The following is a 56,433-nucleotide window of genomic DNA, read 5'->3' on the forward strand; positions in this document are numbered from 1 at the left end:
AAGCGTTTGGAATCATTCTTAAACGCTTTGTTATGAGCGTGTTAAAGGGGATAACCATACCACGTATTGGGCAAATTTTTACCTGTGAACTTTTAATGATATTGTCACCACATTAAAACGCCTAAACTTCAGCTTACGATGATAAAACAACGAGATTACCGCTGTCCATTTTGGAAAGACTCTAATACCTGTACCTGCGCCTCATGCGAAAACGAGCGTAAAATGCAAGCTAGCAACGCTGCTATAAAAGCCGCAATTAGTAAAAACTTTACTTCGGGCTCGAGATTTGCATCTGTAAGTTCCACTCCTGAGCAAGTTGCGCCTAAAGAAACCACTAAAGAAAAAATCGAACGACAACGCCAGGAACGGCACGCAGAAGCAGAAAAAGACTGGGCAAAAGTACAAGCCGAGAAGCAGAACCAGTTCTTACTTGGATGGACGCAAAACTCACAAAACAAACCAATCGAACAAGTCTGGGAAGAACTGTTTACTGCCGAAACAACCAATGCACAAAAACGGTATATCAAACAATGCAACGTCCACCTAAATAACCCCGTCAGACAGGGCGAAATCATCATTGTTCCGACTGCCGAACCCTCAAGTCCCCAAGACGAGAAAGCTTTAGCAGAGCTAAAGGAAGAAGCGACAGCAGCCAGTGAAGAGCTGGGCAAACTTAGCGATGAGCACGTGTCGATGGTCAGTCGACACTTAGAGCTTTTTGACCACTACGCAAATGAGACACTATCTACATTAGCCAGCGAGGGATTACCGAGTGATTATTACGCTTACGCTTCCTTAGGCGTTGGTATGGCTACCGCTGGTGTTGAGCAACATTTAAAAAATATTAATGGTGTTCTCCTAGAGATTAACGATTTATATGCAGGTCAAGTCGCTATGGCTAGCCGAACCGGAGGCGTGAATTATGGTGAATTCATATCTCAACGCGCAGAGTTATTCAAAAAGCTCGATGGTTCATTTGCAGGGCTGTCCAAACGCACTGTACAGTTGCCTATGTATACGCAAGTAAAGCGAAACCTGAAACTGTCGACTAAATCCGTTATACACAACGCAGATGAAATATTAAAATCAGGCTTTGTGAAAAACTTAGGTAAACGAATTGCTAATGTATCCGTTGGAATCTCAGCAGCCAAAGGAGTTGGTTATATTGGTTTAGGCCTAGGAGTCGCTAGCGGCGTAAAAAACATTTATGAAGCATGTAATGTAGATAGCTCCGGCAACTGTGGACAAACAACTAGCAGAGAAATAGCAGGATTTATCGGGGGAGCATACTTAGGCTCACAAGCTGCCACATGGGCTGCGGGTGGTATGCTACTAGTTCTAGGTACAGCTTCGGCCCCTGTAATTGCCATTGCATCTATTAGTGCATTTGTCGTAGGAGGAGTGGCGGGAGGAGTCTTAGGTACTACGGCTGGCAAAGAAACCGGTGATATTGCATATTCGATATACGAGTGGATTGTGGAGTAAATTATGTCGTCAGCAGTTTGGTGGGAATTGATGATAATGATCCCCGCCGCATTTTTTGGTGGTTACGCCCTCATCTGGTCAATTCCAGGTGTGTTTTTTGGAGCTGTATTATCTTTAGGAGAACCCGCACGAATAGTATGGCTCGATAAGCAGTTAGCAAAAGACGTAAACAAACTACATTCAGATTACCAAAATATGTTGTCTTACAGCATCATGTCTAGGTTTATGAACTACTGTATAGCTTACCCACTCATTCGACACCGAGCCACTACGAATTCTACCAAATTCAAACTATTTATGTGGGCCAATTCATTGGGCTTTTGGAGTTGGCTTGCAGTCATAGTACTAGGAGGGGTTGCAAAAGCACTCGGAATAATTGCTTAACTTGTTTTTCTGATGCTAGCTGGACTAATACAGCTAGCTCAATACAACAGCTTCCCACCTTTAGCTCATAACGCCCAATTAAGTAGCCCGAAACGCCCTGACTCACTTTCCGCATAATTCGGCAACACCAAACCCGACGCAAACCAAAAGTGCTGAGCGTTGAGGGTCTGCTTGAATTGTTTGTTATGCGAATTCAACTGCATAAGCCAAGTTTGGCAGGTGAAGATTACCTCAGATACGAAAAACCTCAAACAAACCAAGTACTATTTGTGATTCACTGAACACCCGAAGTCACTATGTTACAGCTTCAATTCCAACAAGTGACTAATGGTGAATTTCAGCTAGTGACTCCGCTTTTGCTTCGCGAAACTCAACGCGGAGAACAGACAGCGAAGATGAGCCTTCAATAAACTTGCTCTTACAGCGCTTTGAGCCAGCCAAATTCACCACCAACCAACTCCGAAAACCAATGAGGCAACCCGCGAAATTTGGCATGTTTTACGGCCTGAGTGATTCAAGAACTTGGGCCGGCAATGCTGAATTGCCGACACCGAAAAACCGATGGCTAGAGAGAGCGACAAAGAGAGATAGAGAAGATTTTTTGCTTAGTCGCATAACGCCGCGTTAAGTAGTGAGCAACATCACCACCTGACCTAAACCATTGTGCCATAAACACTAAATTCAAAGAAAACCAAAAATGCCTAGCGTTGCGAATCTGCCTTAAACGCTTTGTTAGTTGCCATTCTAAACCTTTGATTTCCCATTTATTTCCACTTTGCCAACACCGTTTTTGAGCGCGTTGAAAAACTCAAGTCAGGCGCAGTTTCAAAGCGCCTGTCACTGAAACCACTTGGAATTAGCAACGCCGTAGAAAACTGACTAAAAGCACCAAAAAGACCTTTTGGAAAGACAATGTCACAAAGCTGATTTTCAACGATTACATTCGCGTCTGAAACGGCAAAACAAAGCCACAATATTAAAAATCGAACGCAATTCTAGCAAGCTACACCAAAGTACAAAACCGAGCAAAATCACACGATTCATTAGCCCTAAACATTCTGATTTAGCTGCGTTTACCGCTGGCAACTAACGCCCTGTTAAGGGGTGAACAACGCAATACCAAAGCTTCTGCATACCACCTTAATCACTTAAATCAACGCACAGTAAAAATGCCACGCGTTGTGAATCCCTCTTAAACAGTTTGTTATGCCAATTTTTCGGGTTTGTATGTTCCATTTTTTACTTTACGAGTATCAGACATCCACCACTCACACATATCCCAGTAATCGAGCTTAGTTGCCTCGTTACCCATGCTTTTACGTATTTCCACCAAAAAGGTACCCAGCAGCTTCATCATATCTTTCAGAAAGTTCTCTGGCTGTCCATTTTCGCTCATGTTATACAAATACTGCATCATATCGTTATACGCTTTGACAACTTCATCGTTTGCCATTAAAGCAAGCTTAAAGCCTAAACGTCTGTATTCCAAAGTAAGCATCTTTGCAGTGCCAACATCAGACTTATTTTTTCCTTTGTTTCGCTTGTCCATTTCCCACGCAGCATCAGACATCAAGAGGATAATAAATGGCTCCAATATTTCGTTGTATATTTCGATGCGGTCATCTCGAAGCTTATTTTCTAGTTCGATTTTACGTTCAATATTTTGTTTAATTTTCCACCCTATTGAAGATACAACAAGAACAATTATTGGAGTGGCTATACTACCTATTGCAGCAACGACATCTAACCAATGCTTTTCTTCCATCATTACTCCTAACTCTGTTTTTTCGCCATTGGCATAACGCTGCGTTAAGGTGTGACAAGCGTTTGCCACACTTGAGCGAAGCGAAACCGGCAAGCGTTTGGAATCACTCTTAAACGCCTTGTTATGTACGTGGTTGAATCTAGCCCCAGAAACAACCGTAAGTATCGTCTTCCAATATTTCAAAGAAAGCTTCTAGGAGTTGAATCTCTGGAATTGGCTCATACGAATGCCATTTTTGGTCGGATTTCATCCAGTAGATTTTCCAAGCGTCACGCGACTTATAATATTTGATCTTGGCTACTGGGCACTCCATTTTTTCGGATGGATCATTCCACTTAGGACGTATCTCGAAGATTTCAATAACCTGCCCCTCTAACCTATACCCGATATCAAGTTGGTTACGTATCTCTTCTGGTGGTCGACAAGAATCGAGGTACTTCTCCACTGCCTTTCTGTAACGCTGTTGCTCAATTTCTGAAAATGCCATATCTATCACCTAACCCTTTAATTAAACTAAGTTTACGACCTAATTTCATATGTTGGCTAGGTTAATTTTCGAGAAAGTACATAACGCTGCGTTAAGGTGTGACAAGCGCTTGCCATACTGTGAGCGAAGCGAAACCGGCAAGCGTTTGGAATCACCCTTAAACGCTTTGTTATATGTTTGGTTACACCTTGTCCGCAAAGTAGGCCATGATCTCTTCTGTAGTCATTTCCTTAGTTTCGTTGGCAAAGCAATAATAGCTCGGGCGCATGTCACTAAAATATTGCATATCCATTTCTAACCCTTCTAGGTTTGGAAATAAACCTACCGGCATATTGTACTCACCTGTTTCTTTGAATTTATAAAAAAGATGCGTTCCACACTCTGTACAGAAGCCTCGTGAGGCCCAAGAAGATGACTTGTACATTTTTACTTTATCTTCACCCTCTAGTTTCACTTGAGTGCCACATTTCACCGCAAAGAAAGGAGCCCCACCCCAAGTTCGGCACGATTGACAATGACAAACTGTAAACTTGGGATTGATGTTTTCTACCGTAATTTTTACGGAACCACAAAGGCAGCTAGCCTCAGAATAAGACATTGAAATAACTCCTAAATTGATAAAAACATATAACGCCGCGTTAAGTAGTGAGCAACACTGCCACCTAACCTAAACCATTGTGCCGTAGACACTAAATTCAAAGCAAACCGAAAATGCTTAGCGTTGCGAATCTGCCTTAAACGCCTTGTTAGTTGCCATTCTAAACCTCTGATTTCCAATTCATTTCCACTTTGCCAACACCGTTTTTAAGCGCTTTGAAAAACTCAAGTCAGGCGCAGTTTCAAAGCGCCTGTTACTGAAACAACTTGGAATTAGCAACGCCGTAGAAAACTGACTAAAAGCACCAAAAAGACCTTTTGGAAAGACAATGCCACAAAGCTAAATTTCAACGAATACATTCGCGTCTGAAACGGCAAAATAAAACCACAACATAAAATAGTCGAACGCAACTCTAGCAAACTACCTCAGACACAAAACTGAATAAAACTGCACAATTCATTAGCCTTAATTTTTCTGATTTAGCTGCGTTTTTTCCGCTGGCAACTAACGCTGCGTTAAGGTGTGACAAGCGCTTGCCATACTGTGAGCGAAGCGAAACCGGCAAGCGTTTGGAATCACTCTTAAACGCTTTGTTATGTCGCTGTCTCTACGTTACAATCGCCACCCTTAAAGCGCTGAGAGCTCGAAGATGCCATTTAACAACGATATTGATCAGATGATTAGCTATTTAGAGCGATTTTGCAAACAACCGCATATAAATGCACTCGATCATGTTTCAGATGAACAAATAAATTTGCTTCTCGATTTTCTCACATTAACCCACAAACTGAAGTGCGACATTTACGCAACTGATAACCTTAAAAGTTCACATTTCCTAGGAATTGGCGTCTTTGCGATAACTCAAGATAGAGCACCACATGGAAACTTATTCTTAAAGATTGAATCCAGTAAGCTCTACATTTCATTTGAGCTAGATGGCTGCACCGACGAGAACCTATTAACACCAATTCGAGTAATCGATGCATTGACCTATTTAGCTGAGAAAAAAGGGCATTCATTGCTCCCTGAAAGCTACAGATAACCCCTGCGACATAACGCCGCGTTAAGTAGTGAGCAACACTGCCACCTAACCTAACCCATTGTGCCATAAACACTAAATGCAAAGAAAACCAAAAATGCTGAGCGTTGCGAATCTGCCTTAAACGCTTTGTTAGTTGCCATTCTAAACCTCTGATTTCCAGTTCATTTCCACTTTGCCAACACCGTTTTTGAGCGCTTTGAAACGCTCAAATCAGGCGCAGCTTCAAAGCGCCTGTCACTGAAACCACTTGGAACTTACAACGCCGTAGAAAACTGCCTAAAAGCATCAAAAAAACCTTTTGGAAAGGCAATGTCACAAAGCTCACTTTCAACGAGTACATTCGCGTCTGAAACGGCAAAACAAAACCACAATATTAAAAATCGAACGCAACTTCAGCAAACCACACTCAGATACAAAACCGAGCACAATTGCACAATTCATTTGCCTTAATTTTTCTGCTTTAGCTGCGTTTTTCCGCTGGCAACTAACGCCGCGTTAAGTAGTGAGCAACATTGCCACCTAACCTAAACCATTGTGCCATAAACACTAAATTCAAAGAAAACCAAAAATGCCCAACGTTGCGAATCTGCCTTAAACGCTTTGTTAGTTGCCATTCTACACCTTTGATTTCCAGTCCATTTCCACTTTGCCAACACCGTTTTTGAGCGCTTTGAAAAACTCAAATCAGGCGCAGTTTCAAAGCGCCTGTCACTGAAACCACTTGGAACTTACAACGTCACAGAAAACTGGCCAAAAATACCCAATAAACCTTTTGGAAAGACAATGCCACAAAGCTGACTTTCAACGAGTAAGTTAGCGCCTGAAACGGCAAAACAAAGCCACAATATTAAAAAATCGACCGCAACTTCAGCAAACTAGATCATAGAGACAAATCTGAGCACAATTGCACGATTCATTAGCCCTAAATTTTCTGCCTTAGCTGCGTTTTTCTCACTGGCAACTAACGCCGCGTTAAGTAGTGAGCAACATTGCCACCTAACCTAAACCATTGTGCCGTAAACACTAAAGTTGAATCAAACTGAAAATGCTAAGCGTTGCGAATCTGCCTTAAACGCTTTGTTAGGTGTGTTGCCTAAAGGGACATTATTTCCAACCTTGAATCCACTTCTCTTGGCTTTTCAAGTCTGTCCAATCTATTGAATACTCGTTCTTGGAAAGTACTGCTTCTAATTTACACGAAATAACAGAACCATCCTCGTCGAACGCCATTTCTGATACCAAGAAATGCTTTTCTCGATTTGTCGGCTTTACTGCTGTCCATTTACTATTTTGTAATTTAGCAGGATTAATTCGGTTCATACCAACTCCATAACGTTTTGTCTGTATTTGAAAACAACCAGTTTTACGAAACTTTTAAGACTCAAGTTCAGTAATTTGAACGTCGACAAAGAGAACACCTAACGCTGCGTTAAGTAGTGAGCAACATTACCACCTAACCTAAACCATTGTGCCGTCAACACTAAATTCAAAGCAAACCGAAAATGCTTAGCGTTGCGAATCTGCCTTAAACGCTTTGTTAGTTGCCAAGCCCAAGACTAGGATTTGGAGTTTATTACAGCTTTGCCGACACTGTTTTTATGTGTTTTGAAAAACTAAAATCAGGCGTAGTTTCAAAGCGACTGTCACTGAAACCACTTGGAACTCAAAGCGCCTCAGAAAACAAACCAACAACACCAAAAAGCTCTTTTAGACAGACAATGTCACCGAGCTGACTTTCAACAAATAAATCGGTTTCTGAAACAGAAAATCCAACCACAAAAGAAACCTGAAAACGATTTTCACAGACCCGAACGATTTAAAATTGAAGTACGAAACCCCACCAAAAACACACTGACTTTAACTCTAAACATTCTGTTTAAGCTGCGTTTTCCTCGTTGGCAACTAACGCCGCGTTAAGTGGTGAGCAACGCCAACCACCCTGCCTAAACCATTGTGACATTAACACTTAACCCAAAGTAAGCTGAAAATGCCGAGCGTTGGGAATCCGTCTTAAACGCATTGTTATACGATTACTTTAGGAAGCCCGATATTAGGTCTTTGATAGCAGACAAAGATGCTTTGAAATTCAACCAAGATACCGAGCCTGAAGCGAATGCCAGAGCCCATACCCAACCTTGATTAGTTGTACCGTTGAACACAGAGTCAGCAAAAAGCAAAGAAACAATAAATCCACCGACTATGCCCTGCAAAACCCATACAAACAACCAGACCACCCTTTTCTTAGTGACGTCATCATTAAGTACTTCAGCATCAGGAAAATTTAATTGATCTTTGTTATCCCCAAGCAACTTTTTTAAAGCGCAGCCGAGCGCTGTAATCATACCGGCTAATACTGAAACGCCAAAATATATAAATGCTTCCAATTTTTCACTCCTTAATAATGTGAATAAACCTACTCGTATAACGCTGCGTTAAGTAGTGAGCAACATTACCACCTAACCTAAACCATTGTGCCGTAAACACGAAATTCAAAGCAAACCGAAAATGCTAAGCGTTGCGAATCTGCCTTAAACGCTTTGTTAGTTGCCATTCTACACCTTTGATTTCCAGTTTATTTCCACTTTGCCAACACCCTTTTTGAGCGTGTTGAAAAACTCAAATCAGGCGCAGTTTTAAAGCGCCTGTCACTGAAACCACTTGGAATTAGCAACGCCGTAGAAAACTGACTAAAAGCACCAAAAAGACCTTTTGGAAAGACAATGTCACAAAGCTGATTTTCAACGAGTACATTCGCGTCTGAAACGGCAAAACAAAGCCACAATATTAAAAATCGAACGCAACTTCAGCACACAACACCTAGACACAAAACTGAGCAAATTTGCACAATTCATTAGCCTTAAACTTTCTGCTTTAGCTGCGTTTTTACCACTGGCAACTAACGCCGCGTTAAGTAGTGAGCAACATTGCCACCTAACCTAAACCATTGTGCCGTAAACACTAAATTCAAAGCAAACTGAAAATGCCTAGCGTTGCGAATCTGCCTTAAACGCTTTGTTAGTTGCCATCTAACCCTTTGATTTCCAGTTCATTTCCACTTTGCCAACACCGTTTTTGAGCGCTTTGAAAAACTCAAATCAGGCGCAGTTTCAAAGCAACTGTTACTGAAACCACTTGGAACTTACAACGCCGTAGAAAACTGCCTAAAAGCATCAAAAAGACCTTTTGGAAAGACAATGTCACAAAGCTGATTTTCAACAAGTACATTCGCGTCTGAAACGGCAAAATAAAACCACAATATTAAAAATCGAACGCAACTTCAGCACACCACACCCAGACACAAAACTGAGCAAATTTGCACAATTCATTAGCCCTAAGTTTTTCGATTGAGCTACGTTTTTACCGCTGGCAACTAACGCCGCGTTAAGTAGTGAGCAACATCGCCACCTAACCTAAACCATTGTGCCATAAACACTAAATGCAAAGAAAACCAAAAATGCTTAGCGTTGCGAATCTGCCTTAAACGCCTTGTTAGTTGCCATTCTACACCTTTGATTTCCAGTCATTTCCACTTTGCCAACACCATTTTTGAGCGCTTTGAAAAACTCAAATCAGGCGCAGTTTCAAAGCGCCTGTCACTGAAACCACTTGGAACTTACAACGTCGCAGAAAGCTGACCAAAAACACCCAATAAACCTTTTGGAAAGACAATGTCACAAAGCTGACTTTCAACGAATACATTCGCGTCTGAAACGGCAAAACAAAGTAACAACATTGAACATTGAACATTGAACACAATTTCAGCAAACCACACACTCAGGCACAAAACAGAGCAAAATTGCACGATTCATAAGCCCTAAATTTTCTGCCTTAGCTTCGTTTTTACCGCTGGCAACTAACGCCGCGTTAAGTAGTGAGCAACACTGCCACCCAACCTTAACCATTGTGCCGTAAACACTAAATTCAAAGCAAACTGAAAATGCCTAGCGTTGCGAATCTGCCTTAAACGCTTTGTTAGTTGCCATTCTACACCTTTGATTTCCAGTCCATTTCCACTTTGCCAACACCGTTTTTGAGCGCTTTGAAAAACTCAAATCAGGCGCAGTTTTAAAGCGCCTGTCACTGAAACCACTTGGAATTAGCAACGCCGTAGAAAACTGACTGAAAGCACCAAAAAGACCTTTTGGAAAGGCAATGTCACAAAGCTCACTTTCAACGTGTAAATTAGCATCTGAAACGGCAAAAACAAAACCACAACATTAAAAATCGAACATAATTTCAGCAAGCCACGCCTAGGCACAAAACCGACCAAAATTGCACAATTCATTTGCCGTAAGTTTTCTGATTTAGCTGCGTTTTTTTTCACTGGCAACTAACGCCCAATTAAGTAGTGAGTAACGCACTGACCAAGCCGCTGCAAACCACTTAAAACACAAAAGCCAACGCATAGTAAATTCGTCAAGCGTTGCGAATCTGCTTGAATTGTTTGTTATGTTTTACCACAAATGACTGATTTATTTGGCAAAGAACTGCTTTGTTGACCACATTTCAAGAAGTGAATCACAAGCTCACACTCACTTGGCCGCCAAATGCACGAAACACCAAGCGCGTAAGTCCACTTCCCTGCCCAATGAGGCAACCCAACTTCGCCTCAACAAGCGCCCTCTCTTTCCAAACACAGCGCAGAACAATGGCAAATTGCCGAGGCAACTGCCAAGCCGACATGCTACTTGGCAAATACGCTGAAAGCGCCTTAGAGCCAGTGAAACTTAAAACCAGCCACCACGACCTGCAAATGAAGCAACCCACGAATATTGGCATGTTTTACGGGCTGAGAAATTCAAGGATTTAGGCCGACAATGTAGATTTGCTGAAGAAACTCGAACGAATGGCCAAAGAGACAAAGAACATAGATCGAAGAAGATTTAAGCCACTGAAATACAAGTAAACATAACGCTGCGTTAAGGTGTGACAAGCGCTTGCCATACTGTGAGCGAAGCGAAACCGGCAAGCGTTTGGAATCACTCTTAAACGCTTTGTTAGGCTAACTTTTCTGCGATTTCCACAACGACGGGAACAACAGATAAAACTAACAAGCCTGACATGGTGAAATTAAATATGATCCGGCTTCTTGAACTATTCAGGGCAGTCTTTAATAAAGAACCAAATACCAACCACACCCCCACACATGGAAAGGAAACAACAAAGAACGTCAAAGCAATCATAACGTTTTGACTAAAGAAGTTAGCACCTACCGTTGTAAAAGCTGCGAGGGCACCTGTTGCGACAACCCATGCTTTGGCATTGACCCACTGAAACAATGCTCCTTTCATGAATGAAAATGGCCTACTTGGTTTGCCTGACTCTACATCTTCAACTGAGCTCGCGATGAGGTATGCCAAGTATAGTAAGTACAAAACACCGATACATTTAATGATGAAATGAAGATGAGGAAATATTTCAAATAACTGCGAGAACCCCAAACCTACGAGCAAAAGCATCACTGTGAAACCAACACAAATACCTGTTAGAAGAGGTAGGCTTTTCCTGATTCCAAAATTCAGACCTGAGGTCATTACCATTATATTGTTCGGACCAGGTGTCACTGACGACGAAACTGCGAACAAAACAACAGCAAATAGGTAGTCCATATAGTATTCCTTACTAGGGTATTCCGTATAAAACACATATGGGGGCAGCTCAAAGATTAATCAAGTTTTCGGTAGGTAGCCTAACGCCCAATTAAGTAGCCCGAAACGCACTGACTGACTTTCCGCATAACACCGTAAACACGAAATTCAACGCAAACCAAAAGTGCTAAGCGTTGAGGGTCTGCTTGAATTGTTTGTTATGTTTTACCACAAATGACTGATTTATTTGGCAAAGAACTGCTTTGTTGACCGCATTTCAAGAAGTCAGTCACACGCTCAAACTGACGTGGCCGCCAGATGCACGAAACACAAAGCGCGTAAGTCCACTTCCCTGCCCAATGAGGCAACCCGACAAAGGTTCAACAAGCGCCCTCTCTTTCCAACCACAGCGCAGAACAATGGCAAATTGCCGAGGCAACTGCCAAGCCAACATGCTACTTGGCAAATACACTCAAAGCGTCTTAAAGACAGTGATATTTAAATCCAACCTCCACGACCTGAAAATGAAGCAACCCACGAATATTGGCATGTTTTACGGGCTGAGTGATTCATGAACTTAGACCGATAATGCTGATTTGCTGAAGTACTCGAACGAACTGTCCAAGGGACAAAGAAAGTAGATCGAAGAAACTTTAAGCCACTGAAATACAAGTAAACATAACGCTGCGTTAAGGTGTGACAAGCGCTTGCCATACTGTGAGCGAAGCGAAACCGGCAAGCGTTTGGAATCACTCTTAAACGCTTTGTTAGGGGCAGGCTCAGTATTCCTCAGAAACAATTAGTTCACCGCCAGATTCTATGACAACAAAAGCCACTGAGTGCTGCTTGCTATGAAAACCAACAGAACATATAGCCATTGAACCCGAACCACATGTAACCTCGGGGTATTGCTTACTGAAAGAGGCTTCGCCTTCTTGCTTGGGGGAGAGTTCCCAGCCTTTGGCAAAAAATTCATTTTTCACCATATCGTAAGCTTTACCTTTAAACTGAGAAAAATCTAACTCATTAGCGGCTATAGAAGTAACCATAGCAATGACTGAAACTAAGACGACGCCAAACTGAATTTTCAATCTACTCTTCCTTACAAATATCGACAGCCCCTAACGCCGCGTTAAGGGGTGAACAACGCTATGCCACCCAAACTAAGTCATTGTGCCGTAATCACTTAAGCCGATTCAAACTAATAATGCCAAGCGTTGAGAATCCCTCTTAAACGCTTTGTTATGCATGATCTCTCCTATTCGTGTGGATGTTTAGGAAATTGTTTTGCGCGGTCTCCAATTTTGAACCAGTGTGGCTTTTCCGAAACAAACTCATGAAATTGATTTTCTATTTCAAACTCAGTATCTAAGCAATTAGCATTAATTGGAAACGAATCCATTTCAGATAGAACCTCACCAAGAGAAGTCCCACAAACTGAACAAAAACATCTGTCGTATTCATATGGTGGCTGAGCTTTAAACGTAGCTATTTTATCTCGACCTGTAGTTATCTTAAACTTATCAGACTTAACAAAAACTAATGAACTCGCACCAACTTTACGACAACGACTACAATGGCACATTCCCATCAGACTTGGCTTTTCAGCTAATTCGAATTGAACCGAGTTACAACAACAGCTTCCTTTAATCATCTTGATCCCTTTTATAAACACAGATTGTTTAACAAGATAATAGCATTAGCTGTATATATGTACAGTTTCAATTATGCATAACGCCCAATTAAGTTGTGAGCAACGCTGCTACCTGACTAAAACACTGCACCGTAATCACCAAACCAATTGAAACCGAAAGCGCCGAGCGTTGCGAATCAGCTTGAATTGTTTGTTATGTTTTACCACAAATGACTGATTTATTTGGCAAAGAATTGCTTTGTTGACCACGTTTCAAGAAGTCAGTCACACGCTCAAACTGATATGGCCGCCAAAGGCACGAAACACAAAGCGCGTAAGTCCACTTCCCTGCCCAATGAGGCAACCCGACAAAGGTTCAACAAGCGCCCTCTCTTTCCAACCACAGCGCAGAACAATGGTAAATTGCCGAGGCAACTGCCAAGCCAACATGCTACTTGGCAAATACGCAGAAAGCGACTTAGAGCCAATGACATTTAAAGCCAACCGCCACGACCTGAAAATGAAGCAACCCACGAATATTGGCATGTTTTACGGGCTAAGAAATTCAAGAATTTAGGCCGACAATGCGGATTTGCTGAAGTAACTCGAACGAATGGCTAAAGGGACAAAGAACATAGATCGAAGAAGTTTTAAGCCACTGAAATACAAGTAAACATAACGCTGCGTTAAGGTGTGACAAGCGTTTGCCACACTTGAGCGAAGCGAAACCGGCAAACGTTTGGAATCACCCTTAAACGCTTTGTTATGTGTATTTTCCGACTGCAACATTATAACCTTATTTTCTATGGGTGGTCCGCTCTTACTTTGACCGCTACACTGTTCAAGTCAAATAAAACAAGGAATACAGACATGATCCAGATAGGCCAAACATTACCAACCGCTACCCTTAGTGAACTAGGTAACGAAGGAATGGTAAACCATAGCACTGACGAGCTTTTTGCAAACAAGCGAGTTGTACTCTTCGCTGTACCCGGAGCATTTACACCAACTTGCTCAGAGGCCCATCTGCCTGGTTACGTTGTACTCGCTGACGAAATTAAGGCAACAGGTATCGATCTCATTGCTTGTGTTTCAGTTAACGATGCTTTTGTAATGCAAGCTTGGGGTGAGGCACAAAATGCCACAGAAATTATGATGTTAACCGATGGCGATGCCAGCTTTACAAAATCTTTGGGGCTTGAAATGGATACGGCGACTTTCGGCGGAATTCGTTCACAGCGCTATGCAATGGTTATCGAAAATGGCGTGATTACACAGCTAAATGTCGAGGAGCCAAAACAATTTGAAGCTAGCAAAGCCGAGACTATTCTAGCTGCACTCAAGTAATCTTCAAGAACAACAACGGTTCAGAGTAGTCTATTCTGAACCGTTTTTCTGTGAATTCACATAACGCCCAATTAAGGGGTGAGCAACGCCTCCACCCAAACCTAAAGCATTGTGCCATAAACACTAAATTTGGAGTAGAAGCAAAAGTGCCAAGCGTTGTGAATCCCTCTTAAATTGATTGTTATATTCAATTTTCACGTTAGTCACCAACCATTCCAACTACATTTTGGACCTGAAGAATAAGCACTAACGCGGCGTATAAAATCGGCACCACGACAGTCACAAACTTAGATATACCTGCCCGCCAATAGAGATCCAAGGAGCTACGTAAAACCTCTAGCTCGAGTTGAGATAGATTTCGACGAGAGTGGTATACCAACTCACATACATCGTGGTTAATTAAAACCTCAAATCCAAGCATTTCCATTCGGTGCTTAGCTATATTGAATTTCGGAATAATTACGCTGATAGCATGTTGGCGCTTTTGCGAAAAAGTAAGTTTATCTGGTGTAGGCAATGCGCCATTTGTTGCCAAGTAAGCTTTCATATACGTTACCCGTGCCTTTGACTCGGATAGAGCCGAAATATATTCCGCTTTAATCTGAGAGTATCGTGAAACAGTTAAATTCCTACAATGACTGACTAAAAGTGCAACGTAATATAATAGCGCTGTAATCGCGAAAGCATATAGATAAATAGGGTTATCGATTGAACCTTTTAGAATACCAATATTGACGTCATACACACCATTCGATGATGGTTTGACAAAAAATAACAGCAACGAAACTGTAGATGCAAACATAAGGTTTCTACGGATTGTGAAAAACTCCGTATCAAATTCAAAACTGAACTTCCCTGCTTGCTTTTCTACAAAACTTTCTGGAGCTACCCGAATGCTTTCAAATTCATCTGGCGTGAGCATGCGCCAGTTTTCCACATCTTCAGGCTTGAAGCCAATTAACTTACCATTGTGGATGTTGATGTAATGTCTTGTTTTCATCCAAATTCTCTAAAAAGTCGAGCAATGCTGATTGAATATAACGCCGCGTTAAGTAGTGAGCGACGCCTCAACCTAACCTAAACCATTACACCGTAAACACAAAACTCAACTTGAACTGAAAATGCCGAGCGTTGCGAATCTGTCTTAAACGCTTTGTTAGGAATTATTCTGAGACGATCGCTGAATAATAACCGACTGTCAGCAATGACAATACAGAAACAACTGCAATGGCATCTGCTGTGACGGCAACAGGGGTAACTACAATTTTCCCTACTTTTGAAATTCCACCTTCAGGCTCCTCCACTATAATAAGTTGTTCCTTATCGAAGGGAGTAACCTGGAGCTCACCTTCGATCTGATACAACTTGCCTGACAGTCGAGTTTTATATGCAAGCCCGTTTGATGCTTTTGTAAAACCTAACCCCAAAAGAATTTTTGCTTCTGATGAATCACTGGCAACATCCGTGATCAACTTGAGCACCCCAGTTACCGTATTATTATCATTAATTTTAAAGTAATCGTACTTTGGCTGAAAATCGAATTCATGACTTGCAGATAGAATATCTTTGAAGTCTTTAGAGATATTGAAAATATAACTATATCTATCACCACCAATGATCAGTAGATCCTTGTCCGGAACAACATAGTAGCCAGTCACCTTTTCTGTAAAGGTAGGAGGCTCCCACAGTGCGGAAGTACATCCTGTTATGGCTAATAATGCCAAAAGAACGATTGTAATGCGCTTCATGAATACTCCTTATTCCTAACGCCGCGTTAAGTAGTGAGCAACATGCCACCCAGCCTAAACCATTGTGCCGTAAACACTAAATTCAAAGCAAACCGGAAATGCTTAGCGTTGCGAATCTGCCTTAAACGCCTTGTTAGTTGCCATTCTACACCTTTGATTTCCCGTTCAGTTCCACTTTGCCAACACCGTTTTTGAGTGCTTTGAAAAGCTTAAATCAGGCGCAGTTTCAAAGCGCCTGTCACTGAAACCACTTGGAACTTACAACGTCGTAGAAAACTGACTAAAAGCACCCAATAAACCTTTTGAAAAAACAATGTCACAAAGCTGACTTTCAACGTGTAAATTAGCGTCTGAAACGGCAAAACAAAACCACAACATTAAAATTTGAACGCAAACTCAGCAAACCATACCAAGAAACACAACCGAGCAAAACTACACAATTTATTAGCCCTAAGCTTGCTATTTTAGCTGCGTTTTCCCGCTGGCAACTAACGCCCAATTAAGTTGTGAGCAACGCTACTACCTGACTAAAACACTGCACCGTAATCACCAAACCAATTGAAACCGAAAGCGCCGAGCGTTGCGAATCAGCTTGAATTGTTTTGTAACCCTCCCCAAAAAACTGGTCATTAGCTATTAGAGTTTTTCCGTTTACACTGAAACAAACGGAGAACGCATGATGAAAAAATCACGCTACACAGAAACGCAAATCGTAAAGATCCTGAAGGAAGTCGAAGCAGGACGAAAGGTTAACGAAGTCTGTCGTGAATATGGCATCTCTGATGCGACATACTACAACTGGAAGTCCAAGTATGGTGGTATGGAAGCGTCAGATGTTAAACGGCTCAAAGAGCTCGAGGATGAGAATCGGAGGCTCAAGCAAATGTTTGCAGACCTCAGCCTCGAGCACCGTATCGTTAAAGATATCCTGGAAAAAAAGCTGTAAGGCCAGCGGTTAAACGCGAGCTCGTCGATTACGCTCGCAAACACTATCAGGTCAGTTTGCGAATGGCCTGCCGCGTAGTTGGCATTAGCGACTCAGTCTATCGCTACCGACCAGAGCCTCATCGAGATGATGAGGTTATCGCTAAATTGCAAGAGGCAGTAGAGCGGTACCCTGCATACGGTTTTAGCAAATTATTTAAAGTACTTAGGCGCTGGGGACACCGATGGAATCATAAACGAGTCCATCGAGTGTACTGTTCGCTCAAGCTAAACCTACGGCGCAAGGGCAAAAAGCGCCTACCTAAACGAAATCCAGCGCCACTGGTATGCCCAGAGTCGATCAACAGTTGCTGGTCTATCGATTTCATGAGTGACGCATTGCTCTGCGGCAGACGCTTTCGTACGTTCAATGTCGTGGACGATTTCAACCGTGAGGTGCTAGCGATTGAAGTAGATCTCAATCTGCCTGCACCACGCATTATAAGGGTGCTAGAACGCATTATTGCCTGGCGAGGGTACCCCAGTAAGCTGCGCATGGATAATGGCCCTGAATTTATCTCGACCACTCTGGCTGAATGGGCTGAAGAAAACGCAGTTGAACTGGAATTTATTCGCCCAGGCAAACCAACGGAGAACTCCTATATAGAGCGATTTAACCGAACTTATCGGACAGAAATACTCAACATGTACGTGTTCAAAACCTTGAGCGAAGTCCGAGACCTGACAGAAAAATGGATGAAGGAATACAACGATGAACGCCCTCATGATTCACTCGATGATCTGACTCCTTGGGAGTATTTAGCAAGGCATGAAAGTAGGAAAAACTCTAATTTAGAGTGCCACTAAAACAGGGAGGGTTACAGTTTGTTAGGTGCGTTTTTAAAGGTTCAACACTAATTTACCTTGGTTTACTTCTCTAATACTGAGACACTTGGCCCGCAAATTACATTAGGCAAAATAATATGAAACTTTTAGTTCGCAATCTAGCGCGTACCATCACTGAACACGAAGTTCGTGTACTATTCTCTGCTCACGGTAAAGTTACCGAGTGCAACTTGATTCTAGACCAAGAAACAGGCTTATCAAAAGGTTTCGCGTTTGTCGAAATGCCAGATGACAAAGAAGCAAAAGTTGCTATCCAAAACCTGAACCTTTCAAACGTTGCTAAAAGCACCATCCGAGTAAAACGCGCTCAAAACTAAACTCAAAAAGCCAGTAGTTAACTTCTGCTGGCAGTTTTCCGCTTAAGCACCTAACGCCCTGTTAAGGTGTGAGCAACGCTATGCATAAGCTCCCGCATATCGCCTTAAACACAAAACGCAACGCATAGCAAAAATGCCAAGCGTTGCGAATCACTCTTAAACAGTTTGTTAGCTAGCTGGCTTTAACCAGCAAAAGACTTCAGACAATGAAGCGTTGCAGCTTTAGTCGCATCATATTTGTCATGTGATAATTGAGGCTTGGTGTTAAGAAAAGAAGAAAACGCATCTTCAATTTGCTTCTTACAAACGTTTCTAGGCTTTTCCTGAATACAAGGAGTGTGAAAAATAATTTTGTAAACACGACCAGTATTTTCGCCAACTTCAAAATCTACTTGCGCATCAGAGTCATGGTAGGAGCGCTTAATTTTCTCATCGACCGGAATGTACATGAATTCAATGAAGTAGGATAAGTCATTGTTATCACCGTGTCGAAAGGCACTAGGTACATCGTATGGCGAAAGAAAAAGCTGATACTTTGTATGTGAATCAGCATTCTTTTTCTCAAACAGTGATTGACTAAGTTTATGCCAGCAACTTTTCATAATTCCTCCAACAGTACAGCCAAAACTGGTCCAGAAACCGAAACAGCCTTTTGTACTTCTTCTATTAGTATACCCTCAGCGCTTTTACTATCAAGTACGGCGACTCCCCAAGGTTTACCATTTTTCCCTAGTATAGGAAAGCCAACAAAAGAGCGAGCTGGTACGCGCCCTGCACTAACATAAGACTGTAAAACCGAACCTCTCGTTCCCGTTGAGTCACAATATTTCTGCTTATTATCAATACTAGACATACTAGTAATCTTAGGGAGTTTTTGCCTTACAACAATACTGTTAGTTGCCCATGCGACACCAGCAACCCCTTCCGAAGACAGCCCATCATCAGGGGCCCAAAAGACGGCTTTTGCATTCTGTCCAGTGTAACCAGATCTTGCAATTGGTACTAACCAACCACTAAATGGATGCCTAGATAAAGACCAAGGAAAATGCTTAAAGCACCAATATCGTTTTTTGGATAAAAGCCCCCAATAGGTTCGCTTATATTTAAATAACGTTACGCGATGATTGTCATTGTAATCATTTGACTCATCGCAAAATAACCACTCTTTAATAACATCTAGTTTTTTCTCTAAGCACTTAACCACTGTTGCAGGTCGAGAAATTTTTAACAATACTGCAGAAACAAAGAAGCAGAATGCTATTGCTATTAAAATACTAGGAGCATTATTTTTGATTAGACCAACAAGGGTTTTACTATATGGAAACCAATCAGCTTCTGTCGCGTTAAGGTCTAGCTGTATCACCGAGCCTACGAGCAATGACAAGCCACCAGAAATACCGTTGACCCATCTTAAATACTTTTGATTACGTTTTCTTACTTTATAATTAGACACAGAGCCCCCCATTTACCGGACGACATAATACAACAGCACTCACAGTGTGTATATGTACATTAAAGCTAGCTAACGCTGCGTTAAGGTGTGACAAGCGTTTGCCACACTTGAGCGAAGCGAAACCGGCAAACGTTTGGAATCACCCTTAAACGCTTTGTTAGGTGCGTTTTTAAAGGTTCACCACTAATTTACCTTGGTTTACTTCTCTAATACTGAGACACTTGGCCCGCAAATTACATTAGGCAAAATAATATGAAACTTTTAGTTCGCAATCTAGCGCGTACCATCACTGAACACGAAGTTCGTGTACTATTCTCTGCTCACGGTAAAGTTACCGAGTGCAACTTGGTTCTAGACCAAGAAACAGGCTTATCAAAAGGTTTCGCGTTTGTCGAAATGCCAGATGACAAAGAAGCAAAAGCTGCAATCCAAAACCTAAACCTTTCAAACGTTGCTAAAAGCACCATTCGAGTAAAACGCGCTCAAAACTAAACTCAAAAAACCAGTAGTTGATTTCTGCTGGCAGTTTTCCGCTTAAGCACCTAACGCCCTGTTAAGGTGTGAGCAACGTAGTACCAAAGCTCCCGCATAACCCTATAAACACAAAACGCAACGCATAGCAAAAATGCCAAGCGTTGCGAATCACTCTTAAACAGTTTGTTATACCTTTACTACTTGAGCATAAGCATGTAAACAATTAACGCGAGAGAAAAATAAGAAACTAATGCTATAAGCATAGTCATATTTTTCCGTTGAATATTCTGTTTGTTAATTATGGTTTTTAGCTCGTTTAGCTCAGACTTAACATCGCGAAGCTCTTTGATTATTTCTTCGTTGCTACAGCTTTCATTGCCAAAGTCTACTTCAAATTTGCTGCCCTTCATCGAGCTCTCCTTCTGATGTCGATACCAGAGAATGTATTTTTGAATAATAAATTGTTCCGCAACTAGAAACCAGTGATCCAATACTAACTAATGCAAAGAAAATTAGAGTCAAAACAGTGTTTCCAGTGACGACTTCTGCTGGAGGTTTAATCACAACCAAAAAAAGCAATAGAGCTATAAAATCAATTACAAATGCTGCGACAACATAGTTTTTCCACAGTGAAATTCTATCATCGTACAGATATCCAATTTCTATCGTTATCATCAGTACAAAAATAGAAATAGCCATATTGAACAAAAAAGCAGGCATAACCATGCTAATAGTAGCACCACTTGGCACATTTACGGGATTACTGACCCAACTAGCGCAAAATGAGCAAATTAAAGGCAAACCAACCGTAACCAATAGAAAAACCCATCGGTGACCTTGAGGCAAGCTTTCAACTTGATTCTGAGTAGATTCGTTTGCAAGTAGCTCATTGTGTCGAAGGTAAACAACCCAAAAGTGAATCAAGTAAACACCTAGTAAAACTAGACTAACACCTGCACCGAGTGAAAATTCCAAACCCAAAAGAAATTGCCCCTTAAACTTATAAAAAAATAATTTTATAGCAATCACACACATATTAACAATTATATATTCACGAAAGGTATAACGCTGCGTTAAGTAGTGAGCAACGCTACCACTAAACTAAACATTACCACCTTAAACACAAAACCCAACGATAGCACTAAAAATGCCATGCGTTGGGAATCTGCCTTAAACGCTTTGTTAGATTATTTTTCACCTTCACTTGCTGAAGCAATAGAGTTTATAGTCTTAGAAAGTTCTTGTTGCTCTTTATTTAGAAGAACGTTATCTAAAACTTTATTGTGAAGGTTTCTATACATTTGCTTTGCTTGCCATTCATCTATATGACCTAATTGCTTTTGCGTTTCAATGTATGAAATTGCTTCATTAATTGATGGATCCACCTTGTAACGATTTAAAAACGGTCGAATATTAAATATAAAGACTCCTAAGCCCATCAAGTGCCATAGCTTAACAATACTTATGTTGATGATTGAAATTGTTTTCAAAAAAGGACTAAACAAACCTATCAGTCCATCTAGCACAATCCCCGTCAGCACCCCTAGGCTAGTACCCCTAGGATTAGATACAAATAGAATATTAATTGCTTTTCTAGCAAATACTGTTAGTTGTTCTGCATTCATATAACTACCTTTCCTTTACTAGCTTCACATTCAGTTGCTAGATCAATCTCTGGATTTGGTATGATTCTCTTTGCACCGCTCCCATCATTGAAATCATCCTTGTCAGAATGCAAGGTAATAAATTCAATAAGCTCTCTTGTCTCAAATTCATTGCTACCGTACCATCCTTTGCGAACTCGAAACTCCATTAGCTTTTGATCCACAAACACAGCTAGCAATAAAAATGCTAGAAAAAGCAACACAAACTGATTTATATCACTATTCATAAACCAAACGCTAGATACGTAGACAGCTATACTGGAAATTAATATTGCTTGTTGCACTGTTCCTTTTTTAGCTTTTTCAAGCAGCATAACACCAACTATAGTATTTTTTTTGTTGTCTTTTGCGTCTTCTCCTGAATCTGCAATTCTTTTCGCTAAAACTTCAACAACAGTAAATGCACTTGAATTTAATAGCATAGAAGCATCTAACAGTATCGAATTTGCTTTAAATACACGCTTCACTATTGTTACTGTGATACTGTTAGTTTTTCCCATTCCGTTGATATAAGACTCAAGTGCTTTCTTTAGCAACTTGATTACATCTATTGACTTAAACAAAGAATATACAATAGCAATAACTAAAGTACTTAAAGTCGTTGTACTCATAGTTTTTGCAATCTCTGTAAGTTCTGTAAAAATTGACATCAAGACTCCTTATTCAATCTAACGCCCAATTAAGGGGTGAACAACGCCTCCACCTAAACCTAAAGCATTGTGCCATAAACACTTAACTGACTTGAAGTGAGAGCGCCAAGCGTTGTGAATCCCTCTTAAATTGCTTGTTAGGTAAATATGCTAAATATAGCTACCTGCCCTTTTGGAAAATGCCCTAATTATAAACTCATCCGTAAATAAGAGTCTTGTACGATAAAAGCCTGATTCAAATAAGTTGTATCTAACCGTTTCTACTTTATTCCAAAACTCTAACTCTTCGACCATATGAATGTAGTGAGAGATAGCGAGACGATCGTCTAATTGCCCTGTTCGACGAATAAAGACATGGTTATCAATTTGATGCTGCATAGCCTGAACTGCATCAAACAGCAAAGGAAAATTATCATCACTGGCAAGTTGGTTCAATTTCCTTAAGCTATTCCTAAAATGGGAGAAACTTAAGTTGATATACTCCCAGTTGTCCCCCTTACATGGAATTAAATGATTTAAGTGCTCAACATGCTGCTGCCCACCATTTAACCTTAGTAGTCTATTGATCTTTTCAGCCTTTTCCTTGCACATCGCCATATCATCTTTCCAAGATGAATAGTTCATAGACCAAAAATTGGGTTGATACTGAATATTACTGAGGTTGGAGTTCTTAACTTCCGATATTTCACCGATAATCTCAGCAACCTTGATTGCTGCTTTAACCTTTTGTTGCTCTTTAGGAACAATAGTAATTATCGTGTCAAATATACAAGCCGCCGCTACAGAGACAAGCAAGCTTTGAAACCAATTAGGATCAGCAGTAAAACTAATACATGCCATTGATACTACGAATAGAATATAAGTGAACTTCTTCCTTACTGAGTTAGGTGTGACTAAGTTCACTATAAAATTTAGTATCTGACTGTCAGTAGAAATTATACGATGATTTCTAGATAGATTACGATAGAGACGAAGGTAGCATCTACCTTTGATTTTATAATACATTTTCATAATACAACTCATATGGATATCACCGTTTACCTAACGCCGCGTTAAGTGGTGAGCAACGCCAACCACCAAACCTAAACCATTGTACCTTAAACACTTAAGCTAAATTGAACTGAAGTCACCAAGCGTTGTGAATCCGTCTTAAACGCCTTGTTATGCTACCTTTTCGCCATTGGATGGTCTGGGTTTAGTTGAAGCAGATCCCACAAGTTTCCATACAGGTCTTCAAACACTGCTACCGTTCCATAGTCTTGCTCTGCAGGCTCTCGAACGAAATTAATACCAATAGATTTCATGCGCTCAAAGTCACGCCAGAAATCATCGGTATTTAGGAACAAAAATACTCGGCCACCAGCTTGGTTTCCAATGAAGTCGTGCTGCTCTGGTTTCGATGCTTTAGCAAGCAACAGAGTAACACCATGGGAGTTAGGCGGGGCTACAACCACCCAACGTTTATCTTGCTCAGGTTGGTAGGTATCTTCAATAAGCTCAAATTTGAGTTTGTTTACGTAAAAATCTATTGCTTCATCGTAGTCTTTTACAACCAAGGCTATATGGACAATATTCTGTTTCATAGTATTCCTTATTGAAGATTTCGGGCCGGTAGCATAACGCCAAATTAAGGTGTGAACAACGCTACCACCTTAGCTAAACCATTGTGCCATAAACACTAAACTGGCTTGAAGTGACAGCACCAAGCGTTGTGAATCACTCTTAAATTTATTGTTATGATTGTGGCTGGGGAATCGTATATTCATAGAAAACCACACCACTGCCCTTAGCGGGTTGCGCGATGAACCTGTAGTGGTCAACTAAAATTGGCCACGGTTTTAGAGTTTTCCCAATATAATCGTTCTGATTCATTGGGAGTTAGACCACCGTTATACTGATGTGGTCTGAGTTGGCAGTAGTATCCGATAATGTAACGGGTAATCTCTTGTTGAGCCTCAGCGAAGCTACGATAACCCACAGTTGGCACCCATTCAGTCTTCAGACTTCTAAAGAAACGCTCCATCGGCGCATTATCCCAACAATTTCCTCGGCGAGATAAACTCTGTTTTATTTGAAAACGCCACAGCAATTGACGGTATTTACGGCTAGTATAATGACTGCCTTGATCGCTATGGAACATAACACCTTTAGGCTTACCACGTGACTCATAAGCTATCGAAAGAGCTTTGCCTGTTAGTTTAGAATCAGGTGATAGAGACATCGACCAGCCAATCACTTTTCGGGCAAAAAGATCGATAACAACGGCTAAATACATCCACCGATTACCTGTCCAAATATACGTCACATCACCAGCCCAGACCTCATTTGGGGCGGTAACCGCAAACTGACGACCTAAGTGATTTGGAACGTCAATATGTTCTTGTGAAGCTTTTCGGTAACGATGTTTTGGCACTTGGCAACTCACTAAACCAAGCGTTCTCATAAGTTTTGTTGCTCGGTATCGGCTCAGCTTTACACCCTGATTTGTGACTATATCTGCAATGGTTCTAGCTCCCGCAGAGCCATTGCTTGCAGCGTGAGCCTCACTGACCAAGCTGCGCAACTTTACTGTTTCAGCGTTAATTACCGTTGGGCGTTTAAGCCAATAGTGATAACTACTTCGATGAACATTGAAGACTTCGCATAATGTTTTTACGCTGTAGCTCTGCTTGAGTTTCTTGATTATCAAGAATTGTTCAGTGAGTCCGACATCAACAGAGCCGTGGCTTTTTTTAATATTTCATTATGCTCTTCAAGGCGAGCCAACTTCTTTTTTAATTCCCGAATTTCTATTTGCTCAGGGGTCATCGGTGAAGCTTTCGGTGTTTTTCCTTGGCGCTCTTCTCTAAGCTGGCGAACCCACTTATCCATCGTGGACTTGCCCACATTCATGGCTTGGGCTGCTTCAGTCACTGAGTAATTTTGGTCTAGGACTAACTGAGCTGCTTCTAACTTAAATTCAGCGCTAAATAGTCGTCTTGTACGTTTTGTCATAGTGTCACCTGTTAACTTATGAGGTGATGATATCACCTCTAACTAAGTGACCAAATTCACTATGCCACTACAACCCCAGCTTTTTAAGTAACTTCGCTGAAGCAATATTAGATTGCTCAACACCGCCTATGAGTTTTAGCCAAGATTCGGATTTTTCGACTTCATGTATGAAACCTTGAAGCAATTCACTAGCTAACCCTCGTCCCCAGTATTCTTCGGCAAGCAGATAACCGATATGGGCATACTCATCATTTTCCACATAAGCGAACAGGAAACCTATTAGTTCTTGTCCCTGGGCTTTCACTTGAAGTAAGCGGCTTTCCGATAACATTCGTTCAAGCCATATTCGGGCTTGTTCACTAGAATCTATCTCGTGGAAATATGGAGGTAGATTCTCTACAACTGCTGGCGTGAGGATTTGAGGAATTCGCTCTAGCAAATATGAGTGTTTAGACAAATCAAACCCTTCAGTAATTTCAACTACTGTCAGCCTCTGACCTTCAAATGATATTGCCATACAACCTCCCCATTTCGATAAAAATCATAACGCCGCATTAAGGTGTGAGCGACGCTTGGCTATACTTGAGCGAAGCGAAAACGCCAAGCGTTGCGAATCACTCTTAAATGCTTTGTTAGGGCACTATTCTCAAAGATGGCCACCTTACTAGCCAGCCCTTTGAATTTACACGATTTTCAAACGTTTCTCGTGACCTTTTAGGGTTATGTGTGACGCAGTAACCAAATAAGGATTCGTACCCAAAAGCGGCAATACATTCATAGCTATCAGGTGTGACTTGTCGAATGGCAACAGCTGTCTCTTGTTCTGGCCAATAGCTCATAGCATCAAGGGAGTTTTTGTAAGGTAAATCGCCATTCCGAGTATGCATAAGTGCTTGGTTACGAACTTGCCAGTTAACTTCCGGCATTAGCTGCTTGAGCTGAGATTCATGGTGTAAATATGCTTTAGGGTCGTTCTCATCTGGAGCAAAGTAAATAACATCCGCGTCGTTCAATGGTGTTGCTACATCAAAGCCATGCAGTGCATCCCAAACAAGATTACGAACGAAACCAGCTGCAATATAGCATTGGGGCAAGCCCAATTTAGAGACGCACTCTAAGGCTTTAACTCTAACTGGGTCTTGTTTGATTAATTCTACTATTCTGTCCATTTCCACCCTGTGCCCTAACGCCAAGTTAAGGTGTGAGCGACGCATGCACCTAGCCTAAACCATTGTGCCATAATCACAAAATTTGACCTAGCACTCAGAACGACAAGCGTTGCGAATCACTCTTAAACTTCTTGTTAAATTGCCACTCCCACTGAATTAGTCGCTGTTAAATGTGCCGAGCGACCCACCAAGCTACTTTGGGTATTCTATTCATCTCAACCTTCAATTTCATCCCTTCAAACCTTTCGCCCCAACCATCATTTTCAACTCTTATTAGTCACCAAACTATCAATTACAAACTTCGCCCACCACGTATTACTCCGCAGCCTGAGAGCTATTGCTCCAAACGCTCCAGATTTTGAAAATTTTTCTCCCAACGACTCAACTTTCGTAACTCAGTTAACTCGCCACCACATTCACTACAGCAAGGTACGCTCCCATGCTTTGCTAAAAAATCACCCCACTGCAACTCCTTTAACTCCTCAACTTTACCCTGGTTATGACAAGCTCGTGCTTGCTCCAACATCGCTCGACTACGATTATGATAAAAGCCCATAAAGTGATATTGCTGTTTGCGTGGGAGCGCGATATGGCTTAACAAGCGACTAATGAAGTGCTCCGCTGACAGGGTTATTCGCTCTACTCTTTGTCTCTCATGAGACCAATGCCTATACTCAACAACATCCCCGCCACTCCTCAATAGCTGACTGTTCTTTAACGCCCCTCCCCTTATATATCGCGCTAAATACTTTGCCACCCCGGCACCATGCTCATAGCGCTTCGCGCAATGAACCACCCACCCTTGCCTTCCCCACTTGTGCAATAAAATCAATAACTGAGTCTTGTTCATACCACTCGGCACGTTTAATTCACCATTGACTAATAAGGCCTTAACCCCTGCTAAAAACTTACCGCGGAACAACTGCATCATCACCTTCGCAGGAAAAAGTATCTTGCGCTTAGGCTCTACCCAGTACCCATCAAACATACCTCCGTGCGTCACCAAACAATGAATATGAGGATGAAACGTCAAGTTCCTTGCCCATGTATGAAGTGACAGGATAGCGCCTAACTTCGCCCCCAAGTAACGGCGGTCTCCACTCAACACTTGTAAGGTCTGTCGAACACTGCTGAACAACAAAGACTGACAAGCTTCTCGGTTGTAAAACCAAATCTCATGTAAGTCGTGCGGGAGAGTAAAAACCCAGTGATGATGAGGCGAATCAAGCAGCAAACTCTTTACTTTATGTTGCCAACGCTCTCTCTTTAGAGCGCCACACTGAGGGCAACTACGATGACCACAACTGTTATACCAATAACCATTTAAATGCCCTTTATCACAATAAAGGGCGTGACCACCCATGATGGCTGTTCGGCACTTCAAAAAGCTACTCACACCCTTAAGTTGGTAGAGTGGTAATTTATGTCTTCGTTGATAGTCCGAGAAATGCTGCTGCAAGACTCTCTGTAGTGTTAGTGCTGGCATGCACCTATCATAGAAAAGAGCAAGGGAATCTGGGGATGAAAAAAGGAGGAGGTTCTGCGTCTCCGAGCTCGCTCGGCAAATTTAACGCCCAATTAAGTAGCCCGAAACGCCCTGACTGACTTTCCGCATGACACCGTAAACACGAAATTCAACGCAAACCAAAAGTGCTAAGCGTTGAGGGTCTGCTTGAATTGTTTGTTATGTTTTACCACAAATGACTGATTTATTTGGCAAAGAACTGCATTATTGACCTTATTTCAAGAAGTCAGTCACACGCCCAAACTCACTTGGCCGCCAGATGCGCTAGACATAAAGCGCGTAAGTCCACTTCCCCGCCCAATGAGGCAACCCGACTTCGCCTCAACAAGCGCCCTCTCTTTCCAACCAAAGCGCAGAACAATGGCAAATTGCCGAGGCAACTGCCAAGCCGACATGCTAACTGGCAAATGCACTCGAAGCGACTTAGAGCCAGTGAAACTTAAAACCAACCGCCACGACCTGAAAATGAAGCAACCCACGAATATTGGCATGTTTTACAGGTTGAGAGATTCAAGAATTTAGACCGACAATGCGGATTTGCTGAAGTAACTCGAACGAATGGCTAAAGGGGCAAAGAACAATAATCGAAGGAACTTTAAGCCACTGAAATACAAGGAAACATAACGCCCAATTAAGTAGTGAGCAACACGACCACCACACCTAAACCATTGTGCCGTAAACACTTAAGCCGACTCAAACCAAAAATGCCAAGCGTTGCGAATCTGCTTAAATTGTTTGTTAGCCGCTCATTTCCAAAGGTTACTGCTTACTCAACAAGAACTTTCGCAAATCTCTCTCTGCACGCATAACAAACAGAACAAATACTTTGTCACCGTCTTGTTTATAGAAAACACGACATGGATTAACGACAACTTCACGATAACTCAAATGTTCTAGTTCGGGCGGAATACGCCCTGATTCTGGGAAAGTTTGAAGGCGTTCGACTTTAGAGAAGATCGTTTGTACTAAATGCTTTGCCGCAACAATATTTTCCAGTGCGATATATTCAGCGATATCATTAAGGTCAGATAACGCTGGTTCAGTCCAGATTATTTCAGCCATTTTGACATTTTGTCCTTAGCTTCATCATGACTTACCGCTTTGCCGTCAGCTAGTGCACGCTCACCTCGTGCAATACCCTCAAGAATAGCCAAACGATTTTGCATAAATTCGTAATCATCAACATCAACTAGATACGCAGATGGCTTACCGTGCTCAGTAATTAACACTGGTTCTTTGGTATCGTGGAGATCGGCGAGGATCTTAGTTGCTTGTCGTTTAAGTGATGTAACTAGTTCTACTTTCATGAGAGCTGCTCCAAAGGAATACTAAAGTGATACTATTCTATCACTTTGAGTATAGCAAGCTCCATGACGGCTAACGCCTGCTTAAGTGGTGAGCAACGCTACCACAACACTCAATTATTACACCGTAAACACTAAAGCCGACTCAAACCAAAACCGCCGAGCGTTGCGAATCCGTCTTAAAGCGTTTGTTAGTTTTTATTTTTGAGCAGGCTTTCCAATGATGTAATTTTTTGCTGAACATGATGAGTATTACAGCCACATCGAGTTAAAGCTTGTTCAATAACAATGAAACGATGCAGCGTTTCGCTGAGGAGATTTTCATACAGTTTGATATGTAACTTCGAAAACTTCAAATGCGCTTGTTTAAAGTTATGCCTCGCAGCTATCAAGTTTTCAGTATGTCTTTTTACTTCTCTGTCGTTTAAAGCTATCTCTTCTCGAACAATTTTGTTCATGTCATTAGAGTTACTTAAAACTGCGTAGAAGTCATCTGGGCAATACCTCATTGTATTGACTTGCCGATCTACGTTATAAAGGTCAAAGTATTTCGTAGCTTTTGCCAGCTTACATAAACGATTGTCAAATTTGCGGTCTTGCATGAGAGCTTGTGTGACATCATTGATAGTTTGTATTTCCACTCCCTCTTTTTTGTAAAGATCTCGAGCATTATTTAACCACTTATATGTTTCCTGCAGATTTTCAATATTCGGATCTTTTCTATTGTAGATTTCTAAATCATCTTCTGTTGCTAGCCGCACACAATCAGCGACTTCAACCAACAGTTCAGAGCGATTCAAGTCTTCAGGAGTACAATAGTCTGGATTACTTACTAAATTAATACCCGACTTAGCATAACACTGAGCTACGAGCCTCGAACAAAACTGCTTTCTACTTTTTGATGCTTTCTCAGTTTTAGTTATAGATTTTGTTGCTTCTCTTTTCCCATATAGTGTGCCAACGAGGTAACTTGATTCCCTGCATATAGCCAGTTTAACGTCATCTGAAATAGCATCTTTTAGGCGCAATACTTTTAGGTCTTTTACATCATCAACCAAAATCCTTTGTGGATTCTTAGAGAAAACACCACCATCTGATGTTGCATGATTTAAAGAATGCCCGACATAAAGCATTGCATGAGAATAGCTACTATTTGTAGCTGCCTTTATCAAGTCACTAACCCATTTAGTGTTCCCTGACTCTAAAACAATATCTGCATGTTCTAGTTTTTCAAGATCTAGTAAATATTTCATTTTATCCCGCTGATTAATAAAAACTAACGCTGCGTTAAGGTGTGACAAGCGTTTGCCACACTTGAGCGAAGCGAAACCGGCAAGCGTTTGGAATCACTCTTAAACGCCTTGTTAGGTTTATTTTTGTTCCACGTATATTAATTGCTCAACATCAAAACCGTTCTGTTCAGCCAGTTCTTCAAACCTTTCGATGATATCTGCACTTACACTCGGTGACCGCGATAACAACCAAAGATAATCATTGTTCGGACCTGATACAAAAGCATATTCGTAGTTTTCTTTTTCTAGGTCAAAAACCACATATGAGCCATAAAATGGACCAAAAAACGACACTTTCAAATACCCTTCGTCAGAGCTGTTAACGAAATATGCTTTACCTTCCGCTTCTTTCCATTCTTGGGTTGCTGCGGAATAACCGCGGTTCAACACCGAAACACCGCCATCTTTACGCAATCTATATTCGGCAGTGACCTGACTCAAACCTCGTTCAAAGGAATGATCTAAGCGAGCTATTTCGTACCACTGACCTAAATAATTATTAAGCTTGAAATCCTTAACTGGTTGTATTGTTTTAGGCATGCCTAAACAACCACCTAACGATAATAAAACTATGAACAGAAGTACTTTTCTCATGGCTTCCTCCGTAAAAACCTAACGCCGCATTAAGGTGTGAGCGGCGATTGGCTATACTTGAGCGAAGCGAAACTGCCAAGCGTTGCGAATCACTCTTAAATGCTTTGTTAGGTTTATTTCCCTAGTACTTCTTCGGCTGTGAACTTATGATCAAGAGCATTTTCAACTAGTGTTTTGTATAAGAGGAACTGTTGGTTGGCGTACTTTAAGCCATGTGTCTCTTTTATATAAAAATACTGCTCTAAGTTATTTTTGTATAAATCAAGTAACCTATTAGCGATTTCTAACTCTTGAGAAGCTAAAGCGTGTTGCTCACTTTCTGACAGCGGCAGAGCTTTAAATAAGTCAACGTTATATCGCCACGGATTACGTTCTTGCTCATATATCCACATGGTTAGATAACCAGAAGATTCATAGATTTCAGTGACCTCATTATCGTATTTAGGATTCGCAATAAGGGCTGAAGTAATATCTGCAAGTGATTGAATCTTGTTACCCATCAATTTTCGAACAGACTTCAGTATGCTGTTCGTGATTTCAGTTTGATTCTTTATCGGATCATAACTTTGTGCAAACTCTATTTCTTCTGTTCTAGCTTGATACAGACAACCTTTAATTTCACGTACAAACGTGGAATCGGCGATTTCTTGCGGCAAACATGCGTCACTGTTTGCGACAAGATCAATGCCTGCCGTCTCGAAAGCTTTTGCGACCAAGCGGGAACAAAACTGCCTTTTAGCATCAAGTTTTGTAAAAACTTTAGCGAACGCATTAGCAGCACTAATCTTGGAATATGAAGTCCCAACTTGTAAACGTGCATAGGTTATTGCTTTTGCTATTGCAACAGGGTCGTCTACTCGCACAACTTTTGCATAATGAAGCTCGTCTATTAGTAACCGTTGGATATTACTAGAATGGACACCATAAGGATCAGAATGAATATAGCTCGATTCACCGACATATAGAATTGCATGTGAAAAATCTGATTTAGTAATTTTACAAATGAGCGAACTGTTCTTTTCATTAGAACGAGTGAGAATGATATCTCCAAGCTTCAACTTTGTTCTGTCAAGTAGGTACATAATACTCCCAATAAACCTAACGCTGCGTTAAGGTGTGACAAGCGCTTGCCATACTGTGAGCGAAGCGAAACCGGCAAGCGTTTGGAATCACTCTTAAACGCTTTGTTATAGCGCAACTTCACTTATCATCTTAACCGCTAGAAAAGTCAATAACACCTTGATTATTTTAATAATATAACCATTTCTTGTGCTTAGTCGAAGCTTCGTTCCCAGAAACGAGCCTAAGATCGCGCCCATGACCATATAAACAATAAGACCTAAGTCAGAAAACATGCTCTCTGTGAACGACAAATACACCGGTATTTTTGCTAGGTGACTGATTGTCATAAATAATGAGCTTGTTGCTATGATTTCATCTTTCGACTTCAGTTGTTTTGTTAACACGCTCAAACTCAAAGGGCCAGTTGCACCAACTACCAACCCTAACCCCGTTTGCAAGAAACCAATCAGATAATAGCTTTCGTATCGACTGACTGACGCTGAAAAACGTGGACTCCATAGATTGAGTAAAATATACAGGCCAATTGCAACTGGAACATACTCCATTGAAATATGAGAGAGGCCATAACCAATCGTTAATGCTCCGACTACTGATCCAACTAAGAAGCGGGGAAGAAGTTCCCATCTAACATGTTTCAATGAAAACAACATGCGTGATGAGTTACTTGCTAATTGAACCAGACCATGGATTGGTATGATCAAATTAGGGCTTAGGAAGACTGGAAGAATAGCAATTAAAAGCATGCCACCACCAAATCCAACGATGGCAGCTACCATTGATGTAAGTAATGCGATTAATCCCAATAGATATTCGATCGTCGATTTCTCCTTGCGCTATAACGCCGCGTTAAGTAGTGAGCAACATTGCCACCTAACCTAAACCATTGTGCCATAAACACTAAATTCAAAGAAAACCAAAAATGCCCAACGTTGCGAATCTGCCTTAAACGCTTTGTTAGTTGCCATTCTACACCTTTGATTTCCAGTCCATTTCCACTTTGCCAACACCGTTTTTGAGCGCTTTGAAAAACTCAAATCAGGCGCAGTTTCAAAGCGCCTGTCACTGAAACCACTTGGAACTTACAACACCGTAAAAAACTGACAGAAAACACCAAAAAGAGCCTTTGGACAGGCAATGCCACAAAGCTGAATTTCAACGAGTAAATTAGCGCCTGAAACGGCAAAACAAAACCACAACATTACAAATCGAACACAATTTCAGCAAACTACACCCAGGCACAAAACCGAGCTAAATTGCACAATTCATTAGCCCTAAGTTTTCTGATTTAGCTACGTTTTCTCGCTGGCAACTAACGCCCAATTAAGGTGTGAGGCACGCAATGCCGATGCCGCCGCATACCACCTTAACCACTAAAACCAACGCATAGTAAAAATGCCACGCGTGCCGAATCACTCTTAAATTGTTTGTTAGGTGCGTAGCTTAATCTTGCACTAATCTGACCCATTTTGCCCGCCATGCCTGTGCTTCCATTGGGTCTGGCCAGAACTCTTTTTGCTTACTTATTAAGCCATTTTCAACTGTATGAAAAGTTATAGCTCGTGCTTTTTGGACACTATCTGTAATTGATACATCAGTGACAACTGTTTCACCATCGCAAACTACAGAGTGAATTGTAAACTCCCAAACACCATTCGCTGGGTAATAGGAATTGATAGCCGTAAAGTTATCTCGGCCAATAATAAGTTCACCAGACTGCGGCCAGAAACCCTCAAAGTCTGGGCTAAGCCACTCGCTTGCTTTGGCAAAGTCATTTGTTTTCATCGCATCCCAAAAAGCTAGGACGACTTCCTTTGAGTTCATGATTTTCTCCAAGCACCTAACGCTGCGTTAAGGTGTGACAAGCGTTTGCCACACTTGAGCGAAGCGAAACCGGCAAGCGTTTGGAATCACCCTTAAACGCTTTGTTATACGAATTTTTCCGCCAGTTCCCTTGTCATAAAGTGACTATGTGGATCAACTTCATAATCAGCGAACGGTTCGCAATATATGAACCCAAATTTCTCATAAAGGCTTCGAGCTGGTTGGAAGAACTCTTGAGTGCCTGTTTCCAAACTAACTTTCTGATAACCATTATCGATGGCTGCATTCAAAACATGAGTTAGAAGCTTTGTGGCAACACCTGACTTACGAGAAGAACTAGAAGTTCTCATTGATTTCAATTCAATATGAATGGGGGTTAGTTGTTTCACCGCAAGACAACCTTGCAATTCTCCACCAAGCCAGCCACTGAAAAACGTAATTTCTGATGATTTCAATGCGTCAACATCTAGAGCGTGAACACTTTCTGAAGGTGAAGTGGCATACATATCTGCTAGGTGCTCTTCGAGAAGCTGAATAACTTCACCACCTGATAGATCGTCTATTTTGATTTCCATATTCCGAATTTTCCTTATTCGTATAACGCCCAATTAAGTAGCCCGAAACGCACTGGCTCACTTTCCGCATTGCTCGGCAACACCAAACTCGACGCAAACCAAAAGTGCTAAGCGTTGAGGGTCTGCTTGAATTGTTTGTTATGTTTTACCACAAATGACTGATTTATTTGGCAAAGAACTGCTTTGTTGACCACGTTTCAAGAAGTCAGTCACATGCCAAACCTTACTTGGCCGCCAGATGCACGAAACACCAAGCGCGTAAGTCCACTTCCCTGCCCAATGAGGCAACCCGACTTCGCCTCAACAAGCGCCCTCTCTTTCCAACCACAGCGCAGAACAATGGCAAATTGCCGAGGCAACTGCCAAGCCGACATGCTACTTGGCAAATACCCTGAAAGCGCCTTAAAGCCAGTGAAACTTAAAACCAGCCACCACGACCTGCAAATGAAGCAACCCACGAATATTGGCATGTTTTACGGGCTGAGAAATTCAAGAATTTAGGACGACAATGTAGATTTGCTGAAGAAACTGGAACGAATAGCCAAGGGACAAAGAACATAGATCTAAGAAAAGCCTTAAGCCACTGAAATACAAGTAAACATAACGCCCAATTAAGGGGTGAGCAACGCTACCACCCGACCTAAAGCATTGTACCGTAAACACTAAAATTGAAGTAGAAGCAAAAATGCCAAGCGTTGGGAATCCCTCTTAAATTGTTTGTTATATGCGTGCTAATTGATACCAAAGTCTTTAGATAGGGTCTTCATTAATGACTGATTTGCAGAAATAAGCTTTTCTTTATCATATCCACTTTCGAATGAGTCTAGAAAGCTATCCTGCCAGCTATCAAGCCCCTGATAACGATCAACTTGCGCGATGATTCCAGCATCTTTCCCATGTCCACGATATGCTTTAAAACACACCTTAATGAACTGTTGGTATGAGGTGAAGGCCTCTTTAGACCAATAAGGCTGTGTCGAATGAAATGTTTTATCTACTTTTCGTTTGCAATCGAGGATGTCACTAGGCTTGTAATCCTTCCAATCACCAACCCTTAGTATGTATGAATAGATGATATTAATATCATCTTGTACTGACGCATAAATTGCAGCTCGTTTTTCAATAATCGAATGATCTAGCTGTAGCCGACTCTTGATCTTTTCCAAACGATTATTGACCCAGAAACCAGTTAATACAATCACTAACAACGGCATAACTGCTGATATTAGAGGTGCATATTTCAGCAAAGACTCCATTAAGGAAACTCCATATTATATATATTCTGCCCAAAGCATATAACGCCACGTTAAGTAGTGAGCAACATTACCACCTAACCTAAACCATTGTGCCGTAAACACTAAATTCAAAGCAAACCATAAATGCCTAGCGTTGCGAATCTGCCTTAAACGCTTTGTTAGTTGCCATTCTAAACCTTTGATTTCCCGTTCATTTCGACTTTGCCAACACCGTTTTTAAGCGCTTTGAAAAACTCAAATCAGGCGCAGTTTCAAAGCGCCTGTCACTGAAACCACTTGGAACTAGCAACGACGTAGAAAGCTGGCTGAAAACACCAAATAGATCTTTTGGAAAGGCAATGTCACAAAGCTAAATTTCCACGAGTAAATTAACGTCTGAAACGGCAAAACAAAACCACAACATTAAAAGTCGAACACAATTTCAGCAAACCACAACCAGACAAAAATCGAGCAAAACTGAAAATTTCATTAGCCCTAAATTTTCTGCCTTAGATGCGTTTTTCCGCTGGCAACTAACGCCCAATTAAGGGGTGAACAACGCCCCCACCCAAACCTAAAACATTGTGCCATAAACACTAAATTTGAAGTAGAAGCAAAAGTGCCGAGCGTTGTGAATCCCTCTTAAATTGCTTGTTATGTGCACTTCTCAGCCAAATCATTCAGCTAAAGCTTTGACAGCTAGCTCTTTATAGGTCTCTGAAACACAATTGTATAAGCCCGTGTAATCATAAAATGTCCCAATGCCAGCCAGTTGGTTTAGCTTGTCACCAATACTTTTTATGTTGTTTTCCAATGATTCGAACTCATTTAGCGGAGAGCAAATATTCAAAGCCATACGCCCATAACCCGGTGACATAGCTTGCTTGCTAACGAAGGTAACAATCTTTCGCTCATTTAGTGTTTGCTCTGCAAAACACGACTCCGAACCAGCGCATAGTTCGTTTAACATGGCAGAATGATATAGAGATTTCATTACGCATATATTTGCGTAAGGGTGCTGATTACAGTGGCTCTGTATTTCTTGGCAGGAGTCTCCGTGACAGTAAACCTTAAGCTTAGCTTCAAAATCTTCTTCAATAGAGTCAATAAGCTCCCTTTTAACACCTGACTCTTTTGCGATGCTATCCTTGCGTTCGTTTAAGCTATCAGCCATAGCGCAATCAACGTGAATAAAAGTAAGAATAAGTAATAAATAGAATTTCATTTGTACCCTCGTATCCATTCGTGCACATAACGCCGCGTTAAGGGGTGAACAACGCCAACCACCTAACCCTAAACCATTGTGCCGTAATCACTTAAACCGATTCAAACTAAAAATGCCAAGCGTTGAGAATCCCTCTTAAACGCTTTGTTATGGCTTACAACTCACGAATGACCTACAAGATTAACCGACTGTTTTAGATGAACTTAACACGTTCATCTAAGCACTCATTAGAACCCATTTCGAATTCGCGGCATATCCAAGGACGATTTTCATAAATTGTGCACATTAGAGTGTCTCTATCTAAAGCCGCACACCAACCATCATTTAATCGCATCATTGTTTCACCACCATACTGATCACGTGCGATGAACTCTTCAGGCACGCCAGTATCCGAGATAATCATAACTTCAAGACGGCAGCAGCAAGCTTTGCAGTTTGAGCAAGATACATTTGAGGAAGAAGGTGTATTAGTTGGTATAAGCATAAGTAACTACAGTTTAGTCAATTGTGCATGATACCGTAATTTGATGTGAACAACCTTCATTTCTGAGATTGCGGACCTTGTGAGCCATAACGCCGCGTTAAGTGGTGAGCAACGCCAGCCACTAAACCTAAACTATTTACCTTAGACACTTAACCTGACTGGAACTGAAATCGCCACGCGTTGTGAATCCGTCTTAAACGCTTTGTTAGGCTAATTCTGCCTGAAGTTATTGAATACATGTTTGGCCTTGTTGTAAATAAAACTTAGAACCACACCGACAACGACGAACAGGGCAAAGTCGATAACAGCTAGTTTAAGACTGAATGGATCTGAAAACAGGTTATAGGTGAACCCCATTTGTGAACCGATAAATTTGGCTAAAAAAACTGTAGCAATGATTAGAAGTATATTCATTTGTTACCTGCTAAATTGACTTGAATTAGAGTTCTACAACACATACTACTTTTGCTCACATCTCGGGCAAGAAAACAGGTCTCGATTTCTCTTGAAATGGGGATGAAATATGAATTTCACCATGATTAGCCTAACGCCCAATTAAGGGGTGAACAACGCCTACACCCAAACCTAAGGCATTGTGCCATAAACACTAAATTTGAAGTAGAAGCAAAAATGCCAAGCGTTGTGAATCCCTCTTAAATTGCTTGTTAGTAGCGATGCTGAAACTAACTTTCCACTTTGTTTAGCAGACCATTTTCAGCTAGTGCTCTTACGGTCATTGTATGCTGATCCTGTGCTGCAGCTTGGATAAACGCTGCAATTATTGTAGCTCGGGCGTCTTCTGATACTGGAAGATGCTCTGTTGCATCTATAGCTTGCTTAAGCCAAATTTCCGCAGTGTCACCTGCTTGTCTCATAAGAGTTTCTGCTTCAACCATGTTGTTTTCCTTTCGTTATTGTTTGAATTTGTGTCTTGTATTGAGATTTAGCTACTAACGCCCAATTAAGGGGTGAACAACGCCGCTACCTAAACCTAAAGCATTGTGCCAGAAACACTAAATTTGAAGTAAAAGCAAAAATGCCAAGCGTTGTGAATCCCTCTTAAATTGCTTGTTAGGAATTTGTGCGTTTGAATTTTATAGTCTCAGTAACATGCACATCCTCTTGCTCTCCTTGACTAAGCAACTTACCTGACAGCATTAAAGCGTTATCTTCGGTCTTTAGCTTAAAAAGAAGCGAAAAAGAGTCGACGTGATATTTTGATTGAGGAAATGCGGTCGCGACAAAATAACTATCCTTTATTCTTCCCGTTACTGCGTAACTGTCAGTTTCACCATCCGTGTTATGTCGGTATACACCTGAGATATCATCACCTTTTTGAGAAAGCTCCAGAGAAAGCCTTGTCTCGTTAATTTCAAACTCCCACTTCCCATCAACTCTAGCACCACGATAAACCCTATCATTGAATGTAGGGATTACAATCCTACGGAAAACTTCAGCAGCGATAATAAATATGACTGTCGCAATCAAACTACTTGCAATACCAAATACCAATGTTTCTGTAACGCTCAACGTCAATTCCTCCCTCATCATTTGATATAATTCCTAACGCCCAATTAAGTAGCCCGAAACGTCCTGGCTGACTTTCCGCATAACACCGTAAACACGAATTTCAACGCAAACCAAAAGTGCTAAGCGTTGAGGGTCTGCTTGAATTGTTTGTTATGTTTTACCACAAATGACTGATTTACTTGGCAAAGAACTGCATTCTTGACCTTATTTCAAGAAGTGAATCACAAGCTCAAACTCACTTGGCTGCCAAAGGCACGAAACACAAAGCGCGTAAATCCACTTCCCTGCCCAATGAGGCAACCCGACTTGGCCTCAACAAGCGCCCTCTCTTTCCAACCACAGCGCAGAACAATGGCAAATTGCCGAGGCAACTGCCAAGCTAGCATGCTACTTGGCAAATACACTCAAAGCGACTTAGAGCCAGCGGCACTTAAAACCAGCCGTCACGATCTGAAAATGAAGCAACCCACGAATATTGGCATATTTTACAGGTTGAGAGATTCAAGAATTTAGGCCGACAATGCGGATTTGCTGAAGTACTCGAACGAACTGCCCAAGGGACAAAGAACATAGATCGAAGAAACTTTAAGCCACTGAAATACAAGTAAACATAACGCCCAATTAAGGTGCGACAACGCTATAACACCCAAGCTAAACCATTGCACCGTAAACACAAAATTCAAACCGGAGTGAAATCGCCAAGCGTTGGGAGTCACTCTTAAATTGTTTGTTATAAGCGTACTAACGTTTTCCAATAATCATAAAGACCATCGATATTTGAAGAGCACATTAAGCTTATAGCTCCCTTAACTTGTTCATCGCTCCATTCCCACCACTTCATTTCTAACAACTGAGATATCTCAGCCTCTGTGAACCTGTAACGTATATGTTTCGCTGGGTTTGAGCCGACTATTGAATACGGAGCGACATCCTTGGTAACGACTGCGCGACTTGCGATAATTGCACCATCGCCGACAGATACACCACTCATAATCATCGCTTCAGTGCCAATCCATACATCATTACCAATAACCGTGTCACCCGAACGCTCAAAACCATCTTTAGCATCCGCGAAATTTTCATTGTCTTGATAGAAAAATGGAAATGTACTGACCCAGTTATTTTGATGTCCTTGATTCCCTGCCATCATAAATACAGCACCAGAACCAATTGAGCAGTAACTTCCGATAATTAACTTATCAATATCAGTTCTATCCGGTAGCAAGTAACGAGCACAATCATCGAAACTATGATTATGATAATAACCAGAATAGTAGCTATGTTCACCCACAATGATATTTGGGTTCGTAACCTGTTCTTTCAACGATTTACCCACAAAAGGGCTTTCAAAATAGTTATTCAATTTTATTCCTCTTGGAAGCTTATAACGCCCAATTAAGGTGTGAAGCACGCTACCACTACACTCAATTTAGCCACCGTAATCACTGAACTTAACCCCAACCAAAAATGCCAAGCGTGCTGAATCACTCTTAAATTGTTTGTTATGAACGTGGTCGAGAAAAGAGAAATTTATAATAAAACTCTCGGCAATCTGAAATTGTACACTGCAGTCGCCCTTGTTCTAGCTCACTTAAACAGCTATCGAGAACAGCAAGCACCAGAGTTTGGAACGCCTTTAGGTTTATTAAAGTAATATGGTTAGTTAAGTCATCATCATATACGCCATTCCAAGGTACGGTCGGCCTTTGTATAACTACGTTAGTATCCGTTGCCATCCGGAATATTACATCAGTACCTGTATTTTGATTTCGGCTTGTCAGACTGCCATCATGGAATAATCCATGACGAAGAGTGACCAAATCTTCTATTTCATCAGCAACCATCGTCGTGAAAGATTGCAATGCCCTCTTTATACCATTTGTCGCCCTTGGGTTATTACCTTGAATATGATACAAGCTACCAATTTGGTCTAGAATGGCAAATGAAGTCATTAAAGGAACATATTGAGCGGTACGCTTATTGATAAATGAAGCGGATAACGTTTGAGTTAAGTCATGTAAGCATGACGTTAAATAACGTCCATTTATCGACACAACTTCATCCCGATACTGCAAATGAATTACATTCAACTCTTGAATAGTGAGTTGTTCGAGGTTTTTTCCTACCAAATAATTATATTGGTCCATACCATTCATGCTTGCTAAATTCATTTTTTACCTTATAAGTTCATAACGCCGCGTTAAGTGGTGAACAACGCAACCACCCAACCTAAACCATTGTGCCGTAAACACTAAAGCTGATTCAAACCAAAACTGCCAAGCGTTGTGAATCCGTCTTAAACGCTTTGTTAGGCTAATTCTTACCAACGAAGACTTTAGCTTTGCCATATAAAAACGTCAGCACAAAATATACCGAGAGATACAAGGTAAAGTCGAACAGCGCGAGCTTGAAATTAAATGGGTCTGAAATGATATTGTAAGTCAGACCGATTTGCATACCTATGTACTTAGCTATTAAGACTGTGCTGAAGAAGATTATGATTTTCATTGAGTTACCATACGCCCATTAGAAACAAAGGTTATAAAACCATAATATTTTCGTACGATAAACAATCTCACTGCCCACTAGCAAATTTTGCGACTAACAAATCAATTCTGTGGAAGTTAGCCTAACGCCCTGTTAAGGTGTGAGCAACGCAATACCAATGCTTCCGCATACCACCTTAAACACTAAACGCAACGCATAGTAAAAATGCCACGCGTTGCGAATCACTCTTAAACAGATTGTTATGTAACAATTATTCCACTTTAGCTACAGTTTCTAGTGGCACTGCTTTTGTAGTGTTAATAAAATCTAATTCACTAGCTTCCTCAGAGGTCATGTAGTAAACATCCAACGGATACTCCAAACTAATTGGAAAAAGTATACTCTTTATCAATAACAGTTCATCGTAACAAGTATAGATAACCAAGATATCTATATCGTTTGGAAACCTCTCATACAACGCTGAGCCAAAAATATATACGTCTATAGATAAACTCTGCTGTCGTAGAGCTTTCTTAAGTGAAAGGAAGAACGGATGTAGATCTACCACGCTCGATTTAACTGACCTAAAAGTTCTCCCCAAGACAAAATCCTTACACCAGCACTTTCTGCTGCGATCTCACAGTTTCCTGTTCGTCGACAATTTGGGTTGGATGTTAAGATTGCGTCAAACTCGACATACCTTTCGATACCAGACCTGACAGACTCAGCTGTAAAGTCGTAATCATTTAAGGCTAGTATAATTACACTATCAAGACCCGCTCTCTGAATCCTAAATCGACGATTATCTAGTCTTTCTAACCCTGTGACTCTAGTGTGCTGAGATAACCCTCGAATAATAAAAGACATTTCTGCACTAATATAAGTTGAAATATTGCGGTCATTCAGAGCACTAAAAATATCTCCCAGCCCACCAACTGCAAAACCAGCGCTAGAACCAAGTTCAAGTAGCTGCCCATCAATATAAGCGTCTTTCTTAATATTCAACAGAAAGTCTAACTGCTCGATATCTACACCTGAAACAGATTCTAGTGTTGAACGCTCTTCCGACTTTACGAAGACAATGAAATCATCACCTTTAACATTGGTAATTTGGATCAAACCATCTTCTAATTCCGTCACACTTTCAACTTTATCGTGACCGTTTAGTTTTTCAATACACCAACTATTTAGACTCATGACTCACTCCAAAATACTTAAAATTTTAGCTGGAAACATCGTTCCATTACTTTTAGTTAATCCAGTATGTTTCGCTGAAAAATCGTCCACATGTTGTTTGTACTCAGAAAATGCCTCCAACTCCCACTCCAATAGCAAGTGTTGATTATCGCTGATTAATTGAACAATTTTAGCATTGTTTGGAAGAATAAATTCTTGAATTTTTCTAAGCCAAAGTTCGGGCATTTCACTTTCAGGGTTAAATCGTTCTTCAGTCATAGGTCCATAGGTATCGAAGACTTTTTTGTTTTCGATAAAATATGGCAAGACAGATTCTTTAACAGTTTTTCTTGTCGCTACTAATTCTTCACTTTCAATTTCCGTCTTTTCTGATAACTGCTTTATTAACTCTAAGACTTCTTCTTTATTAAGCCCATTATGAATATTGATATCACCATCGGCCATATAGTTGACAGAGTGGTCTCCTGCGGATTGTTTTTTATTTGTTATCATCTTTCTTACCGATGTTAATGTCTCTGTCAGCCATATAATTGTTGGAATCATTCCCTGCTCGTTGCTTTTTATTAACTCCATTTTTAACAAAAAACAAAGTTAAAACAAATACCCCTATTCCACTGAAAACCCACTCAACATTATCCATTGACCATTTAACTACTTGATTAACAATTTCCATAAAACCTCTCTTGTTATATAACGCCGCGTTAAGTAGTGAGCAACGCTACCACCCAACTTAGACCATTACACCGTAAACACTAAAACCAACATTGAACTGAGAGTACCAAGCGTTGGGAATCTGCCTTAAACGCTTTGTTATGCTACCTTTTCGCCATTGGATGGTCTGGGTTTAATTGAAGGAGATCCCATAAGTTTCCATACAAGTCTTCAAACACTGCTACCGTTCCATAGTCTTGTTCAGCTGGCTCTCGGACAAAGTTAATACCAATAGATTTCATGCGCTCAAAGTCACGCCAGAAATCGTCAGTATTTAAGAACAGAAATACTCGACCACCTGCTTGATTGCCAATGAAATCTTGCTGCTCTGGCTTCGAGGCTTTGGCAAGTAACAACGTAACACCATGAGAATTTGGTGGAGCTACAACCACCCAACGTTTATCTTGTTCAGGTTGATAAATATCTTCAATAAGCTCAAATTTGAGTTTGTTTACGTAAAAATCAATTGCTTCATCATAATCTTTTACAACCAAGGCAATATGGACAATGTTCTGTTTCATAGCATTCCTTATTTAAGATCTCGCCCGGTAGCATAACGCCGCGTTAAGTAGTGAGCAACATTACCACCTAACCTAAATCATTGTGCCGTAGACACTAAATTCAAAGCAAACCGAAAATGCGTAGCGTTGCGAATCTGCCTTAAACGCCTTGTTAGTTGCCATTCTAAACCTCTGATTTCCAATTTATTTCCACTTTGCCGACACCGTTTTTGAGCGCTTTGAAAAACTCAAATCAGGCGCAGTTTCAAAGTGCCTGTCACTGAAACCACTTGGAATTAGCAACGCCGTAGAAAGCTGACTGAAAACACTAAAAAGACCTTTTGGAGAGACAATGCCACAAAGCTGACTTTCAACGAGTAAATTGGCATCTGAAATGGCAAAACAAAACCACAACATTAAAAATCGAACACAATTTCAGCAAACCACAACCAGACAAAAATCGAGCAAAACTGAAAATTTCATTAGCCCTAAATTTTCTGCCTTAGATGCGTTTTTACCGCTGGCAACTAACGCCCTGTTAAGGTGTGAGCAACGCAATACCGCAGCTGCCGCATACCACCTTAAACACTAAACGCAACGCATAGCAAAAATGCCACGCGTTGCGAATCACTCTTAAACAGATTGTTATGTGTTTTAGCTACCAAGCAACGAGGCTACTAACTTTACTTGTGCTTCAAAGGCAGACTTCGCCGCCAAATATCTATCACGACTTTCTTCCATCAAACGTTCATGTAACGCATCTTGTCGAGGACTTCCGTCTCTTCGATTAACATCTCTTTCTAGATCAGAAAAGTATGATGATTTAACGGACTCAAATTGGTTGCTAAGATCGTTTAGTTTTTTTGTTTCTACATTTATATCCATGTTTCGATTCCAATTTATTTTAACACTTACAATACATTATCCTATTTATGCAATTGAGAGAACAACTTAGTTAGTAAGTAGATACCACACAAACCTCGAAGTCATGGTTTGACACATAACGCCTTGTTAAGGTGTGAGGCACGCAATACCGAAGCCTCCGCATACCACCTTAACCACTAAACTTGACGCATAGTAAAAATGCCACGCGTGCCGAATCACTCTTGAACAATTTGTTAGCAATATGTCGTTCAAAGGATAGGCTTAATTTCTACATCGTATTTCCACATAACTGCTTCGTCTTCTACTAACTCATAACTTGCACTTTGACCTTTTGAACTGAGTACAAGTATTGGCATGTCCATTTGATAACTAGCCTCAACTCGGCTACAAGACATTATTGCTTCAAGCTGTACGCTGTTTTCATGTTGTTCTGTCAGCTTTCCCACATAAGTACAGCCATCCACGAAACTCGTTCCACTTTGGTCAGTAGCAGAGACTTTAAATGCAGGGAAAACTAGTTTTGACTCTGGTTCTGTTACTGTCGCGTATATTTCATAACTAGCAGCTGCAAAAGCAGTGCTATGAATTCCCAGCATAAATACACATAGAATTTTTGATTTCATATGCCCTCGTTTTCTTGATATTGCTAACGCTGCGTTAAGGTGTGACAAGCGCTTGCCATACTTGAGCGAAGCGAAACCGGCAAGCGTTTGGAATCACTCTTAAACGCCTTGTTATGTGCCAGATATTAGACTAAGAAATCTAGCTCTTCTGACGCCTTCGTTGGTACGATTTCTGTCACTTCATAGTTGGCTAAACCTTCTCGGTGAAAAGGGTCTTGAGCGATTACGTCATTCAGCTTGTTTCGGTCGCCAATAGTGGAAATGATGACACCACCAGTTCTTGGTTCTTTGCGCCCGGATAAAATAAAATGACCTTTTGCATATTGCTCATTGAGATAGTCCACATGCTCAGGGATAAAAGCATCTACTTTCTCTAGAGGCACTTGATAAGTCAAAGAGATGATAAACATACATAATCCTTATATCTTTTACGCTGAAACACAGTGGCACATAACGCCGCGTTAAGTAGTGAGCAACGCTACCACCTAACCTAAACCATTGTGCCGTAAACACTAAAGCCGATTCAAACCAAAAGTGCCAAGCGTTGCGAATCTGCCTTAAACGCCTTGTTAGTTGCCATTCTAAACCTTTGATTTCCAATCCATTACCACTTTGCCAACACCGTTCTTGAGCGTTTTAAAAACTCAAATCAGGCGCAGTTTCAAAGCGACTGTCACTGAAACCACTTGGAACTAGCAACGCCGCAGAAAGCTGGCTGAAAGCCCCCAAAAAGACCTTTTGGAAAGGCAATGCCACAAAGCTGACTTTCAACGAGTAAATTAGCGTCTGAAACGGCAAAACAAAACCACAACATTAAAAATCGATTACAACTTCAGCAAACCACACTCAGATACAAAACTGAGCACAATTGCACAATTCATTAGCCTTAATTTTTCTGCTTTAGCTGCGTTTTTTCCACTGGCAACTAACGCTGCGTTAAGGTGTGACAAGCGCTTGCCACACTGTGAGCGAAGCGAAACCGGCAAGCGTTTGGAATCACTCTTAAACGCTTTGTTATATTTTTATTTATAGACGACCCTGAAGCGCTCTAAAACCAACAGCATATCCTCTGTTGGCTTTATACCAAGTTCGTCGCACTCTAAGCTAAAAAATTTCCAGTGGGCTTCTCGCCACCAATTTAATGACTTGTCACCCTCGCCTTCTTCTGCTGCAAACTCCGCTGTAACATCGTTATATTTACATTTATTGACTGAGGTAAGTTCAATAATACAAACTGGTTTGCCGTCCCAGTTAGTCACCACTTGAAGATGACCAACTTCTGGCATGGGTTCGCCTTCATGACTGTACCAGTACTCCAAACTGCAAGAAGCACGTTTTTCTCCACGCAGTATTAAGTCGGCACAGACATTGGCGTTGTACTCATCTGCGCAGAAATAGTCAGCACTGAAAGAGGTATGTTTTTTCGCAATCTCACTAGGTAAGGAGCTTAGATACTCGTTCAAATAAGTCTGACTTCTTTCTTCCATAAACTTGAATCCCAATTAAAAATATAACGCTGCGTTAAGGTGTGACAAGCGCTTGCCACACTTGAGCGAAGCGAAACCGGCAAGCGTTTGGAATCACTCTTAAACGCTTTGTTAGGTGCGTTTTTAAAGGTTCACCACTAATTTACCTTGGTTTACTTCTCTAATACTGAGACACTTGGCCCGCAAATTACATTAGGCAAAATAATATGAAACTTTTAGTTCGCAATCTAGCACGTACCATCACTGAACACGAAGTTCGTGTACTATTCTCTGCTCACGGTAAAGTCACCGAGTGCAACTTGGTTCTAGACCAAGAAACAGGTTTATCAAAAGGTTTCGCGTTTGTCGAAATGCCAGATGACAAAGAAGCAAAAGTTGCTATCCAAAACCTAAACCTTTCAAACGTTGCTAAAAGCATCATTCGAGTAAAACGCGCTCAAAACTAAACTCAAAAAGCCAGTAGTTAACTTCTGCTGGCAGTTTTCCGCTTAAGCACCTAACGCCGCGTTAAGTAGTGAGCAACATTGCCACCAAACCTAAACCATTGTGCCGTAAACACTAAATTCAAAGCAAACTGAAAATGCCTAGCGTTGCGAATCTGCCTTAAACGCTTTGTTAGTTGCCATTCTTAACCTTTGATTTCCAAGTTTATTTCCACTTTGCCAACACCGTTTTTGAGTGCTTTGAAAAACTTAAATCAGGCGCAGTTTCAAAGCGCCTGTCACTGAAACCACTTGGAACTTACAACGCCGTAGATAACTGCCTAAAAGCACCAAAAAGACCTTTTGGAAAGACAATGTCACAAAGCTGACTTTCAACAAGTGAATTAGCGTCTGAAACGGCAAAACAAAACCACAAGATTAAAATAGAACACAATTTAAGCAAACCACACCCAGATACAAAACCGAGCACAATTGCACAATTCATTAGCCTTAATTTTTCTGCTTTAGCTGCGTTTTTTCCGTTGGCAACTAACGCCGCGTTAAGTAGTGAGCAACATTACCACCTAACCTAAACCATTGTGCCGTAAACACTAAATTCAAAGCAAACTGAAAATGCCTAGCGTTGCGAATCTGCCTTAAACGCCTTGTTAGTTGCCATTCTTAACCTTTGATTTCCCGTTCATTTCCACTTTGCCAACACCGTTTTCGAGCGTGTTGAAAAACTCAAATCAGGCGCAGTGTTAAAGCGCCTGTCACTGAAACCACTTGGAACTTACAACGTCGTAGAAAGCTGGCCAAAAACACCCAACAAACCTTTTGGAAAGGCAATGCCACAAAGCTGACTTTCAACGAGTACATTCGCGTCTGAAACGGCAAAACAAAACCACAACATTAAAAATCGGACACAATTTCATCAAACAACACACCCAGACACAAAACAGAGCAAAATTGCACGATTCATTAGCCCTAAGTTTTCCGATTTAGCTACCTTTTTACCGCTGGCAACTAACGCCCAATTAAGTTGTGAGCAACGCTGCCACCTTACCCGAACACTTCACCTTAATCACTAAACCAACTGAAACCGGAAATGCCGAGCGTTGCGAATCAGCTTGAATTGCTTGTTAAGTTTCATTTTCACTAATCCACTCTTTGGCTGCATCTAGCTGCTCTTTGACCCATTCAGGGTTATATACTTGAAACTGTACAATATTTGGATTAGCTAGCTCAAATGTTGGCTTTATTAGTTGAGCCCCCATTGTTCCCGCTATATCAAAAAATGCTTGAGCTACTTTCTCCCAAGCCATAGCGACTAGTTGTACCAATTCATCATCAGGAAATTGCTCTAGCTTCCACTCTCTTTTCACGCAAGTGTATTCACCGCCACCATCTTCTTCAGTGTACAAAATACCTAGAAAATCTTTGTCTTTGGCAGCATAGTAAATGTATTTCTTGATAGCTTCCTCACTATCCCGAAGTGGATCAATCGGCATTCCCATACCCAACTTCAACCCTTTACCTCGGGTAAACCCTACCGTCCCGCTACTAGCAGGTTTTAACATAGACTTATGAACCACAATGTCTCTCTGTTTATACAGGTAGTTGATTAAAGGATCTTTAGATAATTCTGCCTTCTTTTCGGCAACCAACTTTGAAAGCTGTTTGTTACCTTGAACTTCCATAGTCACAAGTTGCATAACTTCTTTTAGTGTTCTTAGGAAGGAATTGAGTGACCATCTAAAGCGGTCTGCACAATGGTAATTCTCTTCCATGAGCCTAATGAACCATGAAGCTTCGTCGATACGATCAAAAGACGATGATAGAGACTCAAAGATTTCTTTATTTGGACAGTTCTTCATATTTGCCTCTGGAAACTTAACGCCCAATTAAGGTGTGAGCAACGCTACCACGAAACTCAACCATACCCACGTAAACACAAAACCCAACGATGGAATGAAAAGTGCCAAGCGTTGGGAATCACTCTTAAATTGTTTGTTAGCCTAACTTTTAGAAAGACGGCCCTCCGAAGTCCATGCCTCTCTCACGCTCACGCTTTGCTGCTAATTTTTGTGTTGCACTAAGCTTAGGCTCTAGAGTCAATCCATGATCTAAACCGAACTCATAAAGGTTCATACAACGAGTGATTTCCTTATTTTTGTTTATGCCAGCAACAAAGGAGTAACTACCTGTGCTCACTCCCGATTGACCGGAACTAGTTGCTTTTTGCTTCGTTAGTATTTTTAGGTATTCCACAAACTCTTCCTTGGGTATACCTGAAGTTAAGACTTTCTCTACATTGTTTACTGGCTCGGCAGAAAAATAAGTTCTACCTCTAAGTCCAAATTCGCCCTGATTTACCGCGCCATAAATAATGAAATGATGCGAATCTCTTGAAGACAATTCAATGAAAGCTGAACTGTAATCCTTAAACTTTTTCTCTTCGCTTTTTACGGCTAAGTGATCAACTTTAAACTCAATAATTATCCAGTTTTCGTGATTTCCTAAAAAAGTATCGCCGGCCAACTCATGCTTACCATCCAGAGGAGATAAGATCGCATCCATTGGGACGAACTTTTGTATAAAGAAATATTCAACCGTTTTTTCCCACCACTTCATGATAACTCCTTTTGTTTGGCTAACGCTGCGTTAAGGTGTGACAAGCGCTTGCCATACTTGAGCGAAGCGAAACCGGCAAGCGTTTGGAATCACTCTTAAACGCTTTGTTAGCTGAATTTTTCCATAACAAAGTTCTGCAGTTTTTGACCACGAACTTCTATCGCTTGCTCTTTCACAACCTTAAAACCAAATTTTTCGTAGAAAGGTCGAGCTGTAATACTAACCTCAGAACAATACTTGGCAATACCACGTGCTTTCCCAACTTTTAAAACGTGCTCCATAAGACAACGAGCAACACCCTTGCCTTGGTAGTCATGATGACAAAAGAAATGATCGATTAAACCACTTTCTTGAAGGTCAGCATAACCAACAATGACACCCTCTATTTCTGCAATAAAAGGTGAAATAGCGTTCAGTTTATTTTTCCAGATCTCGCGGTCAAAATTATCTGGTGCCCAAGCCTCAACTTGCTCTTGGGAATAGTCTCGTCGATTCACGTTACGAACCGTATGATAAAAAAGTTCCCATAACTCACTTGCGTCAGATTCTTCGTATTTTCTAATTTTGATCATGCTACTTGCACCAATATTCAGCTAACGCCGCATTAAGATGTGAGCGGCGCTTGGCTATACTTGAGCGAAGCGAAACTGCCAAGCGTTGCGAATCACTCTTAAATGCTTTGTTAGGGCACAGTTCTCAAAGATTGCCACCTTACTAACCAGCCCTTTGAATTTACACGATTTTCAAACGTTTCTCGTGACCTTTTAGGATTATGTGTGACACAGTAACCAAATAAGGATTCGTACCCAAAAGCTGCAATACATTCATAGCTACCAGGTGCGACTTGTCGAATGGCAACAGCTGTCTCTTGTTCTGGCCAATAACTCATAGCATCAAGGGAGCTTGTGTAAGGTAAATCGCCATTTCGAGTATGCATGAGTGCTTGGTTACGAACTTGCCAGTTAATTTCTGGCATTAGCTGCTTGAGCTGAGATTCATACTGTAAATATGCTTTAGGGTCGTTCTCGTCAGGAGCAAAGTAAATAACATCCGCATCGTTCAATGGTGTCGCCACATCAAAACCATGCAGTGCATCCCAAACAAGATTACGAACGAAACCAGCTGCAATATAGCATTGAGGCAAGCCCAATTTAGAGACGTACTCTAAGGCTTTGACTCTAACTGGATCTTGTTTGATTAATTCTACGATTCTGTCCATTTCCGCCCTGTGCCCTAACGCCGCGTTAAGTAGTGAGCAACATTGCCACCTGACCTAAACCATTGTGCCGTAAACACTAAATTCAAAGCAAACCGAAAATGCCTAGCGTTGCGAATCTGCCTTAAACGCCTTGTTAGTTGCCATTCTAAACCTCTGATTTCCCGTTCATTTCCACTTTGCCAACACCGTTCTTGAGCGATTTAAAAACTCAAATCAGGCGCAGTTTCAAAGCGACTGTCACTGAAACCACTTGGAACTAGCAACGCCGTAGAAAGCTGGCTGAAAGCCCCCAAAAAGACCTTTTGGAAAGGCAATGCCACAAAGCTGACTTTCAACGAGTAAATTAGCGTCTGAAACGGCAAAAACAAAGCCACAATATTAAAAATCGAACGCAACTTCAGCACACCACACCCAGACACAAAACTGAGCAAATTTGCACAATTCATTAGCCTTAAACTTTCTGCTTTAGCTGCGTTTTTACCACTGGCAACTAACGCCGCGTTAAGTGGTGAACAACGCTAACCACCTAACCTAAACCATTGTACCTTAAACACTTAACCTAACTGGAACTGAAATCGCCAAGCGTTGTGAATCCGCCTTAAACGCTTTGTTATGCGTTTACTCAAAGACTTCGTAATGACGCTCAACGTCCACAGTTACCTTACCCCAATGGGAAGCTTTAACTCTTTGCTGATGTTGCTCGAAAGCAACTTTATCCGTGAACTCTTCGTAAACATCAAAACGGAGAGTGTTTTCTGGATTTTCAGTGACACTAAAGGTAATACAACCGGGTTCTTCGAGAGTAAGACGTTTATGGTGTTCCAACTCACTTTTCACTAACTCAAGATCTAGCTCAGGAACTAGAATAAAGCCTTTCAATGTTACTTTTGACATAAATTTCCTCGAAACGCATAACGCCGCGTTAAGTAGTGAGCAACATTACCACCTAACCTAAACCATTGTGCCGTAAACACTAAATTCAAAGCAAACCAAAAATGCCTAGCGTTGCGAATCTGCCTTAAACGCTTTGTTAGTTGCCATTCTAAATCTTTGATTTTCAGTTTATTTCCACTTTGCCAACACCGTTTTTGAGCGCTTTGAAAAACTCAAATCAGGCGCCGTTTCAAAGCGCCTGTCACTGAAACCACTTGGAATTAGCAACGCCGTAGAACGCTGACCAAAAGCACCCAAAAAACCTTTTGGAAAGGCAATGTCACAAAGCTGACTTTCAAGGTGTAAATCAGCGTTTGAAACGACAAAACAAAACCACAACATTAAAAGTCGAACACAATTTCAGCAAACCACACCGAGGCACAAAACCGACCAAAATTGCACAATTCATTTGCCCTAAGTTTTCTGATTTAGCTGCGTTTTTTCCGCTGGCAACTAACGCTGCGTTAAGTAGTGAGCAACATTGCCACCTAACCTAACCCATTGTGCCGTAAACACTAAACTCAAAGAAAACCCAAAATGCCCAACGTTGCGAATCTGCCTTAAACGCTTTGTTAGTTGCCATTCTAAACCTTTGATTTCCAGTTTATTTCCACTTTGCCAACACCGTTTTTGATGCGTTTTTAAAAACTCAAATCAGGCGCAGTTTCAAAGCGATTGTCACTGAAACCACTTGGAACTAGCAACGCCGTAGAAAGCTGGCTGAAAAGCACCAAAAAGACCTTTTGGAAAGACAATGCCACAAAGCTCACTTTCAACGAGTAAATTAGCGTCTGAAACGGCAAAACAAAACTACAATATTAAAAATCGAACACAACTTCAGCAAACCACACTCAGATACAAAACCGAGCACAATTGCACAATTCATTAGCCTTAATTTTTCTGCTTTAGCTGCGTTTTTTCCGCTGGCAACTAACGCTGCGTTAAGGTGTGACAAGCGTTTGCCATGCTTGAGCGGAGCGAAACCGGCAAGCGTTTGGAATCACCCTTAAACGCTTTGTTATATGTTTGGTTACACCTTGTCCGCAAAGTAGGCCATGATCTCTTCTGTAGTCATTTTCTTAGTTTCGTTGGCAAAGCAATAATAGCTCGGGCGCATGTCACTAAAATATTGCATATCCATTTCTAACCCTTCTAGGTTTGGAAATAAACCTACCGGCATATTGTACTCACCTGTTTCTTTGAATTTATAAAAAAGATGCGTTCCACACTCTGTACAGAAGCCTCGTGAGGCCCAAGAAGATGACTTGTACATTTTTACTTTATCTTCACCCTCTAGTTTCACTTGAGTGCCACATTTCACCGCAAAGAAAGGAGCCCCACCCCAAGTTCGGCACGATTGACAATGACAAACTGTAAACTTGGGATTGATGTTTTCTGCCGTAATTTTTACGGAACCACAAAGGCAGCTAGCCTCAGAATAAGACATTGAAATAACTCCTAAATTGATAAAAACATATAACGCCCAATTAAGGGGTGAACAACGCTACCACCCAACCTAAAACATTGTGCCATAAACACTAAATTTGAAGTAGAAGCAAAAGTGCCAAGCGTTGTGAATCCCTCTTAAATTGCTTGTTAGGCGAGACTTGCTATACCTATACCAATCCCTATAACTGCTAACAAAAACATGAGAGTTTGATGTTCTTGAAAGAAACGATTTGCGATTGATAAACGCGAAATTGATTGGGGTTCACTATTCTGCTCAAGGTAACAGTTATACCCAGTTTCAGATAAATAATACTTACCAGTATCTAGTTTTAAGTAACCTGATCTCACCATACCATTCAATAACGTTTGAGAAATACTCAAGTCGCTATATCGCCCCTGTTCAATTTTGGGCTTGTAATGCGTGATTAACTCTTTCGTATTTGCACTCTTCGAAATGAAGTCCCCGAGAACAAAAAAGGTTGCCAAGTTTGATGAATTTGTAAAACCTCTTCTCTCATATTTATTTCCTAGTGCAACAAGTACTTTGAATGCATTTTCATCACTCATAACCAAACTGTTTTCACTCGGTTTCATTCATCCTCCTAAGTCCACTGTATCGCCTAACGCCGCGTTAAGGGGTGAACAACGCCACCACCTAACCTAAACCATTGTGCCGTAAACACTAAAACTGAATCAAACTGAAAATGCCAAGCGTTGTGAATCCCTCTTAAACGCCTTGTTAGAGTTTTTTTACGTCTGGGTGCCTTGGTATAACATTATGCGCAATAATTAGACTAAACATATCATCCTGCGCGTCCTCTAAATCTATGTAATTAACCGCAAAACTGTTCAAGTATTGGGTCTATTACTTTATATATGAAATTTACAGCTTCAGTTCTTAAGTTTGCGCCGGGCAAAGCAAAGTGCTGAATAGTGTTTCTGAGTTTTCCAAAGTCTCGATATGTATCTAAATGAGGAAGCTTGTAGCCAGTAGAAGCCCATAATTTTTCTGGTAAATCCGCGTACTGATGCGTTTTGCCATTTTCAAATATATCTTGTACCGATAGCAACTCGCCACTAACAGAAGTAGATTTAGGGACATTAGAAAAAATTAGTAGTGGATGTTGTTTGGCTATTGCGGATTTAATCAGAAGTTCCGCGGCTTGTGCCGTTTGAAGTACACCAAACACCCCTTCATCAATTCTCGTATCATAACCAGTAAACAACACGTTCTTTTGAGCTTGAGCTAAAACACCAACTCCCAAATCGAACAAACGTTCGGACACATTTTCCATATCTGTATGCATGATTTCCTCAAAACTCTAACGCCCAATTAAGTTGTGAGCAACGTTGCCACCTTACTAAAACACTGCACCGTAATCACCAAACAAGTTGAAACCGAAAGCGCCGAGCGTTGCGAATCAGCTTAAATTGCTTGTTATGTGCGTACTACTTTAAGTGCTTAGGTAAAGAAATTGGAACCTTAAAAGCAATTCTAGAAGTTATGCTGTCCTTCGTGTCACCAGTTTTACTGAGCCCTAAACCCAGAACAGAAATCTTAGCGGAGCCACTCCCATTATCTTCTGTAGCGACTGCAACGTCGAACTCTACTGTTTGCATTAATGTTCTATTTTGAGCTTTGAGATGCTTAGTTGATTCTCCACTTGAAATTGGCATTTCATTTATAGACGCTCCAAACTCTGAAACTTCTTGTTGAGCTTGATGTACACCTTTGCAAATCATTATCAATGACTTAGCTACGAACTGGTCTAATTCCATACTTCACCTTACTTATCAATTTTCATCGAGCACATAACGCCCAATTAAGGGGTGAACAACGCTACCACCCACACCTAAAGCATTGTGCCATAAACACTAAATTTGAAGTAGAAGCAAAAATGCCAAGCGTTGTGAATCCCTCTTAAATTGCTTGTTATGTGAATTTTTACAGACGTATTGTACGAACTGGGTTGCTATTATTCCATGTTACGAATTTAGCCAACTCATCGGAATCAATATGACAAGGATCCCTGAAATAGATATTAATTCGTCCTTCAAGCTCTTCATGTGGCTCAACATCTACAATACTCCCTATTAAAGCAACACCTTTGGCATTCGTTAGTACCACAAAAGAAGAATCTCTAGCATTACTAATACTGGCTTTAAAGCCATGAGCTCTCAGCTTATATGTGCTTTCTTGAATACTATTTTTTTCTGTCAGGTCATCATTTAGCCGTACAACAACACAATTTTTATTACGCTCACCAAAAATAGGCTTCGCTAGTCGACGTTCAACCTCTGCCAACAAAGACTCTTTCCTTATTTTATTCACTCTTTTTCCTTTTCTACAATTACCATTTTGGGTAGGTATTACCAAATTCACATAACGCCGCATTAAGGTGTGAGCGGCGCTTGGCTATACTTGAGCGAAGCGAAACTGCCAAGCGTTGCGAATCACTCTTAAATGCTTTGTTATATGCCGCGCTTCAATGCTCTCGCGTTTCTTTAGGTTCCTGAAGCCTACTTCTTAGGTCAGATAGCTCTTCTTGCTGCTGGTTATAAATTATCAGTATTGATTCATAACGTTCTA

66 protein-coding genes (1 of these 66 only partly in view) are annotated in these 56,433 nt (G+C 41.1%); 8 read left to right on the forward strand and 58 right to left on the reverse strand.

All coding sequences use genetic code 11. The annotated features are described in order from the left end of the window. Positions 1 to 222 precede the first annotated feature (222 nt). Both ViNHUV68_RS20525 and ViNHUV68_RS20530 read left to right on the forward strand, forming a co-directional pair. Positions 223 to 1,485 (forward strand): hypothetical protein, encoded by a 1,263-nt coding sequence (locus ViNHUV68_RS20525; protein ID WP_391091050.1) that lies wholly within the window; start codon positions 223 to 225, stop codon positions 1,483 to 1,485. Between the two features lie 3 nt (positions 1,486 to 1,488). Beyond that, positions 1,489 to 1,869 carry a hypothetical protein gene (locus ViNHUV68_RS20530; RefSeq protein ID WP_245834758.1) on the forward strand — a complete coding sequence of 127 codons (381 nt, stop codon included), beginning with the start codon at positions 1,489 to 1,491 and terminating at the stop codon, positions 1,867 to 1,869. A 1,204-nt stretch (positions 1,870 to 3,073) separates the two neighbouring features. On the opposite strand, the gene ViNHUV68_RS20535 is transcribed toward ViNHUV68_RS20530, so the two are convergent. From ViNHUV68_RS20535 to ViNHUV68_RS20545, 3 genes are all read right to left on the reverse strand, one after another. Further along, a complete protein-coding gene (locus ViNHUV68_RS20535) occupies positions 3,074 to 3,817 on the reverse strand; it encodes a hypothetical protein (protein ID WP_391091053.1) in 744 nt (247 codons plus the stop codon). Then, positions 3,774 to 4,121, reverse strand: coding sequence for a DUF3024 domain-containing protein (locus tag ViNHUV68_RS20540; protein ID WP_172533690.1), 348 nt, complete (start codon positions 4,119 to 4,121; stop codon positions 3,774 to 3,776). Before ViNHUV68_RS20540 ends, ViNHUV68_RS20535 begins: the two co-directional genes overlap by 44 nt. 181 nt (positions 4,122 to 4,302) lie before the next feature. Then, the gene (locus ViNHUV68_RS20545) at positions 4,303 to 4,719 is read right to left on the reverse strand and encodes a GFA family protein (protein WP_391091055.1); all 417 of its coding nucleotides are present in this window, start codon (positions 4,717 to 4,719) and stop codon (positions 4,303 to 4,305) included. A gap of 649 nt (positions 4,720 to 5,368) precedes the next feature. On the opposite strand from ViNHUV68_RS20545, the gene ViNHUV68_RS20550 reads away from it, so the two are divergent. Continuing rightward, positions 5,369 to 5,761, forward strand: coding sequence for a hypothetical protein (locus tag ViNHUV68_RS20550; protein WP_391091057.1), 393 nt, complete (start codon positions 5,369 to 5,371; stop codon positions 5,759 to 5,761). 1,104 nt (positions 5,762 to 6,865) lie between these two features. On the opposite strand, the gene ViNHUV68_RS20555 is transcribed toward ViNHUV68_RS20550, so the two are convergent. From ViNHUV68_RS20555 to ViNHUV68_RS20575, 5 genes are all read right to left on the reverse strand, one after another. Next, positions 6,866 to 7,081 (reverse strand): TIGR02450 family Trp-rich protein, encoded by a 216-nt coding sequence (locus ViNHUV68_RS20555; protein ID WP_261926619.1) that lies wholly within the window; start codon positions 7,079 to 7,081, stop codon positions 6,866 to 6,868. A gap of 710 nt (positions 7,082 to 7,791) precedes the next feature. Further along, the gene (locus ViNHUV68_RS20560; RefSeq protein ID WP_157631197.1) at positions 7,792 to 8,145 is read right to left on the reverse strand and encodes a hypothetical protein; all 354 of its coding nucleotides are present in this window, start codon (positions 8,143 to 8,145) and stop codon (positions 7,792 to 7,794) included. Between the two features lie 2,613 nt (positions 8,146 to 10,758). After that, entirely contained in the window at positions 10,759 to 11,370 is a 612-nt protein-coding gene (locus ViNHUV68_RS20565) for a LysE family transporter (RefSeq protein ID WP_391091059.1), read from the reverse strand. A gap of 758 nt (positions 11,371 to 12,128) precedes the next feature. Further along, positions 12,129 to 12,440, reverse strand: coding sequence for a hypothetical protein (locus tag ViNHUV68_RS20570; RefSeq protein WP_391091061.1), 312 nt, complete (start codon positions 12,438 to 12,440; stop codon positions 12,129 to 12,131). Positions 12,441 to 12,607: 167 nt separating this feature from the next. Continuing rightward, positions 12,608 to 13,003: a GFA family protein gene (locus ViNHUV68_RS20575; protein ID WP_391091063.1), complete on the reverse strand. Its 396-nt coding sequence runs from the start codon at positions 13,001 to 13,003 to the stop codon at positions 12,608 to 12,610. Positions 13,004 to 13,852: 849 nt separating this feature from the next. Here ViNHUV68_RS20575 and ViNHUV68_RS20580 point away from each other — a divergent pair. Beyond that, positions 13,853 to 14,329 (forward strand): redoxin family protein, encoded by a 477-nt coding sequence (locus tag ViNHUV68_RS20580; protein WP_391091065.1) that lies wholly within the window; start codon positions 13,853 to 13,855, stop codon positions 14,327 to 14,329. Positions 14,330 to 14,528: 199 nt separating this feature from the next. Here ViNHUV68_RS20580 and ViNHUV68_RS20585 read toward each other — a convergent pair whose 3' ends face one another. Together ViNHUV68_RS20585 and ViNHUV68_RS20590 are read right to left on the reverse strand one after the other, a co-directional pair. After that, positions 14,529 to 15,329 carry a hypothetical protein gene (locus ViNHUV68_RS20585; RefSeq protein ID WP_391091067.1) on the reverse strand — a complete coding sequence of 267 codons (801 nt, stop codon included), beginning with the start codon at positions 15,327 to 15,329 and terminating at the stop codon, positions 14,529 to 14,531. 163 nt (positions 15,330 to 15,492) lie between these two features. Then, complete coding sequence (locus ViNHUV68_RS20590; RefSeq protein ID WP_391091069.1) at positions 15,493 to 16,077, reverse strand: hypothetical protein; 585 nt, start codon at positions 16,075 to 16,077, stop codon at positions 15,493 to 15,495. 679 nt (positions 16,078 to 16,756) lie between these two features. Here ViNHUV68_RS20590 and ViNHUV68_RS20595 point away from each other — a divergent pair. Both ViNHUV68_RS20595 and ViNHUV68_RS20600 read left to right on the forward strand, forming a co-directional pair. Further along, positions 16,757 to 17,868, forward strand: a protein-coding gene (locus ViNHUV68_RS20595; RefSeq protein ID WP_391090223.1) for an IS3 family transposase whose coding sequence is annotated in 2 segments (ribosomal slippage) — positions 16,757 to 17,009 and positions 17,009 to 17,868 — 1,113 coding nt in all. Because the reading frame shifts where the segments join, the coding sequence is not laid out codon by codon here. 116 nt (positions 17,869 to 17,984) lie between these two features. Continuing rightward, a complete protein-coding gene (locus ViNHUV68_RS20600; protein WP_391091071.1) occupies positions 17,985 to 18,224 on the forward strand; it encodes an RNA recognition motif domain-containing protein in 240 nt (79 codons plus the stop codon). 182 nt (positions 18,225 to 18,406) lie between these two features. On the opposite strand, the gene ViNHUV68_RS20605 is transcribed toward ViNHUV68_RS20600, so the two are convergent. Next, a complete protein-coding gene (locus ViNHUV68_RS20605; protein WP_391091073.1) occupies positions 18,407 to 18,826 on the reverse strand; it encodes a hypothetical protein in 420 nt (139 codons plus the stop codon). Beyond that, positions 18,823 to 19,677: a hypothetical protein gene (locus tag ViNHUV68_RS20610; RefSeq protein WP_391091075.1), complete on the reverse strand. Its 855-nt coding sequence runs from the start codon at positions 19,675 to 19,677 to the stop codon at positions 18,823 to 18,825. The genes ViNHUV68_RS20605 and ViNHUV68_RS20610 overlap by 4 nt, the downstream gene beginning before the upstream one ends. Before the next feature lie 252 nt (positions 19,678 to 19,929). On the opposite strand from ViNHUV68_RS20610, the gene ViNHUV68_RS20615 reads away from it, so the two are divergent. After that, positions 19,930 to 20,169, forward strand: a complete 240-nt coding sequence (locus tag ViNHUV68_RS20615; RefSeq protein WP_275866007.1) for an RNA-binding protein — start codon at positions 19,930 to 19,932, stop codon at positions 20,167 to 20,169. A gap of 179 nt (positions 20,170 to 20,348) precedes the next feature. Here the strand turns inward: ViNHUV68_RS20615 and ViNHUV68_RS20620 are convergent, their stop codons facing one another. The 35 genes from ViNHUV68_RS20620 to ViNHUV68_RS20790 form a co-directional block, all read right to left on the reverse strand. Next, positions 20,349 to 20,561, reverse strand: a complete 213-nt coding sequence (locus ViNHUV68_RS20620) for a hypothetical protein (RefSeq protein ID WP_391091077.1) — start codon at positions 20,559 to 20,561, stop codon at positions 20,349 to 20,351. Further along, positions 20,542 to 21,180, reverse strand: a complete 639-nt coding sequence (locus ViNHUV68_RS20625; protein ID WP_391091079.1) for a hypothetical protein — start codon at positions 21,178 to 21,180, stop codon at positions 20,542 to 20,544. The genes ViNHUV68_RS20620 and ViNHUV68_RS20625 overlap by 20 nt, the downstream gene beginning before the upstream one ends. A gap of 158 nt (positions 21,181 to 21,338) precedes the next feature. Further along, positions 21,339 to 21,776: a hypothetical protein gene (locus ViNHUV68_RS20630; protein ID WP_391091081.1), complete on the reverse strand. Its 438-nt coding sequence runs from the start codon at positions 21,774 to 21,776 to the stop codon at positions 21,339 to 21,341. Continuing rightward, positions 21,773 to 22,465 (reverse strand): hypothetical protein, encoded by a 693-nt coding sequence (locus ViNHUV68_RS20635; protein WP_318123239.1) that lies wholly within the window; start codon positions 22,463 to 22,465, stop codon positions 21,773 to 21,775. Before ViNHUV68_RS20635 ends, ViNHUV68_RS20630 begins: the two co-directional genes overlap by 4 nt. Before the next feature lie 150 nt (positions 22,466 to 22,615). After that, positions 22,616 to 23,305, reverse strand: a complete 690-nt coding sequence (locus tag ViNHUV68_RS20640; RefSeq protein ID WP_391091083.1) for a hypothetical protein — start codon at positions 23,303 to 23,305, stop codon at positions 22,616 to 22,618. A gap of 326 nt (positions 23,306 to 23,631) precedes the next feature. Next, positions 23,632 to 24,048, reverse strand: coding sequence for a VOC family protein (locus tag ViNHUV68_RS20645; protein WP_021486673.1), 417 nt, complete (start codon positions 24,046 to 24,048; stop codon positions 23,632 to 23,634). Positions 24,049 to 24,281: 233 nt separating this feature from the next. Further along, a protein-coding gene (locus tag ViNHUV68_RS20650) for an IS3 family transposase (protein ID WP_391087173.1) occupies positions 24,282 to 25,459 on the reverse strand; the annotation gives its coding sequence in 2 pieces (ribosomal slippage) (positions 24,282 to 25,201 and positions 25,201 to 25,459; 1,179 coding nt in all). A gap of 67 nt (positions 25,460 to 25,526) precedes the next feature. Beyond that, the gene (locus tag ViNHUV68_RS20655) at positions 25,527 to 25,976 is read right to left on the reverse strand and encodes a GNAT family N-acetyltransferase (RefSeq protein ID WP_391091086.1); all 450 of its coding nucleotides are present in this window, start codon (positions 25,974 to 25,976) and stop codon (positions 25,527 to 25,529) included. 115 nt (positions 25,977 to 26,091) lie between these two features. Continuing rightward, the gene (locus tag ViNHUV68_RS20660; protein ID WP_391091088.1) at positions 26,092 to 26,628 is read right to left on the reverse strand and encodes a nucleotidyltransferase family protein; all 537 of its coding nucleotides are present in this window, start codon (positions 26,626 to 26,628) and stop codon (positions 26,092 to 26,094) included. A gap of 334 nt (positions 26,629 to 26,962) precedes the next feature. Beyond that, positions 26,963 to 28,114, reverse strand: coding sequence for an IS91 family transposase (locus tag ViNHUV68_RS20665; protein ID WP_391091090.1), 1,152 nt, complete (start codon positions 28,112 to 28,114; stop codon positions 26,963 to 26,965). Between the two features lie 798 nt (positions 28,115 to 28,912). After that, entirely contained in the window at positions 28,913 to 29,215 is a 303-nt protein-coding gene (locus ViNHUV68_RS20670) for a type II toxin-antitoxin system mRNA interferase toxin, RelE/StbE family (protein ID WP_391091092.1), read from the reverse strand. Then, positions 29,203 to 29,460, reverse strand: coding sequence for a type II toxin-antitoxin system Phd/YefM family antitoxin (locus ViNHUV68_RS20675; RefSeq protein WP_045546344.1), 258 nt, complete (start codon positions 29,458 to 29,460; stop codon positions 29,203 to 29,205). The genes ViNHUV68_RS20670 and ViNHUV68_RS20675 overlap by 13 nt, the downstream gene beginning before the upstream one ends. Positions 29,461 to 29,648: 188 nt before the next feature. Further along, positions 29,649 to 30,710, reverse strand: a complete 1,062-nt coding sequence (locus ViNHUV68_RS20680; RefSeq protein ID WP_391091094.1) for a YiiX/YebB-like N1pC/P60 family cysteine hydrolase — start codon at positions 30,708 to 30,710, stop codon at positions 29,649 to 29,651. Positions 30,711 to 30,827: 117 nt separating this feature from the next. After that, positions 30,828 to 31,343 carry a lipocalin family protein gene (locus ViNHUV68_RS20685; RefSeq protein WP_391091096.1) on the reverse strand — a complete coding sequence of 172 codons (516 nt, stop codon included), beginning with the start codon at positions 31,341 to 31,343 and terminating at the stop codon, positions 30,828 to 30,830. 113 nt (positions 31,344 to 31,456) lie between these two features. After that, entirely contained in the window at positions 31,457 to 32,425 is a 969-nt protein-coding gene (locus ViNHUV68_RS20690) for a YiiX/YebB-like N1pC/P60 family cysteine hydrolase (RefSeq protein WP_391091098.1), read from the reverse strand. A gap of 105 nt (positions 32,426 to 32,530) precedes the next feature. After that, a complete protein-coding gene (locus ViNHUV68_RS20695; protein ID WP_391091100.1) occupies positions 32,531 to 33,229 on the reverse strand; it encodes a TSUP family transporter in 699 nt (232 codons plus the stop codon). A gap of 637 nt (positions 33,230 to 33,866) precedes the next feature. Further along, complete coding sequence (locus ViNHUV68_RS20700) at positions 33,867 to 34,247, reverse strand: nuclear transport factor 2 family protein (protein WP_053397230.1); 381 nt, start codon at positions 34,245 to 34,247, stop codon at positions 33,867 to 33,869. A gap of 104 nt (positions 34,248 to 34,351) precedes the next feature. After that, positions 34,352 to 34,822, reverse strand: coding sequence for a GNAT family N-acetyltransferase (locus ViNHUV68_RS20705; RefSeq protein WP_391091102.1), 471 nt, complete (start codon positions 34,820 to 34,822; stop codon positions 34,352 to 34,354). A gap of 731 nt (positions 34,823 to 35,553) precedes the next feature. Next, positions 35,554 to 36,078, reverse strand: coding sequence for a hypothetical protein (locus ViNHUV68_RS20710; protein WP_391091104.1), 525 nt, complete (start codon positions 36,076 to 36,078; stop codon positions 35,554 to 35,556). A 655-nt stretch (positions 36,079 to 36,733) separates the two neighbouring features. Continuing rightward, positions 36,734 to 37,282 (reverse strand): hypothetical protein, encoded by a 549-nt coding sequence (locus tag ViNHUV68_RS20715; protein WP_391091106.1) that lies wholly within the window; start codon positions 37,280 to 37,282, stop codon positions 36,734 to 36,736. A 193-nt stretch (positions 37,283 to 37,475) separates the two neighbouring features. After that, entirely contained in the window at positions 37,476 to 37,766 is a 291-nt protein-coding gene (locus tag ViNHUV68_RS20720) for a YkgJ family cysteine cluster protein (RefSeq protein WP_079751593.1), read from the reverse strand. A gap of 210 nt (positions 37,767 to 37,976) precedes the next feature. Then, entirely contained in the window at positions 37,977 to 38,180 is a 204-nt protein-coding gene (locus tag ViNHUV68_RS20725) for a hypothetical protein (RefSeq protein WP_391091108.1), read from the reverse strand. A 269-nt stretch (positions 38,181 to 38,449) separates the two neighbouring features. Further along, a complete protein-coding gene (locus ViNHUV68_RS20730; protein WP_045628752.1) occupies positions 38,450 to 38,662 on the reverse strand; it encodes a hypothetical protein in 213 nt (70 codons plus the stop codon). 175 nt (positions 38,663 to 38,837) lie between these two features. Beyond that, positions 38,838 to 39,296: a hypothetical protein gene (locus ViNHUV68_RS20735; protein WP_391091110.1), complete on the reverse strand. Its 459-nt coding sequence runs from the start codon at positions 39,294 to 39,296 to the stop codon at positions 38,838 to 38,840. Between the two features lie 730 nt (positions 39,297 to 40,026). Then, positions 40,027 to 40,659 (reverse strand): type B chloramphenicol O-acetyltransferase, encoded by a 633-nt coding sequence (gene catB / locus ViNHUV68_RS20740; RefSeq protein ID WP_391091112.1) that lies wholly within the window; start codon positions 40,657 to 40,659, stop codon positions 40,027 to 40,029. Positions 40,660 to 40,798: 139 nt separating this feature from the next. Further along, on the reverse strand, positions 40,799 to 41,467 hold the full coding sequence (locus tag ViNHUV68_RS20745) for a hypothetical protein (protein ID WP_391091114.1): 669 nt from the start codon (positions 41,465 to 41,467) through the stop codon (positions 40,799 to 40,801). Positions 41,468 to 41,609: 142 nt separating this feature from the next. Beyond that, positions 41,610 to 41,804: a hypothetical protein gene (locus ViNHUV68_RS20750; RefSeq protein WP_391091116.1), complete on the reverse strand. Its 195-nt coding sequence runs from the start codon at positions 41,802 to 41,804 to the stop codon at positions 41,610 to 41,612. Positions 41,805 to 42,344: 540 nt separating this feature from the next. Next, positions 42,345 to 42,980, reverse strand: a complete 636-nt coding sequence (locus ViNHUV68_RS20755; RefSeq protein ID WP_391091118.1) for a hypothetical protein — start codon at positions 42,978 to 42,980, stop codon at positions 42,345 to 42,347. Positions 42,981 to 42,983: 3 nt separating this feature from the next. Further along, positions 42,984 to 43,472 carry a hypothetical protein gene (locus ViNHUV68_RS20760; RefSeq protein WP_391091120.1) on the reverse strand — a complete coding sequence of 163 codons (489 nt, stop codon included), beginning with the start codon at positions 43,470 to 43,472 and terminating at the stop codon, positions 42,984 to 42,986. Further along, positions 43,459 to 43,653 carry a hypothetical protein gene (locus ViNHUV68_RS20765; protein WP_193295187.1) on the reverse strand — a complete coding sequence of 65 codons (195 nt, stop codon included), beginning with the start codon at positions 43,651 to 43,653 and terminating at the stop codon, positions 43,459 to 43,461. The genes ViNHUV68_RS20760 and ViNHUV68_RS20765 overlap by 14 nt, the downstream gene beginning before the upstream one ends. A gap of 142 nt (positions 43,654 to 43,795) precedes the next feature. After that, positions 43,796 to 44,212 (reverse strand): VOC family protein, encoded by a 417-nt coding sequence (locus tag ViNHUV68_RS20770; protein ID WP_391091122.1) that lies wholly within the window; start codon positions 44,210 to 44,212, stop codon positions 43,796 to 43,798. A 633-nt stretch (positions 44,213 to 44,845) separates the two neighbouring features. After that, positions 44,846 to 45,076 carry a hypothetical protein gene (locus tag ViNHUV68_RS20775; RefSeq protein WP_391091124.1) on the reverse strand — a complete coding sequence of 77 codons (231 nt, stop codon included), beginning with the start codon at positions 45,074 to 45,076 and terminating at the stop codon, positions 44,846 to 44,848. 248 nt (positions 45,077 to 45,324) lie between these two features. Then, positions 45,325 to 45,699 carry a hypothetical protein gene (locus ViNHUV68_RS20780; protein WP_391091126.1) on the reverse strand — a complete coding sequence of 125 codons (375 nt, stop codon included), beginning with the start codon at positions 45,697 to 45,699 and terminating at the stop codon, positions 45,325 to 45,327. A 125-nt stretch (positions 45,700 to 45,824) separates the two neighbouring features. Next, positions 45,825 to 46,109, reverse strand: a complete 285-nt coding sequence (locus ViNHUV68_RS20785; RefSeq protein WP_391091128.1) for a YciI family protein — start codon at positions 46,107 to 46,109, stop codon at positions 45,825 to 45,827. 612 nt (positions 46,110 to 46,721) lie between these two features. Next, complete coding sequence (locus ViNHUV68_RS20790) at positions 46,722 to 47,186, reverse strand: ASCH domain-containing protein (RefSeq protein WP_391091130.1); 465 nt, start codon at positions 47,184 to 47,186, stop codon at positions 46,722 to 46,724. Between the two features lie 206 nt (positions 47,187 to 47,392). On the opposite strand from ViNHUV68_RS20790, the gene ViNHUV68_RS20795 reads away from it, so the two are divergent. Next, the gene (locus tag ViNHUV68_RS20795) at positions 47,393 to 47,632 is read left to right on the forward strand and encodes an RNA recognition motif containing protein (protein ID WP_038176295.1); all 240 of its coding nucleotides are present in this window, start codon (positions 47,393 to 47,395) and stop codon (positions 47,630 to 47,632) included. Positions 47,633 to 48,750: 1,118 nt separating this feature from the next. Here the strand turns inward: ViNHUV68_RS20795 and ViNHUV68_RS20800 are convergent. The 11 genes from ViNHUV68_RS20800 to ViNHUV68_RS20850 form a co-directional block, all read right to left on the reverse strand. Then, positions 48,751 to 49,485 carry a hypothetical protein gene (locus ViNHUV68_RS20800; RefSeq protein WP_391091132.1) on the reverse strand — a complete coding sequence of 245 codons (735 nt, stop codon included), beginning with the start codon at positions 49,483 to 49,485 and terminating at the stop codon, positions 48,751 to 48,753. 148 nt (positions 49,486 to 49,633) lie between these two features. Beyond that, positions 49,634 to 50,242 (reverse strand): hypothetical protein, encoded by a 609-nt coding sequence (locus ViNHUV68_RS20805; protein WP_391091134.1) that lies wholly within the window; start codon positions 50,240 to 50,242, stop codon positions 49,634 to 49,636. A 107-nt stretch (positions 50,243 to 50,349) separates the two neighbouring features. After that, positions 50,350 to 50,814: a GNAT family N-acetyltransferase gene (locus tag ViNHUV68_RS20810; RefSeq protein WP_391091014.1), complete on the reverse strand. Its 465-nt coding sequence runs from the start codon at positions 50,812 to 50,814 to the stop codon at positions 50,350 to 50,352. Between the two features lie 110 nt (positions 50,815 to 50,924). Further along, a complete protein-coding gene (locus tag ViNHUV68_RS20815) occupies positions 50,925 to 51,461 on the reverse strand; it encodes a nucleotidyltransferase family protein (protein WP_391091136.1) in 537 nt (178 codons plus the stop codon). 618 nt (positions 51,462 to 52,079) lie between these two features. Next, a complete protein-coding gene (locus tag ViNHUV68_RS20820) occupies positions 52,080 to 52,355 on the reverse strand; it encodes an antibiotic biosynthesis monooxygenase (protein ID WP_391091010.1) in 276 nt (91 codons plus the stop codon). 1,069 nt (positions 52,356 to 53,424) lie between these two features. Further along, a complete protein-coding gene (locus ViNHUV68_RS20825) occupies positions 53,425 to 53,841 on the reverse strand; it encodes a GFA family protein (RefSeq protein ID WP_391091138.1) in 417 nt (138 codons plus the stop codon). Between the two features lie 149 nt (positions 53,842 to 53,990). Beyond that, positions 53,991 to 54,437 (reverse strand): hypothetical protein, encoded by a 447-nt coding sequence (locus ViNHUV68_RS20830; protein WP_391091140.1) that lies wholly within the window; start codon positions 54,435 to 54,437, stop codon positions 53,991 to 53,993. Between the two features lie 239 nt (positions 54,438 to 54,676). Next, positions 54,677 to 55,150, reverse strand: a complete 474-nt coding sequence (locus ViNHUV68_RS20835; RefSeq protein WP_391091142.1) for a hypothetical protein — start codon at positions 55,148 to 55,150, stop codon at positions 54,677 to 54,679. Between the two features lie 142 nt (positions 55,151 to 55,292). Beyond that, positions 55,293 to 55,622: a hypothetical protein gene (locus ViNHUV68_RS20840; RefSeq protein ID WP_391091144.1), complete on the reverse strand. Its 330-nt coding sequence runs from the start codon at positions 55,620 to 55,622 to the stop codon at positions 55,293 to 55,295. A 166-nt stretch (positions 55,623 to 55,788) separates the two neighbouring features. Beyond that, positions 55,789 to 56,175, reverse strand: a complete 387-nt coding sequence (locus ViNHUV68_RS20845; RefSeq protein WP_391091146.1) for a hypothetical protein — start codon at positions 56,173 to 56,175, stop codon at positions 55,789 to 55,791. A gap of 154 nt (positions 56,176 to 56,329) precedes the next feature. Continuing rightward, on the reverse strand, positions 56,330 to 56,433 hold the 3' end of the coding sequence (locus tag ViNHUV68_RS20850; RefSeq protein ID WP_391091148.1) for a hypothetical protein. It continues 409 nt past the right edge of the window; only the last 104 of its 513 coding nucleotides appear in the window; its start codon lies off the right edge, out of view; its stop codon occupies positions 56,330 to 56,332.

Origin of the sequence: Vibrio sp. NH-UV-68 (assembly GCF_042940635.1) — a bacterium.
GTDB lineage: Bacteria > Pseudomonadota > Gammaproteobacteria > Enterobacterales > Vibrionaceae > Vibrio > Vibrio pacinii.

Bases quoted from the DNA above. Each gene is read 5' to 3' on its own strand.
- ViNHUV68_RS20525 (WP_391091050.1), top strand. From the start codon at position 223: ATGCAAGCTAGCAACGCTGCTATAAAAGCCGCAATTAGTAAAAACTTT.
- ViNHUV68_RS20530 (WP_245834758.1), top strand. From the start codon at position 1,489: ATGTCGTCAGCAGTTTGGTGGGAATTGATGATAATGATCCCCGCCGCA.
- ViNHUV68_RS20540 (WP_172533690.1), bottom strand. From the start codon at position 4,121: ATGGCATTTTCAGAAATTGAGCAACAGCGTTACAGAAAGGCAGTGGAG.
- ViNHUV68_RS20545 (WP_391091055.1), bottom strand. From the start codon at position 4,719: ATGTCTTATTCTGAGGCTAGCTGCCTTTGTGGTTCCGTAAAAATTACG.
- ViNHUV68_RS20550 (WP_391091057.1), top strand. From the start codon at position 5,369: ATGCCATTTAACAACGATATTGATCAGATGATTAGCTATTTAGAGCGA.
- ViNHUV68_RS20555 (WP_261926619.1), bottom strand. From the start codon at position 7,081: ATGAACCGAATTAATCCTGCTAAATTACAAAATAGTAAATGGACAGCA.
- ViNHUV68_RS20565 (WP_391091059.1), bottom strand. From the start codon at position 11,370: ATGGACTACCTATTTGCTGTTGTTTTGTTCGCAGTTTCGTCGTCAGTG.
- ViNHUV68_RS20575 (WP_391091063.1), bottom strand. From the start codon at position 13,003: ATGATTAAAGGAAGCTGTTGTTGTAACTCGGTTCAATTCGAATTAGCT.
- ViNHUV68_RS20580 (WP_391091065.1), top strand. From the start codon at position 13,853: ATGATCCAGATAGGCCAAACATTACCAACCGCTACCCTTAGTGAACTA.
- ViNHUV68_RS20585 (WP_391091067.1), bottom strand. From the start codon at position 15,329: ATGAAAACAAGACATTACATCAACATCCACAATGGTAAGTTAATTGGC.
- ViNHUV68_RS20590 (WP_391091069.1), bottom strand. From the start codon at position 16,077: ATGAAGCGCATTACAATCGTTCTTTTGGCATTATTAGCCATAACAGGA.
- ViNHUV68_RS20600 (WP_391091071.1), top strand. From the start codon at position 17,985: ATGAAACTTTTAGTTCGCAATCTAGCGCGTACCATCACTGAACACGAA.
- ViNHUV68_RS20605 (WP_391091073.1), bottom strand. From the start codon at position 18,826: ATGAAAAGTTGCTGGCATAAACTTAGTCAATCACTGTTTGAGAAAAAG.
- ViNHUV68_RS20615 (WP_275866007.1), top strand. From the start codon at position 19,930: ATGAAACTTTTAGTTCGCAATCTAGCGCGTACCATCACTGAACACGAA.
- ViNHUV68_RS20620 (WP_391091077.1), bottom strand. From the start codon at position 20,561: ATGAAGGGCAGCAAATTTGAAGTAGACTTTGGCAATGAAAGCTGTAGC.
- ViNHUV68_RS20630 (WP_391091081.1), bottom strand. From the start codon at position 21,776: ATGAATGCAGAACAACTAACAGTATTTGCTAGAAAAGCAATTAATATT.
- ViNHUV68_RS20635 (WP_318123239.1), bottom strand. From the start codon at position 22,465: ATGTCAATTTTTACAGAACTTACAGAGATTGCAAAAACTATGAGTACA.
- ViNHUV68_RS20640 (WP_391091083.1), bottom strand. From the start codon at position 23,305: ATGGCATGTATTAGTTTTACTGCTGATCCTAATTGGTTTCAAAGCTTG.
- ViNHUV68_RS20645 (WP_021486673.1), bottom strand. From the start codon at position 24,048: ATGAAACAGAATATTGTCCATATAGCCTTGGTTGTAAAAGACTACGAT.
- ViNHUV68_RS20655 (WP_391091086.1), bottom strand. From the start codon at position 25,976: ATGGCAATATCATTTGAAGGTCAGAGGCTGACAGTAGTTGAAATTACT.
- ViNHUV68_RS20660 (WP_391091088.1), bottom strand. From the start codon at position 26,628: ATGGACAGAATAGTAGAATTAATCAAACAAGACCCAGTTAGAGTTAAA.
- ViNHUV68_RS20665 (WP_391091090.1), bottom strand. From the start codon at position 28,114: ATGCCAGCACTAACACTACAGAGAGTCTTGCAGCAGCATTTCTCGGAC.
- ViNHUV68_RS20670 (WP_391091092.1), bottom strand. From the start codon at position 29,215: ATGGCTGAAATAATCTGGACTGAACCAGCGTTATCTGACCTTAATGAT.
- ViNHUV68_RS20675 (WP_045546344.1), bottom strand. From the start codon at position 29,460: ATGAAAGTAGAACTAGTTACATCACTTAAACGACAAGCAACTAAGATC.
- ViNHUV68_RS20680 (WP_391091094.1), bottom strand. From the start codon at position 30,710: ATGAAATATTTACTAGATCTTGAAAAACTAGAACATGCAGATATTGTT.
- ViNHUV68_RS20685 (WP_391091096.1), bottom strand. From the start codon at position 31,343: ATGAGAAAAGTACTTCTGTTCATAGTTTTATTATCGTTAGGTGGTTGT.
- ViNHUV68_RS20690 (WP_391091098.1), bottom strand. From the start codon at position 32,425: ATGTACCTACTTGACAGAACAAAGTTGAAGCTTGGAGATATCATTCTC.
- ViNHUV68_RS20700 (WP_053397230.1), bottom strand. From the start codon at position 34,247: ATGAACTCAAAGGAAGTCGTCCTAGCTTTTTGGGATGCGATGAAAACA.
- ViNHUV68_RS20705 (WP_391091102.1), bottom strand. From the start codon at position 34,822: ATGGAAATCAAAATAGACGATCTATCAGGTGGTGAAGTTATTCAGCTT.
- ViNHUV68_RS20710 (WP_391091104.1), bottom strand. From the start codon at position 36,078: ATGGAGTCTTTGCTGAAATATGCACCTCTAATATCAGCAGTTATGCCG.
- ViNHUV68_RS20715 (WP_391091106.1), bottom strand. From the start codon at position 37,282: ATGAAATTCTATTTATTACTTATTCTTACTTTTATTCACGTTGATTGC.
- ViNHUV68_RS20720 (WP_079751593.1), bottom strand. From the start codon at position 37,766: ATGCTTATACCAACTAATACACCTTCTTCCTCAAATGTATCTTGCTCA.
- ViNHUV68_RS20725 (WP_391091108.1), bottom strand. From the start codon at position 38,180: ATGAATATACTTCTAATCATTGCTACAGTTTTTTTAGCCAAATTTATC.
- ViNHUV68_RS20730 (WP_045628752.1), bottom strand. From the start codon at position 38,662: ATGGTTGAAGCAGAAACTCTTATGAGACAAGCAGGTGACACTGCGGAA.
- ViNHUV68_RS20745 (WP_391091114.1), bottom strand. From the start codon at position 41,467: ATGAATTTAGCAAGCATGAATGGTATGGACCAATATAATTATTTGGTA.
- ViNHUV68_RS20750 (WP_391091116.1), bottom strand. From the start codon at position 41,804: ATGAAAATCATAATCTTCTTCAGCACAGTCTTAATAGCTAAGTACATA.
- ViNHUV68_RS20755 (WP_391091118.1), bottom strand. From the start codon at position 42,980: ATGAGTCTAAATAGTTGGTGTATTGAAAAACTAAACGGTCACGATAAA.
- ViNHUV68_RS20760 (WP_391091120.1), bottom strand. From the start codon at position 43,472: ATGATAACAAATAAAAAACAATCCGCAGGAGACCACTCTGTCAACTAT.
- ViNHUV68_RS20765 (WP_193295187.1), bottom strand. From the start codon at position 43,653: ATGGAAATTGTTAATCAAGTAGTTAAATGGTCAATGGATAATGTTGAG.
- ViNHUV68_RS20770 (WP_391091122.1), bottom strand. From the start codon at position 44,212: ATGAAACAGAACATTGTCCATATTGCCTTGGTTGTAAAAGATTATGAT.
- ViNHUV68_RS20775 (WP_391091124.1), bottom strand. From the start codon at position 45,076: ATGGATATAAATGTAGAAACAAAAAAACTAAACGATCTTAGCAACCAA.
- ViNHUV68_RS20780 (WP_391091126.1), bottom strand. From the start codon at position 45,699: ATGAAATCAAAAATTCTATGTGTATTTATGCTGGGAATTCATAGCACT.
- ViNHUV68_RS20785 (WP_391091128.1), bottom strand. From the start codon at position 46,109: ATGTTTATCATCTCTTTGACTTATCAAGTGCCTCTAGAGAAAGTAGAT.
- ViNHUV68_RS20790 (WP_391091130.1), bottom strand. From the start codon at position 47,186: ATGGAAGAAAGAAGTCAGACTTATTTGAACGAGTATCTAAGCTCCTTA.
- ViNHUV68_RS20795 (WP_038176295.1), top strand. From the start codon at position 47,393: ATGAAACTTTTAGTTCGCAATCTAGCACGTACCATCACTGAACACGAA.
- ViNHUV68_RS20800 (WP_391091132.1), bottom strand. From the start codon at position 49,485: ATGAAGAACTGTCCAAATAAAGAAATCTTTGAGTCTCTATCATCGTCT.
- ViNHUV68_RS20805 (WP_391091134.1), bottom strand. From the start codon at position 50,242: ATGAAGTGGTGGGAAAAAACGGTTGAATATTTCTTTATACAAAAGTTC.
- ViNHUV68_RS20810 (WP_391091014.1), bottom strand. From the start codon at position 50,814: ATGATCAAAATTAGAAAATACGAAGAATCTGACGCAAGTGAGTTATGG.
- ViNHUV68_RS20815 (WP_391091136.1), bottom strand. From the start codon at position 51,461: ATGGACAGAATCGTAGAATTAATCAAACAAGATCCAGTTAGAGTCAAA.
- ViNHUV68_RS20820 (WP_391091010.1), bottom strand. From the start codon at position 52,355: ATGTCAAAAGTAACATTGAAAGGCTTTATTCTAGTTCCTGAGCTAGAT.
- ViNHUV68_RS20825 (WP_391091138.1), bottom strand. From the start codon at position 53,841: ATGTCTTATTCTGAGGCTAGCTGCCTTTGTGGTTCCGTAAAAATTACG.
- ViNHUV68_RS20830 (WP_391091140.1), bottom strand. From the start codon at position 54,437: ATGAAACCGAGTGAAAACAGTTTGGTTATGAGTGATGAAAATGCATTC.
- ViNHUV68_RS20835 (WP_391091142.1), bottom strand. From the start codon at position 55,150: ATGCATACAGATATGGAAAATGTGTCCGAACGTTTGTTCGATTTGGGA.
- ViNHUV68_RS20840 (WP_391091144.1), bottom strand. From the start codon at position 55,622: ATGGAATTAGACCAGTTCGTAGCTAAGTCATTGATAATGATTTGCAAA.